General features: G+C 34.3%; 56 protein-coding genes, 2 pseudogenes and 3 other annotated features (1 of these 61 running past the window's edge). Of the genes and pseudogenes, 46 read left to right on the top strand and 12 right to left on the bottom strand.

The window, feature by feature from the left end; genetic code table 11:
* A protein-coding gene (locus ACFWDE_RS14260) for a VOC family protein (protein ID WP_000687542.1) crosses the window boundary here: on the bottom strand, positions 1 to 380 show its 5' portion. Its footprint begins 1 nt before the window's first position; 380 of the gene's 381 nt are visible here — the first part of the coding sequence; the start codon lies at positions 378 to 380; only part of the stop codon is in view: it crosses the left edge, with 2 bases visible at positions 1 to 2.
* A 180-nt stretch (positions 381 to 560) separates the two neighbouring features.
* Between ACFWDE_RS14260 and ACFWDE_RS14255 the strand changes: the two genes are divergently transcribed.
* Together ACFWDE_RS14255 and entB are read left to right on the top strand one after the other, a co-directional pair.
* The gene (locus tag ACFWDE_RS14255; RefSeq protein ID WP_377892955.1) at positions 561 to 1,052 is read left to right on the top strand and encodes a nitroreductase; all 492 of its coding nucleotides are present in this window, start codon (positions 561 to 563) and stop codon (positions 1,050 to 1,052) included.
* Positions 1,053 to 1,267: 215 nt separating this feature from the next.
* The gene (entB, locus tag ACFWDE_RS14250) at positions 1,268 to 2,788 is read left to right on the top strand and encodes a cell wall-binding protein EntB (RefSeq protein WP_377892953.1); all 1,521 of its coding nucleotides are present in this window, start codon (positions 1,268 to 1,270) and stop codon (positions 2,786 to 2,788) included.
* Between the two features lie 209 nt (positions 2,789 to 2,997).
* Here entB and ACFWDE_RS14245 read toward each other — a convergent pair whose 3' ends face one another.
* Complete coding sequence (locus tag ACFWDE_RS14245) at positions 2,998 to 3,519, bottom strand: kinase (protein ID WP_377892972.1); 522 nt, start codon at positions 3,517 to 3,519, stop codon at positions 2,998 to 3,000.
* Between the two features lie 100 nt (positions 3,520 to 3,619).
* Here ACFWDE_RS14245 and ACFWDE_RS14240 point away from each other — a divergent pair.
* From ACFWDE_RS14240 to ACFWDE_RS14215, 6 genes and pseudogenes are all read left to right on the top strand, one after another.
* A pseudogene (locus ACFWDE_RS14240) lies at positions 3,620 to 3,928 on the top strand (YfzA family protein).
* 9 nt (positions 3,929 to 3,937) lie between these two features.
* Positions 3,938 to 4,477, top strand: a complete 540-nt coding sequence (locus ACFWDE_RS14235; protein WP_377892952.1) for a GNAT family N-acetyltransferase — start codon at positions 3,938 to 3,940, stop codon at positions 4,475 to 4,477.
* Between the two features lie 43 nt (positions 4,478 to 4,520).
* Complete coding sequence (locus ACFWDE_RS14230; RefSeq protein WP_377892951.1) at positions 4,521 to 5,042, top strand: cysteine hydrolase family protein; 522 nt, start codon at positions 4,521 to 4,523, stop codon at positions 5,040 to 5,042.
* A 524-nt stretch (positions 5,043 to 5,566) separates the two neighbouring features.
* A complete protein-coding gene (locus ACFWDE_RS14225) occupies positions 5,567 to 6,190 on the top strand; it encodes a TetR/AcrR family transcriptional regulator (protein WP_377892949.1) in 624 nt (207 codons plus the stop codon).
* A 136-nt stretch (positions 6,191 to 6,326) separates the two neighbouring features.
* On the top strand, positions 6,327 to 8,090 hold the full coding sequence (locus tag ACFWDE_RS14220) for an ABC transporter ATP-binding protein (protein WP_377892948.1): 1,764 nt from the start codon (positions 6,327 to 6,329) through the stop codon (positions 8,088 to 8,090).
* The gene (locus ACFWDE_RS14215) at positions 8,083 to 9,912 is read left to right on the top strand and encodes an ABC transporter ATP-binding protein (RefSeq protein WP_377892947.1); all 1,830 of its coding nucleotides are present in this window, start codon (positions 8,083 to 8,085) and stop codon (positions 9,910 to 9,912) included. Before ACFWDE_RS14220 ends, ACFWDE_RS14215 begins: the two co-directional genes overlap by 8 nt.
* A gap of 401 nt (positions 9,913 to 10,313) precedes the next feature.
* On the opposite strand, the gene ACFWDE_RS14210 is transcribed toward ACFWDE_RS14215, so the two are convergent.
* On the bottom strand, positions 10,314 to 10,751 hold the full coding sequence (locus ACFWDE_RS14210) for a YndM family protein (RefSeq protein ID WP_377892945.1): 438 nt from the start codon (positions 10,749 to 10,751) through the stop codon (positions 10,314 to 10,316).
* A 150-nt stretch (positions 10,752 to 10,901) separates the two neighbouring features.
* Between ACFWDE_RS14210 and ACFWDE_RS14205 the strand changes: the two genes are divergently transcribed.
* The 14 genes and pseudogenes from ACFWDE_RS14205 (at position 10,902) to ltaS (ending at position 32,408) form a co-directional block, all read left to right on the top strand.
* Positions 10,902 to 14,414, top strand: coding sequence for a DUF4020 domain-containing protein (locus ACFWDE_RS14205; protein ID WP_377892944.1), 3,513 nt, complete (start codon positions 10,902 to 10,904; stop codon positions 14,412 to 14,414).
* 108 nt (positions 14,415 to 14,522) lie between these two features.
* Positions 14,523 to 14,759: a binding site (T-box leader), on the top strand.
* Positions 14,760 to 14,813: 54 nt separating this feature from the next.
* Positions 14,814 to 15,048: a binding site (T-box leader), on the top strand.
* 194 nt (positions 15,049 to 15,242) lie between these two features.
* A complete protein-coding gene (locus ACFWDE_RS14200) occupies positions 15,243 to 16,319 on the top strand; it encodes a bifunctional 3-deoxy-7-phosphoheptulonate synthase/chorismate mutase (protein ID WP_002147144.1) in 1,077 nt (358 codons plus the stop codon).
* A gap of 9 nt (positions 16,320 to 16,328) precedes the next feature.
* Positions 16,329 to 16,548: a binding site (T-box leader), on the top strand.
* A 53-nt stretch (positions 16,549 to 16,601) separates the two neighbouring features.
* Positions 16,602 to 17,774: a chorismate synthase gene (aroC, locus tag ACFWDE_RS14195; protein WP_377892941.1), complete on the top strand. Its 1,173-nt coding sequence runs from the start codon at positions 16,602 to 16,604 to the stop codon at positions 17,772 to 17,774.
* An 18-nt stretch (positions 17,775 to 17,792) separates the two neighbouring features.
* The gene (hisC, locus tag ACFWDE_RS14190; RefSeq protein WP_377892940.1) at positions 17,793 to 18,893 is read left to right on the top strand and encodes a histidinol-phosphate transaminase; all 1,101 of its coding nucleotides are present in this window, start codon (positions 17,793 to 17,795) and stop codon (positions 18,891 to 18,893) included.
* Positions 18,886 to 19,986 (top strand): prephenate dehydrogenase, encoded by a 1,101-nt coding sequence (gene tyrA / locus ACFWDE_RS14185; protein ID WP_377892938.1) that lies wholly within the window; start codon positions 18,886 to 18,888, stop codon positions 19,984 to 19,986. Before hisC ends, tyrA begins: the two co-directional genes overlap by 8 nt.
* A 15-nt stretch (positions 19,987 to 20,001) precedes the next feature.
* Complete coding sequence (gene aroA / locus ACFWDE_RS14180; RefSeq protein WP_377892936.1) at positions 20,002 to 21,291, top strand: 3-phosphoshikimate 1-carboxyvinyltransferase; 1,290 nt, start codon at positions 20,002 to 20,004, stop codon at positions 21,289 to 21,291.
* 154 nt (positions 21,292 to 21,445) lie between these two features.
* Positions 21,446 to 22,606 carry a GNAT family N-acetyltransferase gene (locus ACFWDE_RS14175; RefSeq protein WP_377892935.1) on the top strand — a complete coding sequence of 387 codons (1,161 nt, stop codon included), beginning with the start codon at positions 21,446 to 21,448 and terminating at the stop codon, positions 22,604 to 22,606.
* Positions 22,607 to 22,716: 110 nt separating this feature from the next.
* On the top strand, positions 22,717 to 23,172 hold the full coding sequence (locus ACFWDE_RS14170) for an NUDIX domain-containing protein (RefSeq protein ID WP_002127860.1): 456 nt from the start codon (positions 22,717 to 22,719) through the stop codon (positions 23,170 to 23,172).
* A gap of 126 nt (positions 23,173 to 23,298) precedes the next feature.
* Positions 23,299 to 23,865 carry a TetR/AcrR family transcriptional regulator gene (locus ACFWDE_RS14165; protein WP_002013443.1) on the top strand — a complete coding sequence of 189 codons (567 nt, stop codon included), beginning with the start codon at positions 23,299 to 23,301 and terminating at the stop codon, positions 23,863 to 23,865.
* A 252-nt stretch (positions 23,866 to 24,117) separates the two neighbouring features.
* Positions 24,118 to 27,234 (top strand): MMPL family transporter, encoded by a 3,117-nt coding sequence (locus tag ACFWDE_RS14160; RefSeq protein WP_377892933.1) that lies wholly within the window; start codon positions 24,118 to 24,120, stop codon positions 27,232 to 27,234.
* A gap of 317 nt (positions 27,235 to 27,551) precedes the next feature.
* Positions 27,552 to 27,674 carry a CPBP family glutamic-type intramembrane protease gene (locus tag ACFWDE_RS14155; protein WP_377892931.1) on the top strand — a complete coding sequence of 41 codons (123 nt, stop codon included), beginning with the start codon at positions 27,552 to 27,554 and terminating at the stop codon, positions 27,672 to 27,674.
* A 182-nt stretch (positions 27,675 to 27,856) separates the two neighbouring features.
* Positions 27,857 to 29,482, top strand: coding sequence for an ABC-F family ATP-binding cassette domain-containing protein (locus ACFWDE_RS14150; RefSeq protein WP_002013447.1), 1,626 nt, complete (start codon positions 27,857 to 27,859; stop codon positions 29,480 to 29,482).
* Between the two features lie 93 nt (positions 29,483 to 29,575).
* A pseudogene (locus tag ACFWDE_RS14145) lies at positions 29,576 to 30,051 on the top strand (SRPBCC family protein).
* 383 nt (positions 30,052 to 30,434) lie between these two features.
* Complete coding sequence (gene ltaS, locus ACFWDE_RS14140) at positions 30,435 to 32,408, top strand: lipoteichoic acid synthase (RefSeq protein ID WP_088078761.1); 1,974 nt, start codon at positions 30,435 to 30,437, stop codon at positions 32,406 to 32,408.
* Positions 32,409 to 32,455: 47 nt separating this feature from the next.
* Here ltaS and ACFWDE_RS14135 read toward each other — a convergent pair whose 3' ends face one another.
* Positions 32,456 to 33,904 carry a DHA2 family efflux MFS transporter permease subunit gene (locus tag ACFWDE_RS14135; protein WP_377892930.1) on the bottom strand — a complete coding sequence of 483 codons (1,449 nt, stop codon included), beginning with the start codon at positions 33,902 to 33,904 and terminating at the stop codon, positions 32,456 to 32,458.
* A 172-nt stretch (positions 33,905 to 34,076) separates the two neighbouring features.
* Here ACFWDE_RS14135 and ACFWDE_RS14130 point away from each other — a divergent pair, with 172 nt between their 5' ends.
* The 5 genes from ACFWDE_RS14130 to ACFWDE_RS14110 all read left to right on the top strand — a co-directional run bounded on the left by ACFWDE_RS14130 (position 34,077) and on the right by ACFWDE_RS14110 (position 39,367).
* Complete coding sequence (locus ACFWDE_RS14130) at positions 34,077 to 34,622, top strand: TetR/AcrR family transcriptional regulator (protein ID WP_377892928.1); 546 nt, start codon at positions 34,077 to 34,079, stop codon at positions 34,620 to 34,622.
* 405 nt (positions 34,623 to 35,027) lie between these two features.
* Entirely contained in the window at positions 35,028 to 37,133 is a 2,106-nt protein-coding gene (locus ACFWDE_RS14125; RefSeq protein ID WP_377892927.1) for a BglG family transcription antiterminator, read from the top strand.
* 13 nt (positions 37,134 to 37,146) lie between these two features.
* On the top strand, positions 37,147 to 37,416 hold the full coding sequence (locus tag ACFWDE_RS14120; protein WP_000757313.1) for a PTS sugar transporter subunit IIB: 270 nt from the start codon (positions 37,147 to 37,149) through the stop codon (positions 37,414 to 37,416).
* 24 nt (positions 37,417 to 37,440) lie between these two features.
* Complete coding sequence (locus ACFWDE_RS14115; protein ID WP_377892926.1) at positions 37,441 to 38,712, top strand: PTS ascorbate transporter subunit IIC; 1,272 nt, start codon at positions 37,441 to 37,443, stop codon at positions 38,710 to 38,712.
* Between the two features lie 229 nt (positions 38,713 to 38,941).
* A complete protein-coding gene (locus ACFWDE_RS14110; protein WP_377892925.1) occupies positions 38,942 to 39,367 on the top strand; it encodes a WapI family immunity protein in 426 nt (141 codons plus the stop codon).
* A 42-nt stretch (positions 39,368 to 39,409) separates the two neighbouring features.
* On the opposite strand, the gene ACFWDE_RS14105 is transcribed toward ACFWDE_RS14110, so the two are convergent.
* The gene (locus ACFWDE_RS14105; protein WP_377892923.1) at positions 39,410 to 40,237 is read right to left on the bottom strand and encodes a peptidoglycan-N-acetylglucosamine deacetylase; all 828 of its coding nucleotides are present in this window, start codon (positions 40,235 to 40,237) and stop codon (positions 39,410 to 39,412) included.
* 218 nt (positions 40,238 to 40,455) lie between these two features.
* On the opposite strand from ACFWDE_RS14105, the gene ACFWDE_RS14100 reads away from it, so the two are divergent.
* From ACFWDE_RS14100 to ACFWDE_RS14060, 9 genes are all read left to right on the top strand, one after another.
* Positions 40,456 to 41,124, top strand: coding sequence for a hypothetical protein (locus tag ACFWDE_RS14100; protein ID WP_377892921.1), 669 nt, complete (start codon positions 40,456 to 40,458; stop codon positions 41,122 to 41,124).
* A 148-nt stretch (positions 41,125 to 41,272) separates the two neighbouring features.
* On the top strand, positions 41,273 to 41,956 hold the full coding sequence (locus tag ACFWDE_RS14095) for a DNA alkylation repair protein (RefSeq protein ID WP_377892920.1): 684 nt from the start codon (positions 41,273 to 41,275) through the stop codon (positions 41,954 to 41,956).
* A gap of 16 nt (positions 41,957 to 41,972) precedes the next feature.
* On the top strand, positions 41,973 to 42,674 hold the full coding sequence (locus ACFWDE_RS14090) for a nucleotidyltransferase domain-containing protein (RefSeq protein ID WP_377892918.1): 702 nt from the start codon (positions 41,973 to 41,975) through the stop codon (positions 42,672 to 42,674).
* A gap of 15 nt (positions 42,675 to 42,689) precedes the next feature.
* Entirely contained in the window at positions 42,690 to 43,235 is a 546-nt protein-coding gene (locus ACFWDE_RS14085; RefSeq protein ID WP_377892916.1) for a GNAT family N-acetyltransferase, read from the top strand.
* Between the two features lie 34 nt (positions 43,236 to 43,269).
* On the top strand, positions 43,270 to 43,770 hold the full coding sequence (locus ACFWDE_RS14080) for a GNAT family N-acetyltransferase (RefSeq protein WP_016095653.1): 501 nt from the start codon (positions 43,270 to 43,272) through the stop codon (positions 43,768 to 43,770).
* Between the two features lie 87 nt (positions 43,771 to 43,857).
* A complete protein-coding gene (locus ACFWDE_RS14075) occupies positions 43,858 to 44,796 on the top strand; it encodes a DMT family transporter (protein ID WP_377892914.1) in 939 nt (312 codons plus the stop codon).
* Positions 44,797 to 44,859: 63 nt separating this feature from the next.
* Positions 44,860 to 45,285, top strand: coding sequence for a GNAT family N-acetyltransferase (locus tag ACFWDE_RS14070; RefSeq protein ID WP_377892971.1), 426 nt, complete (start codon positions 44,860 to 44,862; stop codon positions 45,283 to 45,285).
* A 98-nt stretch (positions 45,286 to 45,383) separates the two neighbouring features.
* A complete protein-coding gene (locus ACFWDE_RS14065) occupies positions 45,384 to 45,992 on the top strand; it encodes a hypothetical protein (RefSeq protein WP_377892912.1) in 609 nt (202 codons plus the stop codon).
* A gap of 20 nt (positions 45,993 to 46,012) precedes the next feature.
* Positions 46,013 to 47,260, top strand: coding sequence for a glutathionylspermidine synthase family protein (locus ACFWDE_RS14060; RefSeq protein WP_377892910.1), 1,248 nt, complete (start codon positions 46,013 to 46,015; stop codon positions 47,258 to 47,260).
* A 103-nt stretch (positions 47,261 to 47,363) separates the two neighbouring features.
* On the opposite strand, the gene ACFWDE_RS14055 is transcribed toward ACFWDE_RS14060, so the two are convergent.
* Positions 47,364 to 47,813 carry a hypothetical protein gene (locus ACFWDE_RS14055; RefSeq protein WP_219919074.1) on the bottom strand — a complete coding sequence of 150 codons (450 nt, stop codon included), beginning with the start codon at positions 47,811 to 47,813 and terminating at the stop codon, positions 47,364 to 47,366.
* A gap of 172 nt (positions 47,814 to 47,985) precedes the next feature.
* Between ACFWDE_RS14055 and ACFWDE_RS14050 the strand changes: the two genes are divergently transcribed.
* The 5 genes from ACFWDE_RS14050 to ACFWDE_RS14030 all read left to right on the top strand — a co-directional run bounded on the left by ACFWDE_RS14050 (position 47,986) and on the right by ACFWDE_RS14030 (position 51,454).
* Positions 47,986 to 48,786 (top strand): AAC(3) family N-acetyltransferase, encoded by an 801-nt coding sequence (locus tag ACFWDE_RS14050; RefSeq protein ID WP_377892969.1) that lies wholly within the window; start codon positions 47,986 to 47,988, stop codon positions 48,784 to 48,786.
* A gap of 12 nt (positions 48,787 to 48,798) precedes the next feature.
* Positions 48,799 to 49,488 (top strand): phosphopantothenoylcysteine decarboxylase domain-containing protein, encoded by a 690-nt coding sequence (locus ACFWDE_RS14045; RefSeq protein ID WP_377892908.1) that lies wholly within the window; start codon positions 48,799 to 48,801, stop codon positions 49,486 to 49,488.
* 184 nt (positions 49,489 to 49,672) lie between these two features.
* Positions 49,673 to 50,146, top strand: a complete 474-nt coding sequence (locus ACFWDE_RS14040; protein WP_377892906.1) for a tetratricopeptide repeat protein — start codon at positions 49,673 to 49,675, stop codon at positions 50,144 to 50,146.
* A gap of 12 nt (positions 50,147 to 50,158) precedes the next feature.
* Positions 50,159 to 51,208: a hypothetical protein gene (locus ACFWDE_RS14035; protein WP_377892904.1), complete on the top strand. Its 1,050-nt coding sequence runs from the start codon at positions 50,159 to 50,161 to the stop codon at positions 51,206 to 51,208.
* Positions 51,209 to 51,361: 153 nt separating this feature from the next.
* On the top strand, positions 51,362 to 51,454 hold the full coding sequence (locus ACFWDE_RS14030) for a putative holin-like toxin (protein WP_001289318.1): 93 nt from the start codon (positions 51,362 to 51,364) through the stop codon (positions 51,452 to 51,454).
* A 228-nt stretch (positions 51,455 to 51,682) separates the two neighbouring features.
* Here ACFWDE_RS14030 and ACFWDE_RS14025 read toward each other — a convergent pair whose 3' ends face one another.
* Complete coding sequence (locus tag ACFWDE_RS14025) at positions 51,683 to 52,504, bottom strand: HNH endonuclease (protein ID WP_377892902.1); 822 nt, start codon at positions 52,502 to 52,504, stop codon at positions 51,683 to 51,685.
* 149 nt (positions 52,505 to 52,653) lie between these two features.
* Between ACFWDE_RS14025 and ACFWDE_RS14020 the strand changes: the two genes are divergently transcribed.
* Positions 52,654 to 53,739 carry an AI-2E family transporter gene (locus ACFWDE_RS14020; RefSeq protein WP_000837889.1) on the top strand — a complete coding sequence of 362 codons (1,086 nt, stop codon included), beginning with the start codon at positions 52,654 to 52,656 and terminating at the stop codon, positions 53,737 to 53,739.
* A gap of 229 nt (positions 53,740 to 53,968) precedes the next feature.
* Here ACFWDE_RS14020 and ACFWDE_RS14015 read toward each other — a convergent pair whose 3' ends face one another.
* Genes ACFWDE_RS14015 through ACFWDE_RS13995 form a run of 5 tightly spaced genes read right to left on the bottom strand, consistent with a single transcriptional unit; the run spans position 53,969 to position 54,786 of the window.
* Entirely contained in the window at positions 53,969 to 54,109 is a 141-nt protein-coding gene (locus ACFWDE_RS14015; protein ID WP_212936222.1) for a YrzI family small protein, read from the bottom strand.
* Between the two features lie 27 nt (positions 54,110 to 54,136).
* A complete protein-coding gene (locus ACFWDE_RS14010; protein ID WP_000672237.1) occupies positions 54,137 to 54,277 on the bottom strand; it encodes a YrzI family small protein in 141 nt (46 codons plus the stop codon).
* A 25-nt stretch (positions 54,278 to 54,302) separates the two neighbouring features.
* Complete coding sequence (locus ACFWDE_RS14005) at positions 54,303 to 54,446, bottom strand: YrzI family small protein (RefSeq protein ID WP_002120145.1); 144 nt, start codon at positions 54,444 to 54,446, stop codon at positions 54,303 to 54,305.
* Positions 54,447 to 54,474: 28 nt separating this feature from the next.
* Positions 54,475 to 54,618, bottom strand: a complete 144-nt coding sequence (locus ACFWDE_RS14000; protein ID WP_000142704.1) for a YrzI family small protein — start codon at positions 54,616 to 54,618, stop codon at positions 54,475 to 54,477.
* Positions 54,619 to 54,645: 27 nt separating this feature from the next.
* Complete coding sequence (locus ACFWDE_RS13995; RefSeq protein ID WP_002110421.1) at positions 54,646 to 54,786, bottom strand: YrzI family small protein; 141 nt, start codon at positions 54,784 to 54,786, stop codon at positions 54,646 to 54,648.
* 440 nt (positions 54,787 to 55,226) lie between these two features.
* On the opposite strand from ACFWDE_RS13995, the gene ACFWDE_RS13990 reads away from it, so the two are divergent.
* The 4 genes from ACFWDE_RS13990 to ACFWDE_RS13975 all read left to right on the top strand — a co-directional run.
* Entirely contained in the window at positions 55,227 to 55,820 is a 594-nt protein-coding gene (locus ACFWDE_RS13990) for a DUF4825 domain-containing protein (RefSeq protein ID WP_377892900.1), read from the top strand.
* 15 nt (positions 55,821 to 55,835) lie between these two features.
* Positions 55,836 to 56,351 (top strand): DinB family protein, encoded by a 516-nt coding sequence (locus ACFWDE_RS13985; protein WP_377892899.1) that lies wholly within the window; start codon positions 55,836 to 55,838, stop codon positions 56,349 to 56,351.
* A gap of 96 nt (positions 56,352 to 56,447) precedes the next feature.
* Positions 56,448 to 56,825, top strand: coding sequence for a GntR family transcriptional regulator (locus ACFWDE_RS13980; protein WP_377892968.1), 378 nt, complete (start codon positions 56,448 to 56,450; stop codon positions 56,823 to 56,825).
* Positions 56,825 to 57,671: ABC transporter ATP-binding protein (locus ACFWDE_RS13975; protein ID WP_377892898.1), on the top strand; the 847-nt coding region annotated here is incomplete at its 3' end. The genes ACFWDE_RS13980 and ACFWDE_RS13975, both read left to right, overlap by 1 nt.

Below are 57,671 nucleotides of genomic sequence, written 5' to 3'. Positions count from 1 at the left end.
TAAATAGTGATTTCTATTTGATTGCCTTCTGGATCGTTTATTACACTTTCGTAATAGCCATCTCCAGTGAAACGTGGTCCATTTAATAAAGGATAACCAGCTTCTTTTAACGTTTTTGTCAGTTCATTTACACGTTCTTCACTTCCAACAGAGAAAGCCATATGTGCATAGCCAGTTATATTAAGATTAGGCTCGTTCTCTATACCTTTCTTACGCATAATTTCAAGGCGCGCTCCAGATTCGAACGTAATAAAATAAGATTCGAATTGTTTTGCTTCATTATGATATAAAGAGTTTGCTTTGCCGTTGAAATATTTTGTATAAAAAGTGCGCATTAATTCTAAGTCATTTACCCAAATTGCGATATGTTCGATTTTCATAGGTTTCACCAATCCTATCTGTACTAATTAGGCTTCCACTGTATAAAAGTTGCATTTACATTGCAAGAAATGTGATTGGGTGTTAAAGATAATTGTTAATTTTGGGTTGTATACGTACATACAATGTGTAATTAAGTGAATGACTTACATAGAAATTACAGAAAAGGGTGAATGAGACTTATGAGTCAATTAGAGCAAACAATGTACGTTGGTGTCATCATGTCTATTGTACTATCCGTAATGATTTTGGGGTCTTTATATTATAATCCTCGTCTTTCGTTAAATGATTATCCAAAAGATATTCAAAAGGTAGTTTTTCCGAAATCGATTAATGAAAAAAAGCAAACGATTTACTTTAGTATTGCATACAATGTGATTCTCTTCGGTACTCCTTTCGTTTCAACATATATACTACATCAACATGAAAAACTATTGTATATTGAGGCCTATTTACATAGTTTTAGCATTTTAATGATTTTCAATTTAGTAGATTTATTAATAATCGATTGGCTTATATTTTGCTGGATTACTCCGAGATTTGTTGTTATTCCTAGTACGGAAGGGATGAAGGGCTATAAAGATTATAAGTTTCATTTAAGCGGAGCGATAGTGGGTACTCCTTTTTTAGCAATCGTAAGTTTATTTCTGGCAGGAATTGCGACGACTATTTAGTATAAAGAAGAAGGATAGGAAACGTTTATACAAGGTAAGGAGATTTATAATTTATAGAATTATAAATGAGAATTTGATACTATTGAAGTAAAGGGTTCTAATAACATCATATTAAGCAATATCGATATATGGTTGCAAATGTTTTGATATTCCGTGAAATCACCTAATTTTATGGAAGCATTTGATAGAACTCAAAAAACGCAATGGAGGCTAATATGAAAAAAATAATTGGCGCAGCAACAGCAACAGTTCTTGGATTGGGGGCTTTTACCACATCTGCTATCGCAGAAACTATCGTAACAGCGGATGTACTCAACGTACGTGAAAAGCCAACTACGGAATCAAAAGTTGTCGAAAAAGTAAAAGAAGGACAAAAGTTAAAGGTCATACATACTGAAGAAGGATGGTCAAAAATTGATTTAAATGGTAAAGAATTGTTTGTAAGTTCGGAGTATACAAAAGATATTTATCATGTAACAGCAAACCTATTAAATGTACGTTCTGAAGCAAACACAGAATCAGAAATTCTTGGCAGACTGAAAAAAGATGATGTAATTGAATCAACTCATCAAGTAAAAGACGGATGGCTACAATTTGAGTATAAAGGAAAAACAGTTTATGCAAATGTTTCTTTCCTATCAAGTACAGCACCAATTGAAAAGAAAGTTGAAGAGAAAACGAAGCAAGTAGCGAAAGTACAAAAAGTGGTAAATGCAAAGGAAGAAGCAAAAACGCAGGAAGAAGTAAAAGTACAAGAAGAAGCAAAGCCTAGGGAAGAAGCGAAAGTACAAGAAGTAGCAAAGCCTAGGGAAGAAGTAAAAGTACAAGAAGTAACAAAGCCTAGGGAAGAAGTAAAAGTACAAGAAGAAGCAAAGCCTAGGGAAGAAGTAAAAGTACAAGAAGAAGCAAAGCCTAGGGAAGAAGTAAAAGTACAAGAAGAAGCAAAGCCTAGGGAAGAAGTAAAAGTACAAGAAGAAGCAAAGCCTAAGGAAGAAGCAAAAGCACAAGAAATAGCCAAAGCAAAAGAAGAAGCGAAAGCACGAGAAATAGCAAAAGCGAAAGAAGAAGCGAAAGCGCAAGAAATAGCCAAAGCAAAAGAAGAAGTGAAAGCGCAAGAAATAGCCAAGGCTAAGGAAGAAGCAAAAGCACAAGAAATAGCCAAAGCAAAAGAAGAAGCGAAAGCGCAAGAAATAGCCAAAGTAAAAGAAGAAGTGAAAGCGCAAGAAATAGCCAAGGCTAAGGAAGAAGCAAAAGCACAAGAAATAGCCAAAGCAAAAGAAGAAGCGAAAGCGCAAGAAATAGCAAAAGCGAAGGAAGAAGCGAAAGCGCAAGAAATAGCCAAAGCAAAAGAAGAAGCGAAAGCACGAGAAATAGCAATGGCTAAGGAAGAAGCAAAAGCAAAAGAAGTATCTAAAAATAACACACAGTCTGCTAAACGTGAACTAACAGTAGTAGCGACAGCTTATACTGCTGATCCAAGTGAAAATGGTACATATGGTGGACGCGTTTTAACTGCGATGGGGCATGATTTAACGGCTAATCCGAATATGAGAATTATCGCAGTTGATCCGAAAGTAATTCCATTAGGATCAAAAGTATGGGTAGAAAATTATGGTGAAGCAATCGCTGGTGATACCGGAAGTGCAATTAAAGGTAATCGTATTGATGTTTTAATGGGTTCAAAAAGTAAGGCAATGAATTGGGGAAGACAAACAGTTAAAGTAAAAGTTCTATAATAACGATAGTTATCCAAATAGAAGTCAGTTCTCTAATATTGAGACTGGCTTTTGTTTTTGAGTTAGTGTAATTCATTGGAAAACTTTGTTGATCTGACATAGGCTTTTCAAGGGATGTGTTGCTAAATCTGCACCAAAACTTAAATTAAATATGACACTTGTATTATATCTATAAAACACAAAAGTAAGACTGACTCTTTATGTCAGTCTTACTTTTGTATCGTAACATCATTAAGAATTGCATGAAATATATCTTTTTGCGTGAAATCATCTGTAAAAACAGTTTCTCCATTCACTTCAATCGTATCGTGCGGACTATACCATTTCTGTAATGCATCCTCACCAAATTCATGCCGTTTTTCTCTAGTATTATGCCGTCTAATCGTTTCTTCGAGTGATAAATCGAAGTAATATGTATACGCGTTTCCTTCAAAATAATATATCAATTCTTTTAACATATCTCCATATCTACGACTGTTTAAAATACCTTCTAAAATAACAAATTCACATTTTCCTTTTCCGTACTTCGTAATTTCAAAGATTAAATCATGAGATAAGTTACCCATCGTGTCGTGTACTTTTAACATATCTCTACGCACGACATCTTGAGAGACTAGAAGTGTTCCTTGCCCGAAATGTTCTTGTAATTTCTTTGCGATTGTTGTTTTGCCACTCGCGGAGTTTCCCCTAAGGATAATTAAAGTTGATTTTTGTATAGGATTAGACATAATATATTTCCCCCCAACACCTTTGAATATATAGAAGATTTTAACAAAATTTGCAAGGGAAGTGTATAATCAATTTGATAGGAATAAAAAAGGTGGGAGATAGATGGGAAATAAATTAAATAAAGCGCAGCCGATTTGGAAGTGAAATTGGTTTCGTTATTTAGGGGCATTTATAATTGTGCAATTTATTTTTATAATTTGTGATGTTGCCGAATGGGCACCAAACTTTAGACCAGGAGGAGAATTTTTTAATAGAATTTTAAATTCTCAATTTTTCACGGAATGGTTCACTCCATATAAAGTCCCTCAGTTTAATTTATTTACAGCGTTTTTTGCGATAACATTACTACCATATGCACTAGTAGGTGCAATTAAAGATGTAATATCAAAGAAAAATATTAATGAACAATAGAGGTGTAACATGCTTTTTCAAAAAGGAGAATTATGGGTTAAGTACGTAATAGAAAACGACGCACCTATCATTTCTAAATGGTTAAAAGACCCAGAAGTCCTACGGTATTACGAAGGAAGAGATAATCCGCAATCTGTAGAAAAGGTACTTGAACATTTTATACATAATCCAAACAGTGATGAAAAAAGATGTTTAATAGAATTTGATGAAGTGCCGATCGGTTATATTCAAATGTACGCAGTTGATTCTGAATGGAAAGCGTTATATGGATATGAAGAATCGCATAATGTATGGGGGATGGATCAATTTATCGGAGAACCGACCTTTTGGGGAAAGGGAATTGGAACAAAACTCGTTCAAGCAGCGATTACATACATTATAGAAAACGTGGGAGCGGAAGCAATCGCAATGGACCCTAAAGTAAATAATGAACGCGCGATAAAGTGTTATGAAAAATGCGGATTTAAAAAAGTGAAGGTTTTAAAGGAACATGAGTTACATGAGGGGAAATTAGAAGATTGTTGGATAATGGAATATAAACAATTATAATACTTTATGTAAGGGCTTATACAAACAAAGGGGGATGCGCGAAATGAAAAAAGCATTAATAGTAATTGATGTGCAAGCAGGTATGTATACAGCAGGAATGCCACATAATGGGGAAAAGTTATTAAAAACATTGCAAGAGCTTATTGGGGAATGTCGTTCAAATGATATTCCAGTTATTTATGTTCAACATAATGGGTCAAAAGACGATCCGTTAGAAAAAGGTACAGATGGCTGGCAAATCCATGCGGCGATTGCACCGCGAGAAGGAGACAATATTGTTGAAAAGACGACGCCAGATTCATTCTATAAGACGAACTTAAACGAACTGTTACAAGAAAAAGGAATTGAACACGTTATTATTTCAGGAATGCAAACAGAGTACTGTGTGGATACGACAACTCGCAGAGCGTTTAGTGAAGGATATAAAGTAACGTTAGTGAGTGATGCACATAGTACCTTTGAAACAGAAGTATTGCGTGCTGAAGATATTGTTAAGCATCATAACGCAGTGTTTAGAGCGTTTGCTGATGTTGTTGCACTAAACGATTTGAAGGTAGAAGCATAAGTGGGAATGGGGCCGTCTCTATATGAGGGGCCTCTTTATTATTGGGATTTTTAAAGTAAAACTAAGATAGAAATAAAACATTGCATTGATGTATACATTAAATCTTCGTAGTGTCAGATGTTATATTTTTAGTATATGTCTCTTTATCATTCGGTACTCTATGTATCAAGAAATAAAAAAGATGAGGGGATTCCCGATAAACAATAGTTAAATGAGTGTGACAACGTGTCGTATTTTTCCTTTGACGTATGACACATTGTCATGCGATAATGATTTATACTCAATTATGACACGTTGTCATATGATGGTTAGATTAGAGGGAATGATGTTTTTAAACAAGTTGTGTTAGTGTACTTACAAAGCTGGATTCAATAGAATTATTAAAATTTAATTAGAATAATGGCGATTATCCATTAATAGGGCTTAAATGATCTCTTGCATTTTTTAGAATAGTACTAATGAAAAAGAGCAATATTTATAAAAGGATATGACATGTTGTCACATATTTGATAGGAGGAAGAAGGATGCCTAAACAAACATTTTTTAATTTGGAAAGAGAAAAAAAAGAAGTATTAATTCAGGCAGCGATGAAAGAATTTTCAAGAGTTCCACTATTCGAAGCATCGATTTCCAATATTATTAAAGATGCTAGAATACCGAGGGGAAGTTTTTATCAATACTTTGAGGATAAAGAAGATGTTTTCTTCTTTTTATTAAATGATCATTCTAAAAAAGATAATGAAAAGTTTATTTCAATATTAAAAGAAAATGAGGGTGATCTATTTGACTCATATATTGAATTGTATCAATACATCTTGAAAAAATTTCAAAACTTAGAAAATCGAAACTTTTTTAGGAACGCCTTTTTAAATATGAATTATAAAGTTGAAAATACATTTACTCGGAATATGAATGAGGATGATCATAAAAATAGATTGTCTGAAATCATGATTTTAATAAATAAAGAAAAATTAAATATTGCAGAGGAACGAGAAATATTCCATGTCATAAAGATTATCACGGCGGTGACTTTTCACAATCTTATTCAAAATTTCGCGAAGGAAATACCATTCGATGAATCGGTGAAAAACTATACTTTAGAACTTTCATTACTAAAAAAAGGGCTCTATAAAAGGGTGGATAATTAAATGATATCCATAAAAAAAGTGGGGGATTTAATAGGGTGACTTCTTTTATTAGTAACCGACGTGAAGGTGATTCTATTTAGAATTATTTTTCACTATATCATTGGCATATTAACGAAAAATGAGGAGAAATGTAAATATGTTGAAAATATTTAAATACTTAAAACAAAAAGAATGGATACTTATTGTTGCTAGTATTGTGTTCATTGTAGGTCAAGTTTGGTTAGATTTGAAGCTACCAGATTTTATGTCTGAAATTACGACCCTTGTACAGACAAAGGGTAGCGAAACGAGCGATATATGGGCAGCAGGAGGAAAGATGCTTTTATGTGCTCTCGGCAGTATGGTATTGTCAGTTATTGTTGGTTATTTTGCGGCAAGAGTAGCAACATCTCTTTCAAAAGAATTAAGAAAAGGGGTATTTGACAAAACGCTATCTTTCTCTATGGAAGAAATTAATGGTTTTTCAACGGCAAGTCTTATTACTCGTTCTACTAATGATATAACACAAATACAGCAGACTGTTGCAATGGGTCTTCAAGTTATGATTAAAGCCCCTATCCTTGCGGTTTGGGCCATTTTGAAAATTACAGGGAAAAGTTGGGAATGGTCAGCGGCAACAGGAGTAGCTGTCGTTGTTTTGCTTGTAATGATAGGCAGCATTATCATCTTTGTGTTACCGAAATTTAAAGTAGTTCAAAAAATGACAGATAATCTGAACCTAGTAACAAGAGAAGGTTTAACTGGTATTCGTGTTGTTCATGCCTATAACGCACAAGAGTATCAGGAGAAAAAATTTGAAAAAGCAAATAAAGATTTAACAGATACTAATCTTTTGGTGAACCGTCTGATGGCCATTATGCAACCGGGTATGGGTCTAATTATGTCAGTTTTAACTCTTTCTATCTATTGGATTGGGGCTCATTTGATTATGAACGCAGGTGGAATGGATCGAATCGGTTTGTTCAGTGATATGGTAGTATTTTCGTCTTATGCAATGCAGGTGGTTATGGCGTTTATGTTATTGGCGATGACGTTCATTATGCTACCAAGAGCATCAGTATCTGCAGCACGTATTAATGAAGTACTAGATACGCCTCAGACAATTACCGATGGAGAAATACAATCGTCACCTAAGGGAATAGAAGGTGAAATCGAACTGCGTAATGTCAGCTTTAAATATCCTGATGCAGGAGAATATGTTTTGAAAGATATTAGTTTTACGGCACATAAAGGTGAAACTGTCGCTTTTATTGGCTCTACTGGTAGTGGTAAAAGTACGCTGATTAATTTAATCCCAAGATTTTATGACGTTACTGAGGGAGAGGTTATAGTCGACGGAATCAATGTAAAAGAGTATGCACAAGAAACCCTTCATAATAAGCTTGGTTATGTGTCTCAAAAAGCCGTATTATTTTCAGGTACAGTAAAATCCAATGTGGCATACGGTGATAACGGCCAAACTTTGCCGACAGATGAGGATATCAAAAAAGCGGTGGAAATTGCCCAAGGAAAAGAATTTGTAGAAAAAATGGATGGCGAATATAATGCTGATATTGCCCAAGGCGGTACAAACCTTTCTGGAGGACAAAAACAACGCCTTTCTATTGCAAGAGCAGTGAGCAGAAATCCAGAAATCTTTATTTTTGATGATTCATTCTCTGCTTTAGATTATAAAACAGACCGTCAGCTTCGTTCCACCTTGAAAAAAGAAACGAAAGGTGCAACCACTTTGATTGTAGCGCAGCGAATTGGAACGATTAAAGATGCTGATAAAATCATCGTTCTTGATGAAGGTAAAATCGTTGGTATGGGAACACATGGTGAATTGTTGGAAACTTGTAAGACTTATCAGGAAATTGCCTATTCACAATTATCGAAGGAGGAGCTGGGAAATGCGTAATAATCAAACAAATAGTCCTCGAAAAGGTGCCGGTGGTCCAGGAGGAATGCCAGCTCCTGGAGAAAAGCCAAAGAACTTTAAAAAACCGTGGGGAAAGTTAATTGCCTATTGTAAACCGTATTTACCAGCGATTATCTTTGCACTTGTATTGGCAGCTGTAGGAACCATTTTCACTATCATTGGACCAAATATGCTTAGTGAGATAACCGATTTAATTACAGAGGGTATTGCAGGTAAGATTGATATTACCGCTATAGGAAATATTGCTGTACTTCTTGCTATTTTGTACGGACTGAGTTTTATTTTCAGCTATATTCAGTCGTTTATTATGGCTACTATTACTCAGCGAGTATCCAAACGGTTACGTACGGATATTGCTGACAAAATCGATAAATTACCATTAAAATACTTTGACTCTACAACATATGGAGATGTGTTAAGTCGTGTCACGAATGATGTGGATATGATTGGTCAGACTTTAAATCAAAGTGTTGGTTCGTTAGTGACAGCGGTCGTTATGTTCTTAGGGTCTTTAATTATGATGTTCTCTATTAATGTTACGATGACACTTTCTGCTATTGCTGCAACGGCCGTTGGGTTTGTATTAATGATTTTCATCATATCCAAATCGCAAAAATATTTCATACGTCAGCAGAAGGACCTTGGTAGAATGAATGGTCATATTGAAGAAATCTATTCAGGGCATGATGTACTGAAAGTTTATAACGGTGATAAAGAAGCGAAGCAACAATTTAATAAAGTCAATGAAAGTCTTTTTAGAAGTGCATGGAGATCACAGTTTATGTCTGGGATGATGATGCCTCTTATGATCTTCATTGGAAATTTAGGTTATGTTGTTGTTTGTGTAGTAGGTGCTACACTAGCGATGAAAGGTACCATTACATTTGGTGTAATCGTTTCATTTATGGTTTATATCCGCTTATTTACACAGCCATTGTCCCAGCTAGCACAGGCAGCTACAAGCTTGCAGTCAACTGCTGCAGCAAGCGAACGTGTATTTGAATTTTTAGGCGAAGGTGAGCTTGAAGACGAAAGTGATAAAGAAGTTATGTTAGATGCCAATGATGTTAAAGGTAATGTGGAATTTAAAAACGTTAAGTTTGGATATACGAAAGAGAAGCTTATTATTAAAGATTTCTCTGCTCATATAAAATCCGGCCAAAAAGTCGCAATTGTCGGACCTACTGGTGCTGGAAAAACAACGCTTGTTAATCTCCTCATGCGTTTCTATGAAGTAGATAGTGGGGAAATCAAGATTGAGGATGTATCGACTAAGTCGATTACCCGTAAAAATGTTCATGATCTATTTTGTATGGTATTACAAGATACTTGGTTATTCGAAGGTACGATTAAGGAAAATATCATTTATAATAAAGAAGATGTAACTGATGAAGAAGTAGTTGCAGCTTGTAAGGCAGTAGGTTTGGACCATTTTATTAAAACTTTACCGAAAGGTTACGATACAGCATTAAATGATAAAGCGAGTTTATCTGTAGGACAAAAACAGCTACTTACTATTGCAAGGGCAATGGTAAAAAAAGCACCGTTGCTTATTTTAGACGAGGCCACTAGTTCCGTTGACACTCGTACTGAAGCGCTTATTCAAGAGGCGATGGATAAATTGATGGTGGATAAAACATCATTTGTTATTGCGCATAGACTTTCAACGATTAGAAACGCCGATTTGATTTTGGTTATGAAAGACGGAGATGTTATTGAAAGTGGTAATCACGAAGAGTTAATTGCAGAAAAAGGATTCTATGCGGATTTATACAATAGTCAGTTTGAAGACGCATCTTAAAAATCGAAATGGTTTTGTTTTAAGCAAAGAAAAAGCAGGAATAAGTCGAGAAATAAGAAGTATTATTTAGTCAATAAATTATAAAGTTTGATTATCCCCTTAAAGGAGATAGTGTATAAAACTACATTTTCAATGTGGAATGTTACACTATACCTGAAGGGGATTTTTTATGGAGAAAAATATAACAACATTTCCAAAGTATATAGAGGGGGGAATGGAAAACGGTACATTAATGATGAATGTGACTATATTTTGAATCAAAAGTAATTCACGTAGTATCACTTTCTTGTCTAAATATGTTGGTGAATCGATATAGCTGCTTATGTAATTTCATGTACCGAATTTACAGTACAAAAAAAGGAGCACCACATAATCAAAAGGGGAGCTCCTTCACCAAAACGTTACTTCTTCTTATCTTTATCCAACACATTCTGTTCTTCAGCGAACTCCGTACCATATGCAAGGCGGCGATTAATTCGAATGTTATCATTGTTGTGCCTTGAGTGGGAATTAGAAAAGCGATGGACGATTACTTCTGATAATGTAAAGACGATGGCAGAAAGGATACTGCCCCATGCAATTTGCATGTAGTTGTCTAATAAAATATTACCGAAAATCCAAACGCTTAAATACGTAAGTAAGAAATCCGTCATAATGGCAGCGGAATTGCCAATTCGATTTAAAATAATTTTATCAACAAACATATAAGAAACGATTGTGACGAAGAGACTAAAAGAAATGATTTGGACGAGCGTTGCTGGGAAAAATAGAGCTAGTCCGATACTAAAAGCGATGATGCATGATATAAATTTGATAAGTATTACAGTAATATCACTCAATATTTACACCTCCCATTTATACATAGTTTTACAATAAATTCAGGAGTTCATACATTGGAACGGTTTAATTTATATAAAACTTTATCACATCGAAATCTTATCTAAATATTAAAAAAACAATCAAAAAATGTTATAGTGAAATGAGAGCGTATGACATTTTTAGGTAAGGGGGAATCCGGGATGTGGATTACTTCAGAAGTAGAAATTCCAGATGAGTTAATCGATCACCTTGAACAAGGGAAGTTAGTATTATTCGTTGGAGCAGGAGTTTCTATGAAGGGGAAATCAAACTTACCGAATTTCGATGATTTAGTTGATGAAATTTCGAAAGCTTTATATGTCGAAAGGCGTGAGATGACAGAACCCCACGATTATTATCTCGGTAAAATTGCGAAAACGAAAGATGTGCATCAAGTTGCAAGAGACCTCGTTAATATAGAAAAATCAAAACCAAATTCATTACACTATGCGATTCCAAGGCTGTTTCCGTTAGATACGGATGTTCGAATTGTAACGACAAACTTTGATCAACATTTTACGTCTGTAATTGCAGAAATGAATAGAGAGCTGAATATTTATTATGCACCTGCTTTACCGACAGGGAGAGCGTTTAAAGGGTTGGCTTACATACATGGGAATATAGAACAAGAGAAAGAAGCTTTAATTTTAACGGATGGTGATTTTGGAAGGGCTTACTTAACAGAAGGATGGGCGAGACGATTTTTAGTTGATTTATTTTCAAATTACACTGTTTTATTCGTTGGGTATAGTCATAATGATCCTGTAATGAAATATTTAGCAACAGGCTTACCACCGAGTACAAGGCGTTATGCTTTCGTCGCACAAGGGGATAATACATATCATTGGGAGCATTTAGGGATAAGACCGATTGTGTATCCGAATAAAGCAAATAATCATCAGGCACTTGTCAAAGCTGTGAAGCGGTGGGCGGAATTAATGGGGGATAATTATATTACGAAAAGAATGCGTATTCGTGATATTGTAACCGTTCCTCCATCAGTAGAGCAGGAGCAATTATCGTATATAAAACAGTCAATAAAAAAAATTGAAACCGTTCGGTACTTTGTTGAATTTGCTCGTGATTACGAGTGGGTGGAATGGCTTGAAGCGGAGGGGAAACTAAGAAATTTATTTCGGCTTACAGCAAATTACGATGAAGTAGATGAATTACTTGCAGAATGGTTAGTGGAGCAATTCCTTTTTACTCATCAAAAAGAACTATTTCAATTGATTTTTAAAAATCATTCTAAAATATCCCCGTTATTGTGGCGAATAATTTGTACTTACTTGAACGATACGAAAGAAACGATGGATCCTTTGTTGTTTACAAAATGGACATTGCTTATATTAGAAACGGCAGAAAAAGATAGTAGCTCTATTGAAATGATTTCATACTTACTGCAAAAATGTTCTTTCCCAGAGCATAAAGAAATTGCTTTATTGTTACTAACGTTTATTTTAGATGGAAAACTTAAATTGAAGCGTGTAAGAAAATGGGAAAATGATGCGCAAGAATCAATTGAACTAGAGGAATCGAGTCGTTTACCGGTGTCTAAATTTTCTCATGTGGAGCTAATTTGGAATGATAAGATGAGACCGCATATTACTTATTACGCTGTTCCAATTATGGTGATGGGATTAGAAAAGATGCGCCTGTTGTCATTAAGACAAACAGCACTGAAAAAAAGAAATAAGGATAATGTAGAGAGAGAGTTTTATCAAAATGACCTCGCATTTTTAATTCAAATTGTAAAAGAGTGTCTTACATATTTATGTGAAAACAACGAGAAAAAAGCGGATTATTATATTACCGAAATGATAGAAACAGATAGTATACTTCAAAAGCGAATCGCGATTGAAGCGATGAATAAAAATGTGTTCGTTACTGCGGATGTCAAATTGAAGTGGTTACTACATGAAGGCCTTCTGCTAGATTTCACATATAAACATGAAGTGTTTCAACTTTTAAAGAATTATTATGCAGATGCTTTAGAAGAAACAAAAGAAGAAGTGATTCAAACTGTATTAGAACATCTTGCAGAAGAGAGGGCGTTTGATGCTTGTCTCGTATTAGATTCATTATTTGCATGCGATGCGAATAGTCGATGCACGATAGAAGGATATGAATTAATGAAACAAAAGCACCCTCATTTTTCTTCTGATCGATACAGTGTTCCGAAGAAAGAATCTATTGAACAAAGCATTACTTGTAATGTAACAGCTGATGGATTACTACAGCTGAAAGACGATGAAATAATGAAGCAAGTTCTGCAATTTTCTCAAGATGGTGTTTTTGAGCAACGTCATTTTTTAGAGATGTTATCAAAAGCATGTAAATTGAATGTAGAGTGGAGTATTTCGTTTGCTTATCAACTAGTAGGCGTACATGAAATTAGTAATGAAGTTTGGTTTGTTTGTATTAGAGAATGGCGAAATAATAGGAATTTAACGAGTGAGCAAATTCAAAGGATTATTCCGTTATTGCAGAAGTTTTCTCGAAATACTACTTTACATTGGTTAATTAGTAGTTTTCTATATGAAATTAGCAATCGATTAGAAGAGCTAGAAGAAAATAGTATACGGGTTGTAAAGCGCTTTGCTTTTTCCGTATTTCCACATGTTATGAGAGGGGAAACAGATTTTAAAATTGGAAAACAAGAGTTTTACAATGAGTCTATACAACATCCTGCTGGGAAGATGACAGCTGTATTGCTAAAACTGTTAGCGTACGATCACTTATATGATCGCAATGTATATGAATATTTATTTTTATTTGAGGAACAGGTAAGGGTTACTTCGGAAAGAACGAACTTTATGTTAGCTCGTTTAACAGCAGATATTACGTTTTTATACCATATTGAGAAGCAATGGTGTCGAAAATATTTATTACCTTACTTAGATTTAAAGAAAGAAAACGAGCTGACCAAATATGCGTGGGCGGGATTATGTTATACGCAAATTAATTTACCTCTATTTACAGAAATAAAGAGATATATTAAATATGCGGTAGAACATTTAGAGGTGCTGCATCCGTATACGAGAGAAGCATTTTTAAAATGGCTTAGCTTTGTATTTATTAAATGTGTACTGTATTGGGAGCAAAAAACAGATTGGTTATACCCACTCTTAATGCAAGTAAACGAAAATAATAAAATTAAATTTATGCAGTATGTATGCTACTACGTAAAAACGTTAAGCGGAAAAGAACAACAAAAATTTTGGACAGCATGGCTAAGTGTATTTTTAAGAGAACGTCCGAAAATGGGTGTAATAACTACGAGAGAATATATGATGCTTTTACGTATTGTATTATGTATGGATGAGATTTTAGAAAAAGGACTTTGTGTTATATCAAGTAAATTTCTAGGTGTAGAAGGGCAATGCAATCAAGAGGAAATGAAACAGTTATTTACTGAGATGCTTGAAAAGAAGAATAGCATGAAAGAATATAAAGGGCTTTATGCAAATGTCTTTTTTATTTTACTTCAAACACGTCAAGAAGCTGATTTACTTGAGAAGGAAATCATACAAATAAAAGAACAATTAATTGAGTATGGAGTAGAAAAACACGTATTAAAATTAATTGAAAATGAGATGATTCGTATCGGAATAGTAATGGAGAATTTGCAAGAAGAATTCTAGGGTGAAAGCGGAATTTTTTTAAAAAAAATAAAAAGTTGTTGACAGTGTTTTAAAAAGCGTTCTATAATACAAATCATACTTATTCAATTTCAAAAACATTTGAATAAACAAAGTGCAATGAAGAGATCACAGTAGTGGTTAGTCTTACTGTAACAGAGAGCTGGTGGTTGGTGTGAACCAGTACAGGGATAATCATGAATTACAGTCTTGGAGCATCTTTTTCGTAGTAAAGATACAATTGTCTTTATGAAGAAAGAGCGGTCAAATGATCGTTAACAGTGAAGAGAGGTAGACGGAAAGTTAGTCTACAACTAGGGTGGTACCGCGATAAATATCGTCCCTACTGATTTATTCAGTAGGGAATTTTTGTATTTTGACGGTCCAACTTGAAAATATAATAAACATGCGTTGAAAGGAAAGGCAGTAGTTGTTGTTTCCCTGTAACAGAGAGCTGGTGGTTGGTGCGAACCAGTACAAAAACAAGAGCGAATTACAGTCCTGGAGCATCTTTTTCGTAGTAAAGATATGTATCTTTATGAAGGGAAAGACGGTCACATTGATCGTTAACAATGAAGAGAGGTAGACGAAATAAGTCTACAACTAGGGTGGTACCGCGATAAATATCGTCCCTACTGATTGAATCAGTAGGGCTTTTTTGTACAAAAAAGTGGCGTATTAACTAGTAGTTAGTGTCTTTATGGTAATTATTAGTTTAAAATAAGAAGAGGTATCGATTCCACTTTAAATTTGTATAATTAACCAGTTCTGAAAATAGAGAATTTTTCATTCTCTTACTATACTTTTAAAACATTAGAGGAGGATTTCCAAATGGCAAATCATGAATTAGATCAATTACGTAAACAGGTAGATGAAATTAACTTACAACTATTACACCTATTAAACAAACGCGGTGAAATCGTTCAAAAAATCGGGGAACAAAAACAAGTACAAGGTACGAAACGTTTTGACCCAGTACGTGAGCGTGAAGTGCTTGATATGATCGAAGAGCATAACGAAGGACCATTCGAAACATCAACAGTTCAGCATATTTTCAAAACGATTTTCAAAGCAAGCTTAGAATTACAAGAAGATGATAACCGTAAAGCGTTACTAGTATCACGTAAAAAGAAAAAAGAAAATACAATCGTTAATGTGAAAGGCGAATTGATTGGAAACGGAACACAAACGTTCATCATGGGACCTTGTGCAGTAGAAAGCTTAGAGCAAGTTCGCCAAGTAGGGCAAGCGATGAAAGATCAAGGGCTAAAATTAATGCGCGGTGGTGCTTTCAAACCGAGAACATCTCCATACGATTTCCAAGGTTTAGGAGTAGAAGGATTACAAATTTTACGCCAAGTAGCAGATGAATTCGACTTAGCGATTATTAGTGAAATTTTAAATCCGAACGATGTTGAAATGGCATTAGAATACGTTGATGTAATTCAAGTTGGCGCACGTAACATGCAAAACTTCGATTTACTACGAGCTGTAGGTAAAGTTAACAAGCCAGTATTACTAAAACGTGGATTAGCAGCAACAATTGATGAGTTCATTAATGCAGCGGAATACATTATTGCGCAAGGAAATGACCAAATTATTCTATGTGAGCGCGGTATTCGCACATACGAGAGAGCGACACGTAACACATTAGATATTTCAGCAGTACCGATTTTAAAGAAAGAAACACATTTACCAGTTATCGTTGACGTAACACATTCAACAGGACGTAGAGATCTATTATTACCAACAGCGAAAGCGGCACTTGCAATTGGAGCAGATGCAGTAATGGCTGAAGTTCATCCGGATCCAGCAGTTGCATTATCAGATTCTGCACAACAAATGGATATTCCAGAATTCCATAGATTCATGGATGAGTTAAAAGGTTTCAAAAATAAATTATCTTAATTCCATATCATATATGCGCTGAAGAGGAAACAGTAGTGCTTATCTCACTGTTAAAGAGAGCTGATGGTCGGTGTGAATCAGTACAAAGGTAAGCATGAATTACAGCCTTGGAGCATCTTTCTCGCCAACTTTTGAAGGGAAAGACGGTCAAACGATCGTTAAAGAAGAAGAGAGGTAGACGAAATAAGTCTACAACTAGGGTGGTACCGCGATAAACATCGTCCCTACTGAGCGCTCAGTAGGGACTTTTTTGTACAAAAAAATAGTAAAGGGGCAAGAGAAATGAGATACATTACAGCTGGAGAATCACATGGTCCGCAGTTAACAGTTATTTTAGAAGGTGTACCAGCAGGTTTATCACTAACAGCGGAACATATTAATAAAGAATTATTAAGAAGACAAAAAGGGCATGGGCGCGGAAGACGCATGCAAATTGAAACAGATACAGTTGAAATTGTAAGTGGTGTTCGTCACGGGATGGCACTTGGCTCACCGATTACGTTAATCGTAAAAAATGATGATTTCAAACATTGGACGAAAGTAATGGGTGCAGACCCGATTTCGGAGCAAGAAAGTAAAGAAATGAAGCGTACGATTACAAAACCACGTCCAGGACATGCGGATTTAAATGGAGCGATAAAGTATGGCCATCGTGACATAAGAAATGTATTAGAGCGCTCTTCTGCAAGAGAAACGACAGTTAGAGTTGCGGCTGGTGCAGTTGCGAAACAAATTTTGAAAGAACTAGGTGTGGAAATCGCAGGACATGTTCTTGAAATTGGTGGAGTAAAAGCGAAGCCTATTACTCACTTACCGATAGAAGAAATTCAAACGATTACTGAAAACTCACCTGTTCGATGTTTAGATAAAGAAGTAGAACAAGAGATGATGGATGCGATTGATGATGCGAAAAGTAGCGGGGATTCAATCGGTGGTATTGTTGAAGTAATTGCAGAAGGTATGCCAATTGGAGTTGGTAGCTACGTTCATTACGACCGTAAATTAGATGCAAAACTTGCCGGTGCTATAATGAGTGTGAATGCATTTAAAGGTGCTGAAATCGGAATTGGTTTTGAAGCGGCAAGACAGCCGGGAAGTAAAGTGCACGATGAAATTATATGGGATGAAGAAAAAGGATACACGAGAAAAACGAATAATGCGGGCGGTTTAGAAGGCGGTATGACAACAGGTATGCCAATTGTCGTAAGAGGTGTAATGAAGCCAATTCCTACATTATATAAACCGTTAGCAAGCGTAGATATTGATACGAAAGAAGCGTTCCAAGCGAGTATTGAAAGATCTGATAGTTGTGCAGTACCTGCAGCAGGTGTTGTAGCTGAAGCTGTTGTTGCATGGGAACTTGCAGCTGCGCTAGTCGAACAATTCGGAAAAGATCGCATGGAGTTATTAAAGAAAAACATTTCGCAACATAACAAATACGCAAAAGAATTTTAATGAAAAGGTGGATTTAACATGCGAGTAAAGGATCAATTATCATCATTACAACCGTATAAACCAGGTAAATCACCAGAGCAAATGAAAGAAGTATACGGGAATCATTCATTTGTTAAGTTAGCATCAAATGAAAATCCATTTGGTTGTTCACCTCGTGTTTTAGGAGAATTACAAAAATCGTGGCAGGAACATGCATTATACCCAGATGGCGGAGCTACAACGCTCCGTCAAACGATTGCAGAGAAATTACAAGTGCAAATGGAACAAGTGCTTTGTGGTAGTGGGCTCGATGAAGTCATTCAAATTATAAGCCGTGCAGTGCTCAGAGCAGGAGATAACATTGTTACTGCAGGTGCAACATTCCCTCAATATCGTCATCATGCGGTTATTGAAGGATGTGAAGTGAAAGAGGTTCCTTTAAATAACGGTGTATATGATCTAGACGAAATTTCTTCAGCGGTTGATGAACATACAAAAATCGTATGGATTTGTAATCCGAATAATCCGACAGGCACATATGTTAATGAGCGAAAATTGACTCAATTTATTGAAGGTATTAGTGAAAATACGTTAATTGTCATTGATGAAGCGTACTATGAATACGTAACAGCAAAAGATTTTCCAAAGACATTACCACTTCTGGAAAAGCATAAAAACATTCTTGTACTTAGAACATTTTCTAAAGCGTACGGATTAGCTTCTTTCCGCGTTGGATATGCAATTGGACAGGAAGAGTTAATTGAGAAATTAAATGTTGTCCGTTTGCCATTTAACGTATCTTCATTAGCGCAAAAAGCGGCAACGATTGCCTTTAGTGATGAAGCGTTTATTGAGGAAATAGTACGTGTTAATAAAGAGGGATTACAACAGTACGAAAGTTTTTGTACTGAAAATGAAATCCCGTTTTATCCGTCGCAAACGAACTTTATCTTCTTACCAGTAGATGATGCGGGGGAAATTTATGAAGCTTGCGCGCACGCGGGGTTTATTATTCGTCCGTTTCCAAATGGCGTCCGTATTACAATCGGAACTAGGGAACAAAATGAGGGAGTGATTTCAGTGTTAAAACAACACTTTGAAAATAAAAAAAGTAAGTCTCGAGATGAGGCAAATGTGTAAAAAGGTAGTATTAATCGGTACTGGATTAATAGGAGGCTCTCTTGCATTAGCGATTAAAAAAGAGCACGATGTAACGATTATCGGTTATGACATATTTAAAGAGCAAGTAGAGCGCGCAAAAGAATTACATGTAGTTGATGAAGTAGCAATAGATTTACAGCGTGCATGTGAGGAGGCACATTTAATTATTTTTGCCTCTCCAGTTGAAGAAACGAAAAAGTTATTACACAAACTTGCATCATTTCATTTACGAGAAGATGTTATTGTTACCGATGTAGGAAGTACGAAAGGGACAATTATGAATGAAGCGGAAGCTTTATTATCAAAGAAAGTTTCTTTTATCGGTGGACATCCAATGGCAGGTTCTCATAAAACTGGCGTTGAAAGTGCGAAGGCGCACCTTTTCGAAAACGCATTTTACATTTTAACGCCAATGAATCACGTGCAGGCGGATCAAGTAGATGAGCTGAAAGAATGGTTAAAAGGAACCGGCTCGCATTTTCTCGTTTTAAATACAAAAGAACACGATTATGTAACAGGCATTGTTAGCCATTTTCCGCATCTAATCGCAGCAGGATTAGTAAAACAAGTTGAGAAACATGCAGGGGATAACCCGCTTATTCACCAACTAGCGGCAGGCGGATTTAAAGATATAACGCGTATCGCATCAAGTAGTCCGAAAATGTGGAGTGATATCGTAAAGCAAAATCGCGGACATTTATTGGAACTATTAGAAGAATGGATCTCAGAAATGGAAGAGTTATATAAGACGGTTTCTAAAGGAGATGCAGGTGAAATACAAAACTATTTTGCTGACGCAAAAGAATACCGTGATTCTTTACCAGTACGAAAAAGAGGTGCAATTCCTGCCTATCACGACTTATACGTCGATGTTTTAGATAAAGTAGGGGCATTGGCTCATATTACGAGTATTTTGGCACGCGAAGAAATTAGTATTACGAACTTGCAAATATTAGAAGCGCGAGAAGGATTGCTTGGAGTATTACGCATTAGCTTCCAAAGAGAAGAAGATCGCATGAAGGCAAAGCTGGCGCTAGGAAAAGAAGAATACCAAACGTATGAAACAATTTAAAAAGAGGGTGACAATGTGAAAGTAACTACAATACAACCTGTAACTAGCGGATTGAATGGGGCAATTACAATCCCAGGTGATAAATCAATTTCCCATCGCGCTGTCATGTTCGGTGCGATTGCAGAAGGGAAAACAACAATTAAAGGTTTCCTTCCTGGTGCGGATTGTTTAAGTACGATTTCTTGTTTTAAAGAAATGGGAGTAGAGATTACGCAAAATGAAGACGAAGTTACGGTAATTGGAAAAGGATTAGAAGGTTTACAAGAGCCAAAAGCTGTATTAGATGTTGGAAATTCTGGTACAACGATTCGATTAATGTCAGGAATACTTGCAAACACACCATTCTTTTCTTGCGTGCAAGGTGATGCTTCAATTGCGAAGAGACCGATGCAACGTGTAACAAATCCACTAAAGCAAATGGGTGCAAAAATTGATGGCCGAGAAGAAGGAACGTTTACGCCGCTCACAATACGAGGCGGGAATTTAAAGGCGATTGAATATACTTCACAGGTAGCAAGTGCACAAGTGAAATCAGCTATTTTACTTGCAGGCCTTCGCGCAGAAGGTGTAACAACTGTTACAGAGCCTCATATTTCGCGTGATCATACAGAAAGAATGCTTGAGGCGTTTGGCGTTACAGTAAATCGCGTGGGGAAAACTGCAAAACTAGCTGGTGGACAAAAGCTAAAAGGAACAGACATTCAAGTTCCGGGTGACGTATCATCTGCGGCATTTTTCTTAGTAGCAGGTGCAATTATTCCAAATAGTAAACTACTATTACAAAATGTAGGAATGAATCCGACTCGTACAGGTATTATTGATGTTCTTGAGAAAATGGGGGCTACGTTTACTGAAGAGCCAATTAACGAAGGTGCATCAGAACCTGCTGCAAACATTACGATCGAAACATCTTCATTAAAAGGAATCGAAATTGGTGGAGATATTATCCCAAGATTAATCGATGAAATTCCTGTTATCGCCTTAGCGGCAACGCAAGCGGAAGGAATTACAGTCATTAAAGATGCACACGAACTAAAAGTGAAAGAAACGAATCGTATCGATACAGTCGTTGCTGAACTAACAAAACTAGGAGCTCGCATAGAAGCGACCGACGATGGAATGATTATTTACGGTAAATGTAAGCTAAAAGGAACTACAGTACATAGTCACGGTGATCACCGCATTGGAATGATGCTTGCGATTGCTGGCTGCATTGCTGAAGGAAAAACAACAATTGAAGATGCAGAAGCAGTAGGTGTATCATATCCTACATTCTTCGACGAACTTCAAAAGTTAGCTAAATAAAGTGATGAGAAGCAGGTACGTAATGTATCTGCTTTTTTATGTTAGATTGTTGTTAAATCGATATCTTTTGTTGAAACGTCTGTGTAGCTTCACTTACCGAACTATAATATTAAGAATTATGGTACAATTCAAACAGGGAATGGAGGAGAATTATATGAACGTCATACAGTTAAAAGAAGATAAGTTCAGAGAAGCACTAGCCTTATCAGAATATGCTTTTCAATATAAAGTAAATGAAGAACGAGTGCAGCAACAACTTACACGAATGAAGGAAAGTCATCAAATATATGGCATTATGGAAGGTGAAGAGTTAGCAGCAAAGTTGCACTTAATTCCTTTTCATATTTACATAGGAAAAGAAAAGTTTAAAATGGGCGGCGTTGCGGGGGTAGCGACGTATCCGGAATATAGAAGAAGTGGATATGTAAAAGAGTTACTTCAGCATTCACTACAAACTATGAAAAGAGATGGATATAGTGTATCGATGTTACATCCATTTGCGGTTTCATTTTATCGTAAATATGGCTGGGAACTTTGTGCGAATCGAATAGTATGTCAGATGACAAAGAGCGATTTAATAATTAAAAAACAAGTGAATGGTACAGTGAAACGTTTTAGTAAAGATAATCATCCAGAAGAAGTAGAGAATCTATATGAAACATTTGCAGAACGATTTTCTGGTATGTTAGTTCGCGGACGTAAATGGTGGCTACAAGCGGTGTATCATGATTTAACATTGGCAGTTTACTATGATGAAAATAAAACGGCGGCTGGTTACATTTTATACAAAATAGAGAATTCTAAAATGAAAGTAGAAGAATTTGTCCCATTACATAATGAAGCAAGAATTGGTCTTTGGAACTTCATCTGCCAACATGATTCTATGATTAAAGATCTAGAAATGATACTAAGTGAGACAGAACCACTTCTTTACACATTACAAGAACCACGAGTAAAAGCAGAAGTAACTCCATATTTCATGGGAAGAATTGTAGATGTAGAACAGTTTTTTAAACAATATGAATGGAACTGGAACAACGAAGAGCAAGAAGTAATATTACACATTACAGATTCATTTGCTCCGTGGAATAACGTAACTGTGAAACTTGTAAATCATGAAGTAACAATTATAAAAGGTGGGACATTGAATAAAGGAATTAGCCTGGATATAAATGCGCTATCTACAATAATGTTTGGTTACAAGCGCCCATTAGAACTAAATGAGCTAGAATTAATTAGCGGAAGTGAAGAGGAGATACGAACATTTGAGAATGTAGTACCGATGCGTGAAGCATTTATTTATGATTTCTTTTAATTAATGTCATGTGCTATGTATGAGTAACAAAGTACTATAATGATAAACTTTTTATTATAGTACTTTTCTATTTAATAGAGTGAAATCATTGTTTTAGGAGGAAAAGTAAAATGATTAGGCAAGCCGTAGGTGCGGTCGTATTCCAACACAGTGAATTTTTATTGGTACATAAGGTGAAAATTAGCGACATAGATGGAGAATATGCTATGTCAAAGGGGGAATGGGATTTTCCTAAAGGTGGAGTGAAACATACAGATAATGATTTAGAGAGTGCTATTTTGAGAGAGCTGGAAGAAGAAACTGGATCTACAAAGTTTAAAGTTATAAAACAATTTGAAGATAAAATTTGCTTTGGCTTTCCTGAAGAACTCAAAATGAAAATTGGATATGAAGAGCAAGAAACTACTATGTTTTATGTAGAATATATAGGTGACAGAATAGATTTACATCCAAAAGATAATGAAATAAGTCAAGTTCAATTTTTTAAGATACAAGATGTATTGAGGGTTTTAAGTCATGATGATACAAAGAAATTTTTTGATGGGATAACGCAAAAAATGTATTAATATCTTAATTGAGTGTGTTATTTGATAAATGTTTCAATAGCGTATTTACACACTTGACTTTTAATCCATGTAATTTATAATTAAAAACGGAATGAATTTTCATTCCTGAAAATTGAGGTGAGAAAAATGGCTAAAAATAAGCAAGAGGATATTTTTGATGCTGCTATAAAACTTTTCGCAGAGCGTGGTTACGATGGTACGACAATTCCGATGATCGCTGAAAAAGCAAACGTCGGCGCTGGTACTATTTATCGCTATTTTGAAAATAAAGAGGCACTCGTTAACTCATTATTTTCAAAAAGCATGCTACAGCTATCTGAAACAATAAAGACTGATTTTCCTGTTGAAGCAAATATTCGAGAACAGTTTAGTCATACGTATAACCGTTTATTTGAATTTGCGAGAAATAATGTGGATGCTTTTCTTTTTACAAATTCGCACTGTGATAGTTATTTTCTTGATGAACAGAGTAAGAAAATATTTGACGATTTTATAGGCTTCTTTATGAATATTATTGAAGATGGAATCGAAAAAGGTTTTCTTCGTCCATTGCCTATAATTGCTTTAATTATTATTGTATATCAACCGCTTGAAAAATTAATAAAAGTAATGGCGACAGGGCAATTAGAATACTCAAAAGAATTAGTAAAAGAATTGGAAGAGAGCTCTTGGAATGCTATTAGAATCATTTGATTCTATAGCTTTATAAGGACAGGAATGAACATTCATTCCTAAATAAATATAAAAAACGATTACAGGAGATGATATATCTGTACAATTAAAGGAATGAATATTCATTCCGCAGGGAGTGATTTAATAGAATTGAAAAATACTTTAATAGGATGATAGGAATGAACGTTCATTCCGAAATGATATTTTCAAAAATAGGGAATGAATATTCATTCCCTATGCACCATGAAACTCTAATAACAGGAGATGATTCAAATGAACAAACTAAAAAGTTGGAGAAGTTTATCGTTTCTATTATGGATAGTTATTACTATTACAATGATCGTAACGATGCCTAATATGGATAAATTAGTGAAAGAAAAAGGGCAAATTACGATTCCGAAAACAGAACAAAGCAGTATTGCTGACAAGATGATAAAAGAAATGGATAAAGAAGGGGCTGAAAAGTATGAAATTATAGCTGTCTTTAATAGTGGTAGTAAGAAGACTTTAACGAATGAGCAAAAAGAGGAAATAACAAAAACGATCAACGCTTTACAAAATGAAAAAGAGCAATTAGGAATTAAGGAAGTTGTTTCACATTTAGATAATAAAAATCTGGAGAAACAATTAGTTTCTAAAGATAATACGACTATATTAACGCAAATATCGGTAGATAAAAAACATGGTGAAATATCAAAAGTTGCAAATGCGCTTCATAATAAAATTAAACCGAAAGGAGTTAAGACGTACTTAACAGGAAGTGATTTAATAGCGGGTGATTTTCTTACATCCTCTCAAGAGGGTGTAAAAAAGACGGAAGTTATTTCAATCATTTTCATTCTAGTTGTATTAATCATTGTATTTCGTTCACCAATTGTTCCGATTGTTTCTCTTCTTACAGTGGGTGTATCGTATTTAGTTTCAATGGGGATTATTGCTCATTTAGTCGATCAATTTAATTTTCCGTTTTCAAACTTTACACAAGTGTTTGTAGTCGTCGTACTGTTTGGGGTGGGAACAGACTATAATATTTTATTATATACGAGATTTAAAGAAGAATTAAGTCAACAAGAAAATGCATATTTAGCTACGAAAGAGACATTTAAATCGGCAGGGAAAACCATTTTATATAGCGGGATAGCGGTGCTAATTGGTTTTGCATCACTTGCTTTAGCGAGTTTTAATTTATATCAATCTACTTCAGCAGTAGCGATTGGCGTCGCAGTATTACTACTCGTATTAATCACTTTAAATCCATTTTTCATGGTGTTATTAGGAAAAGGAATGTTTTATCCAGTAAAAACATTTAAAGGTCATGAGGATAGTCGCTTATGGGGGTTCTTTGCGAAAAACTCAGTAGCAAGACCATTTATCGCTTTAATCATTGTATTTGTGATATCGATTCCTTTTGTATTAAAATACTCTAACACGCTGAATTACAATGATTTATTTGAAGTGGATAATAAATATGAATCAAAAATGGGAATTAACGTAATAGAAGAACATTTTCCACCTGGTTTTTCTTCACCAAGTACGTTAGTCATTCAATCGGATAATAATTTAGATGAGGCGACTTCTCTTCAAACTTTAGATGAACTAACTGATAAAATTTCAAAAGTTAAAGGAGTTTCAGAAGTATATTCACCGACGCGTCCAACTGGTGATAAGATAAAAGAATTGTATTTAAATAAACAAGCGAGAGAGTTAAATACAGGCTTAGGTGATGCCAATGGTGGTATAAAGGAAATTAATGAAGGATTAACTGATGCGAAAGACAAAATGGGTAGTAATGACTCAAATAGTCTCGCAAATGTTCAAAAGTTAATTGATGGAACGAACGAGGCGAAAAATGGAGTATCAGCATTAGGAACGGCCTTAAATCAATTATCGAATGGTATAAATGATGGAGTGCAAGGCGCGCAACAAATTGAGCGTGGGTTAGCTTCATTAAACGAAAATGTTAATGTGTTATCCAATGCAACTTCACAGCTTCATGCTGGCTATGCACAGCTAGAAAAAGGTTTAAGTTCTTACGATCAATACTTCGGAAATATTTCGCAAGCGATTGATGGTGCGAAGAAAGGATACGAACAAATTGAAACGTTAATGACCAATTTCATTCAAACGAAACCAGAATTAGTAAATGACCCGAACATACAGCAAACATTAGGAATTGCTAAAGAAGCTCAAAAACAATTAACTGGACTTTCAAAAGAATTAAATCAATTGGCGGTGCAGCATAAAGCAGCGATGAATTCATTTAAAGAAGCGAATCAATCGTTATTGAAAGTCGATAATGGTTTAAAAGAAATGAATAATGGAGTTACCAAGTTACAAAAAGGAGCTGCTGAGCTGAACAAAGGATTGAGCGAAGGGGCTACAGGTTCAAAACAAATTGCGAACAAATCAACTGAGTTACAATCCGGATTAACGAAAATAAACGATGGGCAAGGGCAACTTTTAACAGGGCTTAAAGATTTGCAAGAAAAGATGGGGCAATTACAATCAGGCTTATCTAAAAGTACAGAAGGGCTTGGAAAGGTAAGTAACGGCCTAGGGGATGCTCAGAAATATTTAGGCGAGCTTAATGAATCAAAAAGCTCTGAGAAATTTTATATTCCAAAAGAAGTTTTAGCGGGAGAAGATTTCCAAAAAGCATTGAATACGTACATGTCACATGATAGAAAAATTGCTAAAATGACAATTATTTTAGACGTAAATCCGTATTCAAAAGAAGCGATGCCAATCATACAAGAGATTAATAAAACGATAGATGGTACGTTAAATGGTACAGAATTAAAATCGGTGAAAAAAGCGATCGGCGGGACAACAGCTAGAAACGTTGATTTAAAAGAAGTAACCGGGCAAGATTTCCTACGTACTGCTACGATTATGTTATTAGGGATTGCGCTTGTATTAATCGTGATTACACGTTCATTCTTAAACTCAATCTTTATTATTGGGTCGTTAATTTTAGCGTACTTTGCATCACTTGGTATAAGTGAACAAATTAGTGCACATGTATTAAACGTAGAGTCATTAAGCTGGAATGTACCTTTCTTTAGCTTCATTATGATTGTCGCTTTAGGAGTGGATTATAGCATTTTCGTAATGATGCGTTATAACGAGCTAGAAGGGGATTCAGCAACGAAAATTGTAAATGCATCTCGTCATATAGGAGGAGTTGTACTATCAGCGGCACTTATTTTAGGAGGGACATTTGCAGCATTAATTCCTTCAGGTGTATTAACGCTAATACAAGTGGCATTAGTTGTTGGCATTGCTCTTATACTATTAGCTTTAATTGTTATGCCAATTTTATTACCAGCTTTAATAGGGTTAACGAGTAAAATACAAAGTTATAAAAAGAAAATAATTGATACGAAGTAATAAAAAAACTGTAGAGAGTGTGTTCTCTACAGTTTTTTATTGAAAAACAGAGTGAAGGACGTTTGCGAATAAACGAAAAAACACTTTCTAATATATGATAAAATATAGTTAGGGAAATGTGGGAAATATCCACACTCTTTTTTGCAGTAGGAGGGGTTTATGGGTAACAACCAAATCATTCGTTTATTGTATGGTATTTTAAGTTTTGCTGGGGCAATTATATTCTTGAGTTTGTGTGAATATCTTTTTGATATGAATTTGTATAACGAAATGACCGATTCATTTATATTCACTTTTCTTTAATACATAATATCCCAATGGAATATCGTGTGTTTCCGTTTGTTTTGAGTATTGTTACTAGTTATGTATACCGAAAAACAAATTCATTGCTAGCACCAATCTTTATTCACTGTATATGGAATTTAACTAGTACTATTTAAAATGCTGTATTAACCAATAAATCAATGTAATAACCACACCATAAAAGCAATCAACCGTTGCTATTCATCCAGCTTCTACTATATAATAGCTATAGTCTACAATAATTGAGTCGTAATATGCGATTTTTTAAGACAATCGGTGAGAAAACGCTGAAATAAGCGGTATTAGTAGGAGGACACAAATGATTACAGTAAGTAACGTTAGTTTGCGTTTCGCAGATCGCAAATTATTTGAAGATGTTAACATAAAATTCACGCCAGGTAATTGCTACGGTTTAATCGGAGCAAACGGTGCTGGTAAATCAACATTTCTAAAGATTTTATCTGGAGAAATTGACCAATCAACAGGTGACATACATATTACGCCAGGTGAGCGTCTAGCAGTATTAAAACAGAATCACTTCGAATATGAAGAGTTCCCTGCACTAGAAACAGTAATGATGGGTCACACACGTCTTTATAAAGTAATGCAAGAGAAAAATGCAATTTACATGAAAGAAGACTTTAGTGATGAAGATGGCATGCGTGCTGCAGAACTTGAAGGTGAGTTCGCTGAGCTAAACGGTTGGGAAGCTGAGTCAGAAGCTGCAATCCTTCTAAAAGGATTAGGTATCGGCGAAGATATTCATGATAAAAAGATGTCTGAATTAACAGGGGCAGAGAAAGTAAAAGTATTACTTGCTCAAGCTTTATTCGGTCAACCTGACATTCTATTACTAGATGAGCCTACCAACCATTTGGACTTAAAAGCGATTCAATGGTTAGAAAACTTCTTAATGAACTTTGATAATACAGTTATCGTTGTATCCCATGACCGTCACTTCTTAAATAAAGTATGTACGCACATGGCTGATCTTGATTTCGGTAAAATTCAATTATACGTTGGTAACTATGACTTCTGGTATGAGTCAAGCCAATTAGCATTAAAACTAACGCAAGATTCTAACAAGAAAAAAGAAGAGAAAGTAAAAGAGTTACAAAACTTTATTGCGCGCTTTAGCTCAAACGCATCTAAAGCGAAGCAAGCAACTTCTCGTAAAAAATTATTAGATAAAATTACATTAGATGATATTAGACCGTCATCACGTCGTTATCCGTTCGTTGGTTTCACACCAGAGCGTGAAGTAGGAAATGACTTATTAACGGTTGAAGGTATTTCTAAAACAATCGACGGAGAAAAAGTATTAGATAATGTGAACTTCACTTTAAATAAAGGTGATAAAGTTGCATTTATCGGCCGTAACGATATTGCAATGACAACATTATTTAAAATTCTTATGGGTGAAATGGAGCCAGATAGCGGTTCATTCAAATGGGGTGTAACAACATCTCAAGCTCATTTCCCAAGAGATAACTCTGAGTACTTCGAGAACAGTGATTACACTTTAATTGATTGGTTACGTCAGTTCTCTCCACAAGATGAATCAGAAAGTTTCTTACGTGGTTTCTTAGGCCGTATGCTATTCTCTGGTGAAGAAGTAAAGAAAAACGTTTCTGTTTTATCTGGAGGAGAAAAAGTTCGTTGTATGTTATCTAAAATGATGTTAAGCGGTGCAAACGTATTAACATTAGATGATCCAACGAACCATTTAGACCTTGAGTCTATTACAGCATTAAACAACGGTTTAATCACATTTAAAGGAACATTACTATTCACTTCTCATGACCATCAGTTCGTACAAACAATTGCAAACCGTATTATCGAAGTAACGCCAAACGGTGTAGTTGATAAGGTAGCGACGTATGATGAGTTCTTAGAAAATGAAGAACTTCAAAAACAAGTTGATGCAATGTACAAAGGTCAATAATGAATGATTAAAACCCCCGCTCTCTTTTATGAGAGCGGGGGTTTTGTTGAAAAGAAATACTATTTTTTGATTTAAATATAGGATGGTACTAAAATGAATAATTATTCAAGAATAACATTAATGATGGTGAAGGATTTTGATGTTGCACTTGAAAAAGATTTGAAGCATGGATAAACCCAAAACTGATGGAGAAATGATTTTTTACGTTGGAAGGAACAAATAAAGTAACGAAAAATACTTCTTGTTGATCATCGTGGCGGAAAAGATTATGGAGCAATTGGGGAATATATCGAAATGAATCGTCCTAAAAAAATTAGTATTTACATTAAAAACGCCGCAGTTTAGTGAATTATCAGACAAAATTACAGTTGAAATAAAAGAGAAACAACAAGGATTTGAAATGATATTTTCACAAAATATAATCGTTGCTCATGAAGAAGATTGGACAAAATATGATGTTGAAAAAGCTTTAAAGGGGTGTCATGATGGCTCTGAACATGGTTGGAACGTTAATGTTCATGGGACTTAAAGAATTGTTTAAAAGAAGAGGGAATAGCTACAAAGGATGATAAACAGTAGTCGAAAAAGTGTAGTTTGAGCAAATTGCCCAAACTACACTTTTTATTTTATGAAATTGGGTAGTTTACATGAATGTACCAAAATTGGAGATAGATTAGTTTGCAAATGAGGAAATAAAGGATTATAGTTTGTGGAGTCATAATTAGTGGATGAGCCTTGGGAGAAAACAGGAAATGTTACAAATGTATTTTGTTAAATAGAAACCAAGGTCAAAATGTTTAAAAAGAAATAGTTGAATAAATAAAAGCTACAAATTATAATTACTAATATTCTTCATATAGTTAAACAAATAAAATCTATCTGAAGAAGAAAAATCAAATAGAGAGACAGACTTATACAAAATAAGCCTTGGATGATCAAAAGAGGTGGAGAGATGCAACAATTTTTATTAAAGAGTAAACGAGTATTAAGTAATCATTTTGGATTTTTCGTATTTGCCGTTATTTTACTTTGGTTAAAAACATATGCAGCATATGTGACAGAATTTAATTTAGGGATATCGAACACAATCCAAAAGTTCTTACTGTTTTTCAACCCGTTAAGCTCAGCAGTTCTATTTTTAGGGCTCGCATTATTCGCAAAAGGGAAACGAGCTTACATTTGGTTAATTATTATTAATTTGCTAATGTCTATACTTTTATACGCAAACGTAGTATATTATCGCTTTTTCAGTGATTTTATTACGTTCCCGACATTAACACAATCGAATAACTTTGGAGATTTAGGTGGTAGTATTTTTGCATTGCTACACTTATATGATCCACTATATTTCTTAGATACAATCATTTTAATTGTTTTAGTCGCAACGAAATTTGTAAATCCTAAACCAATCCGTGTTGCGAAGCATAAATTATCTCTAGTATTTGTAGCAGGTATTTTATTCTTTAGCGTTAACTTAGGTCTGGCAGAATCTGACCGTCCTGAATTGTTAACAAGAACATTTGACCGCAATTATATCGTGAAATATTTAGGGGCGTACAACTTTACGATTTATGATGGTATTCAAAGTGCGAAAGCTTCAACAGAACGAGCATTAGCTGATGGCGATAATATGACAGAAGTTAGAAACTATCTTACATCAACTTATGCAAGTCCAAATCCTGAGTATTTTGGTAAAGGAAAAGGAATGAACGTAATTTATATTCATTTAGAGTCATTCCAAAACTTTTTACTAAACTACAAGCTAAATGGTCAAGAGGTTACACCATTCTTAAACTCATTTACAAAAGATGCGAATACGTTATACTTTGATAACTTCTTCCATCAAACAGGACAGGGTAAAACATCTGATGCGGAGTTCATGTTAGAGAATTCAATGTTTGGATTACCGCAAGGATCTGTTTTTACAAATAAAGCTCATAACACGTATCAATCAGCACCAGCTATTTTAGGTCAACAAGGATATACATCAGCAGTGTTCCACGGTAACTACAAAACGTTCTGGAACCGTGATGAAATTTATAAATCGTTTGGTTTTAATAAATTCTTTGATGCGTCATACTATGATATGAACGAAAAAGATGTAGTAAACTATGGCTTAAAAGATAAACCGTTCTTTAATGAATCAATTCCGTTATTACAAACGTTGAAGCAACCGTTCTATTCGAAGTTCATTACGTTATCGAACCATTTCCCTTATCCGATTGATAAAGCGGAGGCAACGATTGAACCAGCTAAAACAGGTGATTCATCAGTAGATACGTACTTCCAAACAGCACGCTATTTAGATGAATCTGTAAAAGGATTCATGGATTACTTGAAACAATCTGGTTTATACGATAACTCAATTATCGTTATGTACGGTGACCATTACGGTATTTCAGATAATCATAGTGCAGCAATGTCTCAAATAATGGGTAAAGAAATGAACTCATTTGAAAATGCTCAATTACAACGTGTACCATTAATCATTCGCGTACCTGGAATGGAAGGCGGCGTACAACATCAATATGGCGGAGAAATTGACGTTCTTCCAACGTTATTACACTTACTAGGTACAGATACAAAAAATTATGTCCAATTCGGATCAGATTTATTATCACCAGAGCATAAACAAGTCGTTCCGTTCCGTAACGGTAACTACGTAAGCCCAACAGTTACAGCACTTAACGGCAAATACTATGATACAGCGACTGGGAAACCAGTAGAATTTACAGATGAAATAAAACAAAATGAACAAATGGTTCAAAAATCACTAAAATACTCCGACCAAGTTGTTAACGGTGACTTATTACGATTCTACACACCAGAAGGATTTACACCGGTAGAACCTTCTAAGTATAACTATAACAATCGTGATAACAATAAAACGAAGGTGAAGACGACTGAAGACGGAGAAACAAAATAAATAACAAAAAATCCTACTCGTATAGAAAACGAGTAGGATTTTTTGTTTTAATATTTACTTTCGGATTTTTGGAGTGCTACTTTTTTAGGCATAAAACATGCGATAATCAAAGCTACAAAAGATAAGACTAACATAAATACGTAGGCATCACTTGAGCTGAAGATAGAAGCTAATTTCGTTACTTGCATAGCTGATATGCTTCCGTTCTCACTAGATAACTGTGAAGTATGTGAAGTGGATTGAATTGTATACACAGTGATGATGACTGCTGTTCCAATAGCACCTGCTAATTGACGTACGGTATTATTCACTGCAGAACCATGTGAACCCAGTTCTCTTGGTAAAGCGTTTAAACCTGCTGTATTTAAAGGCATCGAAATGAAACTTAGTCCAATGCGTAGAATAATGGTGCGAACCATTAAATACATATAAGTGGTGGATTCGGTCAAATCAAGTACACCCCACATCGATATAATGATACATATTAAGCCTGTAATAAAGAGTGGTTTTGCCCCGTATTTATCAAACAGTTTGCCTGTGATAGGTGATAAGAAGGCATTAATTACAGCACCAGGTAATAGAAGTAAACCTGATTCAAAAGCAGTGAAACCTCGTCCATTTTGCAAGTAAATCGGTAAAAGAATTAAATCAGCATACATAATCATCGTAATGAGTACGTTAATGACTGATGTAAGAGTGAAAATTTTATACTTAAATACGGATAAATTTAATAGTGGATCGCTAGACTTTATTTGACGTAAACAGAATAGAGTTGTAACGATTATTCCAATGATAATTGTAGTAATAACAACTGGATGATCCCATCCTTTGCTTCCCGCACTACTAAATCCGAATATAATACAACCAAAGCCAATCGTTGATAAAATGGCACTTACGATGTCTAATTTTGCTTTTGTTGTCTTAGCAACATTCATTAAATATTTTAGCGCGAGAATAATAACGATTAATACAAATGGAGCTAATCCAATAAATAACCATCTCCATGATACATATTCAATGATAAAGCCAGATAATGTTGGAGCGATGGCTGGCGCAAAAATTATGGCGAAACCAATGGTTCCCATAATACTTCCACGCTTTTCACTAGGGTACAAATATAAAATAACAGTCATCATTAGCGGCATAATAATTCCTGCCCCTACGGCTTGAATCATTCTTCCTGTTAACAAAATGCCAAAATTCATAGCGCATGCACAGAGAACAGTCCCAATAAACAAGGAGAGCATCGCGCTAATAAACAGCTGCCTTGTTGTAAAGCGCTTCATTAAAAATGCAGTAATTGGCACGAGAACACCATTTATAAGCATAAAACCTGTTGATAGCCATTGCACTGTTGCAGCGGTAACATCAAATACCTCCATTAAATTACTCATTGCCACATTTAATAGTGTCTGATTTAATGTTGATAAAAAACAGCCGGCAATGAGCACAACTAATATAATTTTTTTATTTCTTTCTGATATTTCCTTTTGCATTGGTAAACTCCTTCATTGTTGCCTTGATTTATCGACAATGTGTCGATAAAATTAATGGTAACAAAATATATTTTCTTTGACCATGAACAGTTTTTTTGAAAATGTTCACTACTCGACATAGATGGTATATGATGTCGATAAAGTTAAAGAAAATCTATAAAGGGGTTTCAAAATGTCTACACCTAAAAAAGAAGATCCTCGTACAGTACGTTCAAGAGAAATGTTTAAAAATGCTGTTTTTTCTCTCTTATGTGAGAATCCTAGTATTTCAAGCTTAACGGTTCAGAAAGTAGCGACAACGGCAGGATTAAATCGAACAACATTTTACTTACATTATCAAGATATTCAAGATTTACTAGACCAAATCACTAACGAGATTTTAAATGAGCTTTCTAATAAAATTGTTGATTTAATACATGCAAAAGATTTATCAGAAAAACAAAAGCTAACACAATTACTTGATTATTTATATATCCACCGAAATTATTTATTTATATTATTTAAAATGAATCAATTTGAGGAGCAATTATTTTTATTTTTAAAGCAATTAATAGAAACGAGAAGAGAGAATACGAAAAAGGATTTGCCAGATGATTATGTTGCAGTTGATATTAAAACAGCTTCATTGGTAGGTATTATCATGTGGTGGATAAGGAATGGACTTCACTTTAGTTCAGATTATATTACAAATCAAATTTATTTCATGTACAAAGGGTAATGAGTTAAAAATATTTTATGTATCGACACATTGTATTATTAAGTGCGACACCTAAAGAAAAAAGCCCATATCGCTTCGTATAAAGTAGAAGTTATCACATCACTTACTTCATACAGAAAACTGCCCATGAAGGGTTTCAGGAAGAACTGTCGCACTTAGATTGACAAATTGTCTTTAAAATAAAAAATCGTATTGTATAATTTCATATGCCGCATGTATATAGTAAATTTTTTAAATGAAAGTACAATCATTGCACTGTGCATAAACAAGAATTTGGACTTAATTTTAGAAGAGATACAAGATAAGATATTAATAGAAAGCGATTTCGAACTCTAATTTTGCAAAGTTAGTATCTATACTTGCAATTCTATTTAAGGACAAGTATAGAAAGGGTGTATATCATATATGATATTAGATAATCGAAGTATAAGTATTTTACAGCAAATTATTCAAGCAGATAGCTATGTTTCTGTATCTCAATTAATGGAAGTCATACAAGTTTCAAAGCGAACAATTTATTATGATATGAAGAAAATAGAAGATTGGTTAGTTGCAGAGGATTTAAATTCATATGAATATATTCGCCCTTTAGGCTACTGTTTTGATAATGAAACGAAGCAAAGAGTGATAAAAAAGTTAAATGGATTTACAACAAGCCAATATGAATATTCTCCACATGAACGAAAAATATTGCTGGTTCTTTATATACTAACAACGGAGAAAAGGATTCTATTAGAAGACTTAATAGAACTTGTGCAAGTCAGTCGTAATACTGCTCTTGCTGACTTAAAAAAAATAAAAGAAGAGTTAGTGAAGTTTAAGCTCGCATTAAACTTTAATCGTAAACATGGCTACAATATTATAGGGAATGAACATGGAAAACGAAATATATTAATCTTAAATCTTTCACAAATAATTTCAAAGCATGGATGGGAATATTTAATATCGCATGTGAAATATATTACGAATGATAATAAAAATGTAAAAGATAATAAAGATCACGAGGAACTTCTTATAATAAAAAATATTTTATCAAATTGTGAAGAACTTTTAGGGGTCCAGTACACAGATGAGGTACTTGAAAGTTTAAGCGTTTACATGTATTTATTCCGCAATCGTATTGTAAATGGAAAATGTGTTGAGATGGAAGATGCTGAAAAGGATGTACTAAGAGAAACAAAACAATTTGAAGCAGCAAAATATATTGCAAAACAGTTTGAAAGAGTATTTTTCGTGGATTTTCCAATAGATGAAATTTATTATATTACGACTCATTTGTTAGGAGCAAAAGTAAATGCTCAACAAAAAGACTTTGAAAAAAGTGAGATTGATGGAATACATTCAATAGTCGGATATATGATAAAGGATTTTCAACATTATGCTTGTGTTATATTTCAAGATTTTAAAGGACTTGCTTCAGACCTATATCTGCATATGAAACCGGCATATTATCGTGTAAAGTACGGGATTGAAATAGAAAATCCATTACTTTATACAATCCAGCAAAATTATGAAGAAGTATATACTCTTACAAAAAAAGTAATTCATTATTTTGAAGAATATGTTGGAAAAACAGTTTCAGATGATGAAATGGCATATATCACCATGCACTTTGGTGCTTGGATGAGGAAAGAGGGGATCGTTCCCAGCCCAAGAAAAACCGCGCTACTTGTTTGTCCAAATGGTATTGGTACATCACGTATGTTGCAGTACCAATTAGAGCAAGTGTTTTCAAGTGTAGATATTTTAAAAGCCATTTCAAAGCGGGAATATGAGTCAAATACATTTGATGTAGATTGTATTATTACTACAACTGAACTGGAGAAGGGGAAAATTCCTATCTTTATGGTAAATCCAATTTTGACCGATTCCGAAAAAGCATCGTTACTACGAAAAGTTAATGTAGCTTTATATGGCGAAAATCAAAATGATTCAGTTGATATGATGATGGGTATTATCCAAAAACACACAGACATTTTAGATGGAAAATCTTTGAAAAATGAATTGAGAGAGTTTATGAGTGGTCCGGTACATATTGATAAGGAGGAGAAATATAAGCCTATGTTAAACGAGCTATTAACTAGAGAATTTATAGAGCTTGAGAATCACGTTGAGACGTGGGAGGAAGCAATTCGTGTTGCGTCGGAACCTTTATTACAAAGTGGACATATTTCTGAAGAATATATTTCTGAAATGATTGCGAATGTAAAGAAGTTAGGCCCGTATATTGTAATTGCACCTAAAATCGCTATACCTCATGCTCGTCCAGAAGCAGGTGTCAAAAAATTAGGGATGAGTTTATTACAACTAAAAGAGGGTGTGTTATTTTCAGAAAAACAAGAGCATACTGTAAATTTAATTATTGTATTAGCAGCTATAGATAACGAGACACATTTGAAGGCATTGGCACAATTAAGTGAGATGTTATCTGAACCAACGAACATAGAAATGTTAATGCATTCAAATTCAAAAGATAAAATGCTAGAAATGATAGCTAAATATTCTAATTAAAGGGGAGATTGAAATGAAAAAAGTATTAGTTGTATGTGGAAATGGATTAGGAAGTAGTTTTATTATAGAAATGAATGTAAAGAAAATATTAACTGAACTTGGTATGCAAGCTGAAGTTTCTCATACGGATTTAGCATCAAGTAAATCAGAACAAGCAGATCTATATTTAGGTGCGAAAGATATCATTTGCAACCTTGAAGATGGTACTCGCACAGTTGCTGGATTAACAAACATTCTAGATTTAAATGAAATTAAAGAAGCATTACAAAAACACCTGATGTAGAAACGGTGAAAGGGGAGTAGTGCTATGTTTGATTTAATAATGAAGGATATTTTGGGACAGCCTGCAATATTAGTTGGATTGTTTGCTATGTGTGGTTTACTATTGCAAAAAAAGAATTTTGCAGATACAGTTTCAGGAACATTAAAAACAATTATGGGCTTCGTCGTTTTAGGAGGCGGAGCCACTATATTAATAGGGGCTTTAGATGTTTTTGGTAAAATATTTGATAAAGCATTTCATATTAAAGGGATTATTCCAAATAACGAAGCTGTTGTTGCGATAGCACAGCAAACTTTAGGAACAGAAACGGCATTAATTATGGTATTTGGGATGATTGCTAATTTACTAATTGCACGATTTACAAGATTTAAATATGTATTTTTAACTGGTCATCATACCTTATTCATGGCATGTTTAATTTCAGCTGTATTTTCAACTACAGGGATGAAAGGCGTTTCACTAGTTATTAGTGGGTCTATTATTTTAGGATTACTTATGGTCATTTTTCCAGCTCTACTTCAACCGTATGTTAGAAAAATTACGGGAATGGATGATATCGCAATTGGCCATTTCGGTTCAGTTGGGTATTTAGCAGCAGGATTTGTTGGTAGTAAATTTGGAAATAAGGAAAAATCTACAGAACAAATTAAAGTACCGAAGTCATTAGGGTTTTTACGTGATACATCAGTTTCTATGTCATTAACAATGGCTGTGTTATTCTTTATTGTTGCACCATTTGCTGGGAAAAACTTTATCGAAACAGAATTAAGTAACGGACAAAATTATCTCGTGTATTCATTCATGCAAGCAATTACATTCGCTGCGGGTGTATATATTATTCTAGCTGGTGTCCGTATGTTGATTGCAGAAATTGTCCCTGCATTTAAAGGGATAGCAGATAAACTTGTACCAAATGCCAAACCAGCATTAGATTGTCCAACAATCTTCCCGTTCGCGCCAAATGCAGTTATTATTGGCTTTTTAACAAGTTTTATTGCTGGATTACTATCTATGTTTATTCTTCCGTTTATCGGATTAAGTGTAATAGTGCCAGGATTAATCCCTCATTTCTTCACAGGGGCAACAGCTGCTGTATTTGGAAATGCAACTGGAGGAAGACGAGGAGCAATACTTGGAGCTTTTGTAAATGGATTATTAATCTCATTCCTACCAGCTATATTACTACCTATATTAGGTGGATTAGGATTTGAAAATACAACATTCGGTGATTCTGACTTTGCTGTTGTTGGTATTTTAATTAGTGAAATTGCGAAATTGCTGGGTAATATTTTCTAAAGAATAGAGCATAAAAAGACTTGAATTCTAATTATGAATTCAAGTCTTTTTATTAAATGTAAATATTATAGTGTAAGATAGTGAGGGGATTTGAATATAGGAGTTAGTTTGAAATAACATGTGTTATTATTGTATTGATTGTTTGTACACTTTTTGATTTTTCTTGAGGGCTAATATTAAAACAGAAAAGTATATTTTCAAAATAGGGTAAAATGAAAGGGGTCTATGCATGAATTTTAAAAATGAAAAAATATCATTACATTTAGAGGTTGTAAATTACCAATATGCAGATGCAAAAGACGAGTGTGATAGAAATTGGTTAAGAGTAAAAGCGAAACTATCAGAAGAAAATAAAGTTTTTGAAACGATGGATCCTTTTTTACAAACATACGATTTACAGTACATGATAAAATGGTTTGAATCTTTACCAAACCCTACATATAACGAACTAGATTTCATAGAACCAAATTTAGCGTTTGAATTTATGGGGGAAAAATCAGGGGAGTTTAACATTGTTATTCGCTTATCGCTGGAACTTAACCCCACATGGTGTAAGGAAGAGGAGTACGAATTTTCTATCGGTATAACTCAAGATGATAAGGAGAATATTATTCGTTCTATTGAAGAGCAACAAAAGAAATTCCCAAAACGATAAAAAAAGACTTGATAACCTACAAGAGGAAATCAAGTCTTTTTATTACATACGATTATCATGCCAGAAGTTTAATGGGAAGTGTTCGTTCTCATTATAGGCTTCTAATTCATATCCTCTTTCTTTCAGCCCTTTAATAATTCCAGGTATTGCTTTAACTGATTGTGGATGAATATCATGCATTAGAATAACTTCTGTTGGGTTTGTAGCACCATGTAGAACGTTTTCTACGATTTTAGCAGATGCAGCGTCTACTGGCATTTTGTTGTATTTCCAGTCTAATGAATCAATTGTCCAGTCCCAAACCTTTAAACCATTTTCTACAACTTTGTTGCGAAGGGCTTCATTTAATCCTGGCATTGAGCCGTAAGCAGGACGTGTTAATACTGGTGATTTTCCTAGGACACCAGCGATTAAGCCTTGGTCTTCTTTCATTTCATCAACGTAATGACCTTCTGTGTACAGCTTCTTGTAGTTATGAGTCATACTGTGCATCCCAACATAGTGGCCTTCAGCATTTTCACGTTTTACAAGATCAGGGAAAGCTTTCACGTTTGAACCAATTAGGAAGAATGTTGCTTTTGCATTTTCTCTCTTTAACATATCTAAAAGCTCAGCTGTGTATTTTCCAGGACCATCGTCAAATGTTAAGTAAGCGACTTTTCTAACTTGCCCGTTATAGTGCTTTGGAGCTTCTTTCGGAGCAAGTGACGTTTGAATTTCACTTACAAGTTGAACAGATTTAGCTTCATCCTCTGTACTTGCTAGAGCGATATGTGTTGATCCGTAAGCAGCTTCGTATGTAAATAATACCCCAGCGCAAATCAACAGAGCCCTTTTCACTAAAGTTGTCATCCGAATTCCATTGTGCATAATTTTCCTACTCTCTATAAAAGTTCTACTCTACTATATTAGCAATTTTAGAGGGGGAAATGCAAAAAAACTTTTTTACAAGCGCAAAGAAGTTTGTAAAAAGGTATGCAAGATTTCACTGTTTTGCAGGTTTGAAAAAATGAAACAAGAATTAAATGAATGGAACTGTATGTAAAATGGTTCATTCATGTTTTTTGTTTTAGAAAGGGAGGATAAGTATGAAAAAACTAGCTTGTTTACATGCTCATCATTCAAATATTGAATACATTGACCGAGCTTTGCAATCATTTGGAATCGAAATACTTCATTTTGTAGATCCCATCTTATCACACAGACTAAAAATAGAACGAGAATTTGAAAAAGAAAAAGCACGAAATAAATTAAAAGATAATATAAAGTATATAGCTGAAAGTGATGTAGATACACTTTTATTAACTTGTACAGATTATATTACGCTATTAGATGAGGATTTCAAAATAGACATACCTATATTGAAAATTGAAGAGCCATTTTTTGAAATGATTTGTCATGTTGAAGAGCCACAAACAATACTTTTTACAAATAATCGCACGGTTTCAGGAACGATGGAACGTTTAAAACAATACGCTCGGCAGAATAATAAATCCATACATGTAAAAGTAGAAGTGATAGAAGGGATATTTGAGTTAATTATGAAAGGTCGTAAAGAAGAGCATGATGCTAAGTTAGAAAAGTATTTATATGAAATTATGAAAGATGGAAACGGAATGCTTTCAGTTGCACAATTATCTATGGTAGACGCTGCTACAAGGGTAGAAAATATAATAGGAAGGAACATAATAAACCCGTTGAATGCGCTAGTGGAGTATTGTATACAGAGTGTGAATGAACAACCGTGTGAAAAATAAGGAAGAGGATATTTGTTGTTTTAAAATGCATCATTAAAAATTTCACATACCGTACTTAAAAAATAAATATAGGAAAACCAAAAAGTAATGTAGAATATATCGTACATACATATGTGAAGTCAACAAAATATATAAAAGAGGTGGACCTATGTTACTTGAAAAAGTAATGCAGCAACTAGAAGAATATGGAACAGAACAAAACCGTAAAACCTTTAAAAATCATGGGGCGAAAGAGCCGTTATTTGGAGTTAGTTTTGCAAATTTAAAATTGGTGAAAAAGAAGATAAAAATAGATCATGATTTAGCAATCTCATTATGGGAAACAAAAAATATGGACGCAATGACTTTAGCAACGATGGTTTTAGATCCGAAGAAACTAACGTCAGAACAGCTAAATAGATGGGTTCAGGATGTTGATTATTATTGTTTAATGGACGTTCTTATGACAGCTATATGTACGTCGCCAATCGCGATAGAAAGAATGGAAGAATGGACGAAGTCTGATGATGAATGGATTGGAAGAGCTGGTTGGTCATTATTAGCGAATATCGCAATAAAAAATAAAACGTTAGACGATGACTTTTTCTTACCGTATTTAGAAGAGATTAAAGTTCATATACATAATGAAAAAAATCGAAAAAGAGAAGCGATGAATAGGGCTTTAATTGCGATAGGGGTTCGAAATGAAGCTTTAGAACAACAAGCAATTGAAATTGCACGCGAAATTGGAAAAGTAGAAGTTGATCATGGTGCGACGTCATGTAAAACACCAGATGCAGAATCCTATATTAAAAAGACACGAGAAAGAGCTGAAAAGAAGAAAGTAAAATAAGCGAAGGAGAAAGGCTATGAAACCAATTGAAGCAGCACGAAGTATTATTGCATCACAATTTTCGAATTGTGATGTTGCTTTACTAGGGGGAAGTGTTGCTAGAGGAGAGGCTACGAAAACATCTGACCTTGATATTGTAATATTTGACCAAAGTTTGTCATCTTGTTATAGAGAATCTTTCTATAGTAATGGCTGGCCTGTTGAAGTATTTGTACATAACTTTGAAACGTATAAAACCTTTTTCAAAAGTGATTGTGAGCGCGGGCGACCTTCATTACCTCAATTAGTTTCAGAAGGAATTGTTTTAAAAGGAAATGATGAAATTGTAAAGATACTCAAAAGAGAAGCGAATGATTTATTAAATAAAGGACCAGAAAAATGGACAGAAGAAACGATGAAGCAGAAACGCTATTTTATTACGGATACTTTGGATGACTTCATTGGTGCAGCAAAGAGAGAAGAAGAATTGTTCATCGCGAATTTATTAGCCGATTTAGTACATGAATATGTTTTAAGGGTAAATGGTCAGTGGCTTGGAAATTCAAAATGGTTTATTAGAGTGTTAAGAAGGTATGACGAGCAATATGCAGAACATTTTGTAGCGGCTTTTGATCATTTTTATAAAACAGAGGAGAAAAATGAATTAATTACTTTTGTAGAAAAAACGCTAGATCAGTATGGAGGAAGAATGTTCGAAGGATTTTCTATAGGGAAATGAGAAGGGGATAGCAAAGTGAATATACCATTCGTTCAATTAAGAGAATTGACACTAGACAATGTAGAAGATCGATATCAATGGTCATTAGATACGGAAGTAACAAAGCATTTAGTTGTACCAGATCAATATCCACCGTTCACTCGTGAAGATACGAGAAGGTGGATTGAAGCATGCATAAGTCGAGAGAATGGTTATGAACAACGAGCTATCGTTACAAAGGAAGGTCTACACATTGGATGGATAGACCTAAAAAACTTTGATAAAACGAATAAAAATGCTGAACTAGGAATTGCAATTGGAAATAAAGAATATTGGGGTAAAGGGTATGGAATGGCAGCTCTATACAGTATGTTACAAATTGGCTTTTCTGAATTCGAATTAGAAAAAATTTGGCTACGAGTAGACGAAGATAATTTACAAGCTAGAAAGAGTTATGAAAACGCTGGATTTGTTTGCGAAGGACTAATGAGAAATGATCGATTACGTCAAGGTAAGTTCATTCATCGCTATCGTTATAGTATGTTAAGAGAAGAATATCAATCTATAATTAGTAGTTTGTAAAAATATTATGTAAACCTAAAGGGGATAGAGAAAGATGATTCGATTACTTACAAAAGAGGATGCGGAAAAATATTGGGAGTTACGTTTACAAGCATTGCAAGTAAATCCAGAGGCATTTATAACAACTTATGAAGAAGCGGTGAGCCAGGAGAATCCTCTTGAGCGAGTTGCTAGTAATTTATCATCTAATAGTAGTTGTACATTTGGTGCTTTTAATGAAGAAAATCAATTAATTGGAGTTGTCACTTTACTAATGGAAGAGAAAGAGGCATATAAGCATAAAGGTCATATCGTTGCGATGTATGTAGATGCACAAAACAGGCGGAACGGATTGGCACATGAGTTAATAGCAAATGCCATTCAAAGAGCGCGAGTAATAAAACTAGAGCAATTAACCTTAGGAGTTGTATCCACAAACGAACCAGCAAAAAAATTGTATGGATCAATGGGCTTTAAAACGTATGGAATTGAAAAAAGAGCTATAAAGGTGAATGGTGTGTATAGTGATGATGAAAATATGGTGTTGTTTCTTTAAAGACTACATCCATAATTAGATTTTTGAATATTAATTATATTCATTTTGTTATATAGTAAAAGGAGAAACTATATAAGGGGTTTTAAGATGAAAGCTATTGCAATAGGGATATTGGCATCGTTTTTCTTTGCCTTTACCTTTGTGTTAAACCGATCGATGGACTTAGAAGGTGGAAGTTGGATTTGGAGTGCATCATTACGGTATTACTTTATGGTTCCCATGCTATTACTAATTGTCATGTATAGAGGGAACTTAAAACAACTCTTTCAATACATGAAAAAAAATCCGAAAGAATGGTTGTTATGGAGTATTGTTGGATTTGGTCTTTTTTATGCACCACTTAGCTTTGCAGGTGCGTTCGGACCAGGTTGGCTTGTAGCATCAACATGGCAAATTACGATCGTCGCAGGGATTTTGTTAACACCATTTTTTGCGGTAGACCCATTGCATAAGAAACTTCCTATGAAGGAATTAGTTATGTCGGGCATTATTTTATTCGGTGTTGTACTTATGCAAGTAGAACATGCTTCTTCATTAGGAATTCGTGAAACCGTTTTATGTGTAGTTCCTGTCCTCATTGCTGCGTTTGCATATCCACTTGGAAATAGAAAAATGATGCAAGTATGTAAGGGCGAATTAGATGTATTCCAACGAGTTCTCGGTATGACATTAGCAAGTTTACCATTTTGGTTTATACTATCTGGTTACGAAGTATCTACAGGTGGATTACCGTCAAGTAGCCAAGTTTTCCAATGTTTTATTGTAGCGGTTAGCTCAGGTTTAATTGCGACAGTATTATTTTTCTTTGCGACAGATCTTGTAAAAGATGATCCGCAAAAATTAGCAACAGTCGAGGCGACACAGTCTGGTGAAGTTTTATTTGCGCTAGTAGGAGAGCTCATCTGGCTATCTGCTCTAATTCCGTCTTCATTATCTTGGATTGGAATGAGCCTTGTAATTGTCGGAATGATACTTCATAGTTATGTAGCTGTAGTTGTAAAAAAAGAGGAAAAAATAACCGCGTAAAAAGATTAGCTCTTTTTTAATAAAGAGCTAGTCTTTTTTCATAAGAAAGGATATGGAAGTATGATGTTACAACGTGTTGAGCATTTAGAAATAGATCCAATTAAGGGAGTATTAAAGCATGCGACCGGTCCGAGTGAAGTAAGCTTAATTAAAGCGGTGTCACTGTATGAAAATAATCATGCAGTGCTATATAAATATGGGAATATGGGTTGCATAGGTATTGCATTAATTGATACAAATAGAGCGAAAATGTGTCACATAGCTGTTGCTGAAATATATCGTCATCAAGGAATTGCACTTCAAATGATAAGAGAAATAATTAGGAAGTATGAGTTAATGTATATAGAGGCAGAGACAGACGAAGAGGCAGTCGAATTTTATAAAAAGTGTAGGTTTAAGATTAAAAGTCTGGGAGAAAAATATCCGGGGGTGGAAAGATTTCATTGCTATCTCGGGAATGAACAGTTTAAAAGTATGCGAAATATGTAATTTTACATATTTAGTTTAGTTTGAAAAAAATGATATATACAGTATATAATAAAGGTAATTGGAAAAATATAGATAAATAGAAATTAGGTGTATAACACATGAGAATGGATAAAAGCAAATTTGTGAAAATTGCAGCTTCAATAGGAGTGTCATCTTTTTTATTAACAGGATGTGCTGATAATGATGAAGAGAACGCACAAAAAGAAAGTAGTGCGGTAAAAACAGATGGTATGAAGCAAGAAAGCGAACAAGAAACATTAAATTGTGATGATAAAGCGCCAACGACAGAAAATATAGAAAAAGAAGAATTATGTAGAGATAATAATTCACCTGCTTCATTTAATAATGAGAGCTCCCATCTGCCAATACTTCCGTTCGTTGCTGGATATTTATTAGCAAGTAAGACGTCGAATATGTATAGTACTGCGAAACCAAATCTTACAAAGAAGCCATATACAAATAATATTATCCCATACCGTGAAAAGGATGAGCGAAGAAGTGGTGGCAGCGGTGGTGGTGGGTATTACGGTGGCACTAGTAGCAATAATGATTCTTCAAAGAAAGTGGATTTGAATAAGCAACAGCCGAGCAGTTCAACTAAAGTGGCACCAGATTCAAATACGTCAAAATCATCTACTACGCAAACACCGAAAGTGAATTCTGGTTCAAATGGAATTGGAAACGCAAAAGCACCAGCTGGATCCTAATTTGAAAGGATAATGGAGAAATGTATACAGAACAAGAACAGGAAGCTTATATGAAAGTATGGTTTTCTCTTGCAGAAGAGGCTAGTAGAAATGGATTTACGTGGCCAAGTCTTTTAGAGAATGAAGAATGGAATCAATATATGGCAACTGGTATGTACCGGATGCCAGTACGTACATATACTGCAATTTCTAAAGCAACAGAAGAAATTATGTATGTGTTATATAAAACATATCAATACATTACAAATACACCAGCACAATTTCAAAAACTTGGTTTTTCACCAGAGACGTGGGAAATTGCAAGAATGAAACATACTGGCTTATTTTCATATTTTACAAGGCTTGATTTCATCGTAAATCATGATGATATTAAATTAATTGAAGTAAATTGCGATACTCCGACAGGTTATTTAGAACCATCTGTCGCCAATGAAGTATTGTGCCGTTATCACGATGTGAATCATCCGAATCATATTGAAGAACACATCGTTCAAGCTTGGGAACAAATTAAACATGATTACAAAATAAGTCCTGACGAAACGATTTATTTTACAAGCTACGATTGGCATGATGAAGATCATCAAACAGTTCAGTTTTTAAGAAGTTATTGCTTACAACAACAAACCGATTATGTAGGAATACAAGATATCGTTGTTGCAGATGATGGAATATACACTCCGGCAGGCGATAAAATTAAATACTTATATCGTTTATATCCAATTGAATATTTAGTTGTAGATACTGATAAAAATGGTAAAAGAATTGGTCTGCAATTTTTAGATCATATCGCACAAGGAAGGGTGCAAATTATTAACCCACCAGCTGCTTTTGTTATGCAAAATAAAGGTATGCTCGCATTGATTTGGCAACTTTATGAAGATGAAGTTTTCTTTGACAAAGAAGAACGAGAGATCATTAAGAAATATTTCCTTCCAACGTATTTTACAAATAAACGATTTTTAGAAAGAAAAGAATCTTATGTTTCAAAACCATTATTTGGCCGCGAAGGCGGCGGAGTATCTATCTATGAAAATGATGAACTATTAGCTGAAGATCAAACAGAGTATTATTTTGAACAACGAAAAATATATCAGCAATATGTAGACATGCCTGACTATACAATTGATACGTGGGATGGACCGTATACTGGTAAACTACTTATCGGTTCTCATTGTATTAGCGGAAGGGCTGCTGGACTGTTTTTACGAGTAGGTGAAAGAATAACAGGGAATTTATCAATGTTTACTGGAGTTACGATTGAAGGATAGCAACAGTTGAATTAAAAGGTAATTAACAAAGAGCGCATCATTTGTAATGCGCTCTTTCATATGAGTATAAAGTTTAAATTAAGATTGCTAGAGTGAAAGTTTTTCATTGCTGTGATGTAACGCTTTCATTTTGTTTCATTTCAAAAATTTTCTTACCATCTTCATCTACAATTTTAATAGAATCTCTAAGTTTAGGCACACCGATATACAAAACAGGGTTTTTATCTTTTCCCTTGTTTTTTTCAATATGTAAGACGATAACGGATGTATCTTTTTCGTCTTTAACTTCTTTTACTGTAATTTTATCGTTTTTATACTTTGCTCCAAATGCTGAATATACCATCTTCTTTCCTTCACTAATGCTATCATTTGAGTAATGAATCATAGTTGGATCTTCTTGTGCTTTTTCGTATAAGTGTGAAGGACCATATCCACCTTCGTTATATCTAGACTTTTCTAACACCCAAAAATCTTCATATTCATTATTAGAAAAAGTACAACCACTTAAATTAATCATTCCTAATAGGAAAAGGGATAATATCATTTTTTTCATCGTGTTCACCTTTCTATATTTATTTCAAATTAATATACCATAATTTAACTGTTTCCGATATGATAAGAACGATAGGTGTATAGTAATCTATACGATTATGTTAAAAATTAAGAAAAATATGATAATATATTCATGTACTAGTTTAAAGCAAAATGGGGGAACAATCGTGAAAATGAATGACATAGTGGCGAATACACAATTTCCAAATACAATCGAAACAATTACAAATGATTTAAAAGCATTAGGGATAGAAAAGGGAATGACAGTTATTGTACATTCTTCATTAAGTTCGATCGGTTGGATATCTGGTGGGGCAGTTGCCGTAGTAGAAGCGTTAATGAAAGTTGTTACAGAAGAAGGAACGATAATTATGCCGACGCAATCTTCGGATTTATCCGATCCAAAACATTGGTCAAGACCACCTGTACCAGAAGAATGGTGGCAAATTATCCGGGATAACGTCCCAGCATTTGACCCGCGTATAACACCAACAAGGGCAATGGGAAAAGTAGTTGAATGTTTTCGTACATATCCGAATGTATTACGAAGTAATCATCCGCTCAGTAGTTTTGCAGCATGGGGGAAATACGCAGAAGAAATTACAGCGAATCATTCACTTTCCATAAGTTTTGGTGAAGAATCGCCATTACGAAAAATATACGATTTAGATGGATACATATTATTACTTGGTGTCGGTTATGACTCCAATACGTCCATACATTTATCTGAGGTACGTACAGGTGCACGCGAGTTAATAAAGGTAGGAGCGCCTATTATAGAAGAAGGTGTAAGAGTATGGAAAGAATTCGTTGAAATGGATTACGATTCTGACACGTTTGTAGAAATCGGAGTTGAATATGAGCTTAAAGGAGCAGTTACGCGTGGGAAGATAGGGAATGCGACGTGCCGTTTTATGAGGCAGCGTGATGCAGTTGACTTTGGAACAGAGTGGTTTCGTGCGAAAAATCAGTAAGGGATGGTTATTATGCAGGGGAAAAAAGTATTAATTACGAGCGGCGGCTGCCTAGAAAAATGGGATCAAGTACGCGGACATACAAATTTAGCAAAAGGTACGATTGGAAGAATTATGGCGGAAGAGCTTATGGCAAAAGGAGCACATGTTATATATTTGCATGGCTATTTTGCTGAGAAGCCAATGGGTGTAAATAACCAATTAGAATTGCACCCATTTGAGGGGATTATTGATTTACAAGATAAGATGAAAAGTATTATTACACATGAAAAAGTAGATGCAGTTATTATGGCTGCTGCTGGCTCAGATTGGGTTGTTGAAAAAATTTGTGATCAAGATGGAACTGTTCTTAATATGAACGGAAAGATTTCAAGTGATATCGCACCGATTATTCATTTTCAAAAAGCACCAAAAGTATTAAAACAAATAAAGAATTGGGATCCAGAAACGATACTCGTTGGCTTTAAACTTGAAAGTGACGTAAATGAAGCAGAACTTATTGAAAGAGCAAGCAAAAGAATGGAAGGTGCAAAAGCGAGTGTAATGGTAGCAAACTCACCGCATTCTTTATATTCTCGCGGTGCTGTACATCACGTTATTGGACAAGATGGTAACGTGAAGTTATGTAATGGGAAAGATGAAACTGCAAAAGAAATTGTCAATATGTTAGAGCATTTATGTAATCGTATCACTACTATGTAAATTTAAGCTTTTAGAAAGAGATGCAGTCGCATAGTATATAATGGAGTTAATATTAACTTAGTGGGGGAACGTATCCCTCACTAAGTATTAAATTGAATCAAATCAATGGAATAGGCCATTAGCTGCTCGTAAATGTGTAATACATGATATATGCATAATGAACATTTTGTGAGGAGTGGATTGTATGGAACATTTATTAAAGCAAGCTATTAAACTTAGAAATGAAAAGAAATATGCGCAGTCTAGAGAGATACTTATAGGATTAACAAATTTTACGAGAGATGCAGAAGTGCTATATCAATGCGCTTGGATACATGATGCTATGGGTCTTGAAATGGAGGCGGTTCCTTATTATGAACAGGCGATTGCGAACGGACTTGATGGTGAATCACTTCGTGGTGCGTATATCGGTCTTGGCAGTACGTATCGTTGTATAGGAGAATATGATAAAGCGATTACTGTATTAGAAGCAGGGATAAAGAAGTTCCCGGAAAATGACGTGATGAAAGTGTTTTTATCATTAGCAAAATATAACGTAAACGAACATGAAGAAGCGATGAAATTATTGCTTGAAACGGTCGTAAAAGTAGATGAGGTAAAAGAATTTGAACGTGCTATCTCATTTTATAAAGATAATTTAAATGAGGTCTTTAAATAGAGGAGAGAAGGAATGAACCCATCAATTTCACGAAGGAAAAAAGGTATTTGGGTTGGACTCGTATCTTTAATTATGTTATCAAACTATTTATTATATGCCCTTCCAATAGTACCAGCTGCCCCGAAAGAAGTAGTCCTCGGTTCATTATTAGATTTTATGTTTGTAATTCCGGTTATCACATATTTCTTTATTATACGGAAAAGATATTCGTTAACGTATATGTTTCCTGTAGTTATAGCTGGATACGTATTCGCAAGATTTATAATTCCTAGTGATTATTTACAAGCTTTTTCATTTGTTTCGTATGTAATAGTTGCTGGAGAAATTGTGTTCGTATGTTTTGAACTGTTTCTTATATATAAAATTATAAGAGTACTTCCTAAAATAATAAAACGATATAAAGAATATAGAAGTGAGTATTCTTCATTTTCTTATGCGATTGATGCAGCATTTGATGCTAATATGAAGAGAAGTAAGGCAGTAAATATCATTCTAACAGAGTGTAAATTACTCTATTATGCTTTTTTATCGTGGCGTGTAAAAGTATTAGAAAGTGAATCCACATACTCATATCATAAAAAGACCGGTGCAATAGGTGTTTATATCATGATTATTCATGCAATAATAATTGAAAGTATCGGTTTTCATTATTTACTTCATCAATGGAATCCAGTAATAGCTTGGATATTACTCATCTTAAACATATATGTGATGTTTTATTTTTTAGCTGAAATCCAAGCGATGCGTAAAAATCCAATTATCGTTGCGGAAGAAAAAGTGATCATTCAAATTGGATTAGGAAAGAAAATCGTTATACCATTTATACAAATTGATAACATTGTGTTTTATAAAGGCGAATCTTTAACGAAAGAAGAAGAGAAAGCGGTTCTTGATGCAACTGTTATGGAATTTATAAAGGAACCTGCAACTTTTGAAATAACGTTAAAGGAGCCAATTAAAGCGCAGTTGTTATATGGATTTTCTAAAACAGTAAGTTGTGTTCACTTAAATGTAGACGATGAACGGAAATTTTATGATGCGGTTATGGAGAAGTTGAAATAGGAGTAAAAATAGTGAAAAATAAAAACTCGCAACTTAATAGCTTGCGGGTTTTCGTCGTAAACAATTAAAAAATATGATAAAATTAAAAGGTAACTTATGGTACGGTTGGTTGTTCAATTATCACTTCTCCGAATAGGAGGGGGGTGATAATACGTGAGTGAAATTGCGTTGCTGTTGCAAGGTGGACTGTTTCTCATTGCATTGTTAACGTTTATTGTCGTCTTAATTGACAAGCTCAAAAAATAACAACCCACCTATGCCTATAGAATGTGGGTTGTTATTTTTGTACGAAACAAATAGGATAAATGAACAATCCAATCTGCTAAGTTACGTGGACTAGTGTGTAGCCGCACACTAGTCTTTTTTATTTATATACAGTTGTTAATTGTTTTATGTGATTGTATTGTTCTTTTCACACTCATTATAACACAGTGTCTTTCCATGAAGAAAGGAGACCGTATGTTCTGATGTGAATTAAATAGAACGTGTAGTTTCTTTAAATAGCCCATCCATATACTGTTTTAAACTTTCCACAAAAAATCCTTTTTTGTCTACATTATTTACGCCGACAATTGGTGATGGAAGATTGTATCTTTTTTCTGATAAATGAACAACAACATCAAAAATATCAAATAGGCGAATGAAGCAGAACAGACCGTCTTTATCACTAAGTAAAATAAAGTAATGGTTTTCACTCGTTGTATTTAATGTATTCCATAAAGAACTTTTGCTTAAGTCACGAACGATACTCTTTTCCTTTAATTCCATGAAATCGGCATTTAATAGAATGGTAGAAATATCAATCGCATCTGGATCTTCAAAGTAGCCATCAATTGTTTGTACAGCAAAAGTATAAGCCATTTTTAATACACTCATTTTATATTTACGGTTATCTAAAAGCAATTCACGTTGAATAGAACTAGCTACTTTTGTTACGCGCTCTTCTTTCCAAATTTCATTATGTAATGAAATATCGTGCTTTTTACATAGTTTCATAATTAATGCATTGGAATAAAGTATCTCATCACTTACTTCGACTACATCTGTCTCAGCGGCTGCTAGCTCCTCACCATGTTCATTCGTATAGAGAGGGGAGTCGATTTGTTTTTTCATTTGCTCAATCTTAAATTGACTTAGTTTATGCCTAATTAAAGGACGGTCAATATTTGTTGTCATATGTTCATGACAGGAATCACAAATTGAGTTTGTGAAATAATATCCACATAATATCTCTGGAATGACATATTGTTCACTAAGTTCTTTCGTATCTTTTCTGCAAATGATGCATTGTGTCATATTTATCACCTTTACCTGCAAATTTGTCTGTAATCTCATTGTAGTGTATTTAATGGTATTTTGGAATATTGTAAAGGAAAATATTATGTGAAATCTAAGTTTAATTTGGTACAATGAAGAGAAGTGCTAGTTTAAAGGAGGACGTTTTTTTGAAATCGAAAGTGCACTTTTGGACATTAGAAGTGCTGATGGTTGTAGGAATTATATTTATTTGCACAAAAATATCGTTTCTATTTCAACCGATTGGTATCTTCATATCAACATTATTTTTCCCAATTTTAATCGCGTTATTTTTATACTTCATATTTAACCCATTGTTAGTCTTTCTGGAGAATAAAAAAGTACCTAGAGGTTTAGCGATTTTACTACTGTATCTTTTTATTATCACATTAACTGGAGTTGCTATTGGAGTAGTTGTTCCAACCATCTCACAACAGCTAATGGATTTAGTGAAAAACATGCCGACTTATATAAAAGAGGGAAAAGTATACATACAAGATCTATCCCATCATAGATTATTTGAATGGCTATCTACACAAAACTACGTTTCCATTGAGACAATTGAGAAAAATGCGATTGAATACTTAAAGGAAATACCAAACACACTTACGTCGAGTGCAACGGCTTTATTTGGTATTATCACGAACGTGGCGTTAGTTATCTTTACAGTACCGTTTATTTTATTTTATATGTTTAAAGATGGACATGCATTTCCAGGGAAAGCTGTTAGTGTATTACCAGAGTCTTACCGTGAAGAAGGACTTCGTATCATAAAGGAAACGAACGAAACATTATCTGCATATATTCAAGGTCAAGCGCTCGTTTGTATGTTTATTGGTGCCTTTACATTTACTGGTTATTTAATCATCGGTTTACCGTATGCTTTCGTTTTAGGAATTATCGCAGCATTTACAAATATAATTCCGAACTTAGGTCCATTTATCGGAGCAGCACCAGCTGTCATTATAGGTCTGTTCGTATCTCCGATGCAAGCTTTGTACGTAATTATTATAGTAACAATCGTACAACAGTTTGAAAGTAACATCATTTCACCGCGTATTATGAGTTCAAAATTAAATATCCATCCGTTAACAATTATCATCCTTATTTTAGGGGTAGGTAATTTCGCGGGAATTATCGGAATGATTTTAGCAGTACCAGCTTATGCGGTAACAAAAACGGTTGTTTCGAACTTAGTGAGATTGTTTAAGACGAAACGAAGTAAACGGAAATAGAATATGTTGAGAAAGATACACCGCTTAATAGTGGTGTATCTTTTGTTTTTTAGAGTGCATGAAATACGTATTATTATATATTTTTCACACATCAAATTAACTGCAACACTTGTATAAATTATTCCTGTTAAACTACGTGGAATCCCTCTGAACTATCCAAATCATTTCTTTACACCGCATCATTAACATCATAATCGACTCCTTTCATTTCTAATATAAGTTCAAACAATTATAGGTGAGTGTAGTACTTGCTTCTACGATCACGAATTTCATCTATAATCTTTTTATACTGTTCCTCTTGTTGTACTTCATTTGCAGATATAGTTTCTTTTTGAATCGTAATGGTTAAAAAGAAAAGGTGAAACTTCATACATGAATTCCTCCTTTCGAATAGGAATTACAGGTGACTACAATAATGACTTTGTCGTTCTTTTACGTTGTACATAGCCTGCTCAATTTGTCGGTCATGAAGCATATCAGACTCAGACAGTTTATTTTTTTGAATGGTAATAGTTAAAAATAATACTCTGAATTTCATTGGATATTACCCCTTTATAATTTATTTAGTAAAGACGATTGTAATAAGAGGACTGGCGCTCTTTCACATCATCCATAATATTTTTAATTTGTTGTTCACGAGAAATTTCATCTCTTGAAAGTTTACGTTTTTGAATGGTAATGGTTAAAAAGAAAGCTTTAAATTTCATTAGGATATTACCCCTTTAAAAAATATTTTTAGTACATTTGTGTATAATACGAACTTTTAATGTCCGTTATTTTATCCATAGTTTGTTTTAATTGTTGTTTACGAAAGATTTCAGCTTCAGATAACGTTTTTTTCTGAAGTGCTGTCGTAAAAAAGAAAATATGAAAAGTCATAGACGAATTCCTCCTTTCGAAAAGGAATTACAGGTGATCACAATAAAGCACTTGGCGCTCCTTAACATCATTCATAGCTTTTGCAATTTGCTCATTATGAAGAATTTCAGCTTTGGAAAGTGTATTTCTTTGAATCGTAATACTTAAAAACAATACGCTAATAGTCATCGAATGTTGCTCCTTTCTTTAAAAAATAATGTAAGAGACTAAAAAATCGCATAAAAAAGCCACAGGAAGATATCGTTCTCCTATGGCTGGGCGTGAAAAAGCCACAGGAAAGTATACGACCTCCTGTGGCGAATTTATGAATTAAAAGAAATAAAGTACGATTTTTAATTCTCCATTAGGGTGGTCGAATTTATATTTAATTGTCCGAAAAACACAGGTGCAGTTAACGCTAACGATAAAGCATCTAATTGTAAGTTCATCATTTCCTTCGACCTCCTTTTAGAATATTTTTCTTACGTTAGTAAGTATATACAATTAATGGATAATTGTAAACATAAAAATTGAAAATTTTTAATTTTGATTAAAATGCGTATATTTTAAAGGGTTTTTAAGGGATACATTGTATAGATTGGATAATAAATAGAACTTGGGGGTGTCTAATGAAGTATATGAATAGAATAGCAGGTGTTATGCTAACAATTTTTTTATTTGTTACTGCTTGTTCTAACGGAGGGAGAATAAAAGAAATATCAGATATTGGACCAGCGGATTTTAAGAAATATACGTGGACGTACGTTGGAAATAATTCTGATGTGTCTGCAATTGTTAAAAGTTTACCTGGTGGTGAAACAGTTCAAAGTATAAGCTTGAAAAATGAGAAAATTGCAGTGAAATACGGTGAAAAAAAGAACGATAAATTAACAGAAGATATGATTGAGACGTATTGGTTTGACGAAAAGGATACGATGAAAAAGAACTTTCTCTTTAATGCTATTTATCTTGCAATTTTAGTACCAAATGCGAAAGGGTATGAGTTTCAGTTGGAAACTAAGAATTTTACACTGAAAAGAGAAGAACTCTTACCCATACTGTATAAAGAATTTAATGATTTTCCGAAAGGCGATCAAATATGGAATAAGGGAATCATAATGAACTTCTTTTATGGTAATTTAGAAAAAATAGTAGCGCTTGTTAATAATAAAAATTTCCGGAAACAATTCTTTGATGAACATCCTATACAGGAAACTAAGTGAGACGGTGGGGGAAAGATGGAGCTTGTTTATAAAATTTCTTATTTCAGAATGTATGATCATTATTTACCAAAGCTAACACAAGTAATAAAGTGTTTAAATGCGGAAGACTTGTGGAAAAGAGATGGTGGGGCTAATTCAATTGGAGGTATAGTATTACATATCTGCGGACATGTAAAAAGAAATACGATTCGTTACTCGAATCCAAATGTAAATTTTGAAAAGGGGATTGAAGAGTACTTTCCAAAGAAGGCATTAAATTCTGAAATGCTGCTGGAAATTGTAGAAAAAGTATTTCGTGAATGGGGAAACAGGTATATAAAAGCATGTAAAGGAAGAACCGATATTGATTTGCATAGCTTATTACACTTAGTCGAGCACACAAGTTATCATTTGGGGCAAGTAGTAGACCGAACGAAATCTTTAAAGCGAGAGAGGTTTAACTTTTGTCAAAATGGTATCAATGAAAAAGATTTGAGAACGAAGATTGAAAATACGGAAATTTTCAGAAGAGGGTCATTCATTATCGAATGATTCTCTTTTTTTTATGAAAATTATGGTAAAAAATAAAATGATGTGATATGGTTAGTTGCATAAGTAATGAACCTATGAACCTAAGGTGGTGAAATGGTGAAACCAACTCTGGAGCAAAACAAATTAATATATATACAAATTGCAGAAACAATTGAAGCTGATATTTTAAAAGACATATTACTTGAAGAAGAACAAGTTCCATCGACAAATCAATTTGCTAAGATGCTACAAATTAACCCGGCAACTGCTGCGAAAGGGGTAAATCTATTAGTGGATGAGGGCATTTTATTTAAAAAGAGAGGGATTGGGATGTTTGTTGCAAAGGGAGCAAAAGAAGTCGTACTAAAAAAAAGACAAAATACTTTTATGACAGAGTATTTACCTAAAGTGTGGGAAGAAGCAAAAGTACTAGAAATATCAAAAGACGAATTGATGGATATGATACAAAAAATTACGAAGGAGGGGAAAGAGTAATGTTTGCACTTGAAACGAAAGATTTAACGAAAAAATATAAAAAGAAACTAGCTGTAAACGAAGTAACAATTAAAGTAGAAAATCATAAAATATATGGTTTGCTTGGAAGAAACGGAGCAGGGAAAACGACATTATTAAACATACTTGCTGGTCAAATTATTTCAAGTAGTGGAAGCGTAGCTGTATTTGGCGAAAATGTATTTGAAAATAGTAAAGCGATGCAAAATATTTGTTTCGTTAGAGTGAAAGAAGAAGCTCATTTAAGTTATAAAGTAAAAGAAATCTTTAAGATGTGTAGCATGTTTTATAAAAATTGGGATGGAAAGTATGCTGAAGAACTTGCAGATAAATTTCAGCTTAATATGACAGAGAAATACCATAAACTATCACATGGCATGCAAACAGTCGTAGGAATTATTCAAGGACTAGCAAGTAGGGCACCAATTACTATTTTTGATGAGCCGACTACCGGTTTAGATGCAGCACATCGAGAGTTGTTTTATAGTTTGCTATTAGAAGATTATGGTGAGTATCCCCGAACAATTATATTATCAACACATTTAGTAGAAGAAGTAACCCATGTAATTGAAGATGTAATCATCATAAAAGAAGGAAGAATAGTTGTTCAATCATCAGTGGAAGATATATTACAACAGGGGCATATAATTTCAGGACAAAAAGATAAGGTAGATGCATTTTCGATTAATAAAAAAGTTATAAATCGAGAAGTTTATGGAAATAAGGGCATTGCTGTTATATGGGAAGAACTTACTAATGAAGATTATTACTCTCTTGAAAAAGAAGAATTAGAAGTTGATAAAATTACATTACAAAAACTATTTATTC

The organism is Bacillus sp. NPDC060175 (assembly GCF_042728695.1).
Taxonomy (GTDB): Bacteria; Bacillota; Bacilli; order Bacillales; family Bacillaceae_G; genus Bacillus_A.
The sequence above is the reverse complement of the archived record's forward strand: the minus strand, read 5'-3'. Positions and strand labels throughout refer to the sequence as shown.

What these genes read in the sequence shown, in the direction of transcription:
- ACFWDE_RS14255 (WP_377892955.1), top strand. Translation starts at nt 561, where the DNA reads ATGAGTCAATTAGAGCAAACAATGTACGTTGGTGTCATCATGTCTATT.
- entB (WP_377892953.1), top strand. Translation starts at nt 1,268, where the DNA reads ATGAAAAAAATAATTGGCGCAGCAACAGCAACAGTTCTTGGATTGGGG.
- ACFWDE_RS14235 (WP_377892952.1), top strand. Translation starts at nt 3,938, where the DNA reads ATGCTTTTTCAAAAAGGAGAATTATGGGTTAAGTACGTAATAGAAAAC.
- ACFWDE_RS14230 (WP_377892951.1), top strand. Translation starts at nt 4,521, where the DNA reads ATGAAAAAAGCATTAATAGTAATTGATGTGCAAGCAGGTATGTATACA.
- ACFWDE_RS14225 (WP_377892949.1), top strand. Translation starts at nt 5,567, where the DNA reads ATGCCTAAACAAACATTTTTTAATTTGGAAAGAGAAAAAAAAGAAGTA.
- ACFWDE_RS14220 (WP_377892948.1), top strand. Translation starts at nt 6,327, where the DNA reads ATGTTGAAAATATTTAAATACTTAAAACAAAAAGAATGGATACTTATT.
- ACFWDE_RS14215 (WP_377892947.1), top strand. Translation starts at nt 8,083, where the DNA reads ATGCGTAATAATCAAACAAATAGTCCTCGAAAAGGTGCCGGTGGTCCA.
- ACFWDE_RS14205 (WP_377892944.1), top strand. Translation starts at nt 10,902, where the DNA reads ATGACATTTTTAGGTAAGGGGGAATCCGGGATGTGGATTACTTCAGAA.
- ACFWDE_RS14200 (WP_002147144.1), top strand. Translation starts at nt 15,243, where the DNA reads ATGGCAAATCATGAATTAGATCAATTACGTAAACAGGTAGATGAAATT.
- aroC (WP_377892941.1), top strand. Translation starts at nt 16,602, where the DNA reads ATGAGATACATTACAGCTGGAGAATCACATGGTCCGCAGTTAACAGTT.
- hisC (WP_377892940.1), top strand. Translation starts at nt 17,793, where the DNA reads ATGCGAGTAAAGGATCAATTATCATCATTACAACCGTATAAACCAGGT.
- tyrA (WP_377892938.1), top strand. Translation starts at nt 18,886, where the DNA reads ATGTGTAAAAAGGTAGTATTAATCGGTACTGGATTAATAGGAGGCTCT.
- ACFWDE_RS14175 (WP_377892935.1), top strand. Translation starts at nt 21,446, where the DNA reads ATGAACGTCATACAGTTAAAAGAAGATAAGTTCAGAGAAGCACTAGCC.
- ACFWDE_RS14170 (WP_002127860.1), top strand. Translation starts at nt 22,717, where the DNA reads ATGATTAGGCAAGCCGTAGGTGCGGTCGTATTCCAACACAGTGAATTT.
- ACFWDE_RS14165 (WP_002013443.1), top strand. Translation starts at nt 23,299, where the DNA reads ATGGCTAAAAATAAGCAAGAGGATATTTTTGATGCTGCTATAAAACTT.
- ACFWDE_RS14160 (WP_377892933.1), top strand. Translation starts at nt 24,118, where the DNA reads ATGAACAAACTAAAAAGTTGGAGAAGTTTATCGTTTCTATTATGGATA.
- ACFWDE_RS14155 (WP_377892931.1), top strand. Translation starts at nt 27,552, where the DNA reads ATGGAATATCGTGTGTTTCCGTTTGTTTTGAGTATTGTTACTAGTTAT.
- ACFWDE_RS14150 (WP_002013447.1), top strand. Translation starts at nt 27,857, where the DNA reads ATGATTACAGTAAGTAACGTTAGTTTGCGTTTCGCAGATCGCAAATTA.
- ltaS (WP_088078761.1), top strand. Translation starts at nt 30,435, where the DNA reads ATGCAACAATTTTTATTAAAGAGTAAACGAGTATTAAGTAATCATTTT.
- ACFWDE_RS14135 (WP_377892930.1), bottom strand. Translation starts at nt 33,904, where the DNA reads ATGCAAAAGGAAATATCAGAAAGAAATAAAAAAATTATATTAGTTGTG.
- ACFWDE_RS14130 (WP_377892928.1), top strand. Translation starts at nt 34,077, where the DNA reads ATGTCTACACCTAAAAAAGAAGATCCTCGTACAGTACGTTCAAGAGAA.
- ACFWDE_RS14125 (WP_377892927.1), top strand. Translation starts at nt 35,028, where the DNA reads ATGATATTAGATAATCGAAGTATAAGTATTTTACAGCAAATTATTCAA.
- ACFWDE_RS14120 (WP_000757313.1), top strand. Translation starts at nt 37,147, where the DNA reads ATGAAAAAAGTATTAGTTGTATGTGGAAATGGATTAGGAAGTAGTTTT.
- ACFWDE_RS14115 (WP_377892926.1), top strand. Translation starts at nt 37,441, where the DNA reads ATGTTTGATTTAATAATGAAGGATATTTTGGGACAGCCTGCAATATTA.
- ACFWDE_RS14110 (WP_377892925.1), top strand. Translation starts at nt 38,942, where the DNA reads ATGAATTTTAAAAATGAAAAAATATCATTACATTTAGAGGTTGTAAAT.
- ACFWDE_RS14105 (WP_377892923.1), bottom strand. Translation starts at nt 40,237, where the DNA reads ATGCACAATGGAATTCGGATGACAACTTTAGTGAAAAGGGCTCTGTTG.
- ACFWDE_RS14100 (WP_377892921.1), top strand. Translation starts at nt 40,456, where the DNA reads ATGAAAAAACTAGCTTGTTTACATGCTCATCATTCAAATATTGAATAC.
- ACFWDE_RS14095 (WP_377892920.1), top strand. Translation starts at nt 41,273, where the DNA reads ATGTTACTTGAAAAAGTAATGCAGCAACTAGAAGAATATGGAACAGAA.
- ACFWDE_RS14090 (WP_377892918.1), top strand. Translation starts at nt 41,973, where the DNA reads ATGAAACCAATTGAAGCAGCACGAAGTATTATTGCATCACAATTTTCG.
- ACFWDE_RS14080 (WP_016095653.1), top strand. Translation starts at nt 43,270, where the DNA reads ATGATTCGATTACTTACAAAAGAGGATGCGGAAAAATATTGGGAGTTA.
- ACFWDE_RS14075 (WP_377892914.1), top strand. Translation starts at nt 43,858, where the DNA reads ATGAAAGCTATTGCAATAGGGATATTGGCATCGTTTTTCTTTGCCTTT.
- ACFWDE_RS14070 (WP_377892971.1), top strand. Translation starts at nt 44,860, where the DNA reads ATGTTACAACGTGTTGAGCATTTAGAAATAGATCCAATTAAGGGAGTA.
- ACFWDE_RS14065 (WP_377892912.1), top strand. Translation starts at nt 45,384, where the DNA reads ATGAGAATGGATAAAAGCAAATTTGTGAAAATTGCAGCTTCAATAGGA.
- ACFWDE_RS14060 (WP_377892910.1), top strand. Translation starts at nt 46,013, where the DNA reads ATGTATACAGAACAAGAACAGGAAGCTTATATGAAAGTATGGTTTTCT.
- ACFWDE_RS14055 (WP_219919074.1), bottom strand. Translation starts at nt 47,813, where the DNA reads ATGAAAAAAATGATATTATCCCTTTTCCTATTAGGAATGATTAATTTA.
- ACFWDE_RS14050 (WP_377892969.1), top strand. Translation starts at nt 47,986, where the DNA reads ATGAATGACATAGTGGCGAATACACAATTTCCAAATACAATCGAAACA.
- ACFWDE_RS14045 (WP_377892908.1), top strand. Translation starts at nt 48,799, where the DNA reads ATGCAGGGGAAAAAAGTATTAATTACGAGCGGCGGCTGCCTAGAAAAA.
- ACFWDE_RS14040 (WP_377892906.1), top strand. Translation starts at nt 49,673, where the DNA reads ATGGAACATTTATTAAAGCAAGCTATTAAACTTAGAAATGAAAAGAAA.
- ACFWDE_RS14035 (WP_377892904.1), top strand. Translation starts at nt 50,159, where the DNA reads ATGAACCCATCAATTTCACGAAGGAAAAAAGGTATTTGGGTTGGACTC.
- ACFWDE_RS14025 (WP_377892902.1), bottom strand. Translation starts at nt 52,504, where the DNA reads ATGACACAATGCATCATTTGCAGAAAAGATACGAAAGAACTTAGTGAA.
- ACFWDE_RS14015 (WP_212936222.1), bottom strand. Translation starts at nt 54,109, where the DNA reads ATGAAGTTTCACCTTTTCTTTTTAACCATTACGATTCAAAAAGAAACT.
- ACFWDE_RS14010 (WP_000672237.1), bottom strand. Translation starts at nt 54,277, where the DNA reads ATGAAATTCAGAGTATTATTTTTAACTATTACCATTCAAAAAAATAAA.
- ACFWDE_RS14005 (WP_002120145.1), bottom strand. Translation starts at nt 54,446, where the DNA reads ATGAAATTTAAAGCTTTCTTTTTAACCATTACCATTCAAAAACGTAAA.
- ACFWDE_RS14000 (WP_000142704.1), bottom strand. Translation starts at nt 54,618, where the DNA reads ATGACTTTTCATATTTTCTTTTTTACGACAGCACTTCAGAAAAAAACG.
- ACFWDE_RS13995 (WP_002110421.1), bottom strand. Translation starts at nt 54,786, where the DNA reads ATGACTATTAGCGTATTGTTTTTAAGTATTACGATTCAAAGAAATACA.
- ACFWDE_RS13990 (WP_377892900.1), top strand. Translation starts at nt 55,227, where the DNA reads ATGAAGTATATGAATAGAATAGCAGGTGTTATGCTAACAATTTTTTTA.
- ACFWDE_RS13985 (WP_377892899.1), top strand. Translation starts at nt 55,836, where the DNA reads ATGGAGCTTGTTTATAAAATTTCTTATTTCAGAATGTATGATCATTAT.